Here is a 57,671-nt window from a genome sequence, read left to right as displayed (position 1 = left end):
TGGGTAAATTTCATTCTCGAAAAGATTGAGGCTACTATCGAGGAAAAAGATGCCGGTATCTGGGAGTTTAGAAATTTCGCCAACCACCATTGTTATTCCAATCTTTTTCAATGGGTCGGATGTAAGGCGGCCCTATTGATTGCGCGTCAAAATGGTTATCAAGATATGGAGGATCGCGCGAATGTCCTCTTAAAAAAAGCAGAAGCTTACATCGAGGCCTGTTATGACGAAGAGCGAAAAGTCTATCAGAATGCTATTGATAGCCGGAATTTAGACGCCAGTACCTTGCAGCTCATTGTCATGGATTACCTTGACCCAAAATCGGAACGCGCCCTTCATCATCTCGAAATGCTGGAAAAGGAATTAAAAGGTGAAAATGGACTTTTCTATCGCTATAAACATCAGGATGATTTCGGCAGACCCAAATCCACTTTCTTAGTCTGTGCATTTTGGTACGTGGAAGCGCTAGCCTGTGTCGGCCGTGTGGAGGAAGCGAAAGAGATCCTCGAACGTTTGCTGACCTACAGCAATCACCTGGGGCTGTTCAGTGAGGATGTTACCGAGGACAATGGCAGCCAATGGGGCAATTTCCCACAGGCCTACAGTCACGTTGGCTTGATGAATGCCGTTTATCGTCTTGCCATCAAATTAGATAAACCAATTTTTCAATGACATAAAAACAAAATGTGCGATCAAAATAAATTGATCGCACATTTTTGCGCTTATAATTGCCAATTAAATGGCCTTGATAAAATATTACAATTTATCCAGCCAGTTTTCTACCTCTTCTTTGGTTTTTCCGGTCTTTTGTTGCAATTTACCCAACAATTCATCTTCCTTTCCCTCGGCATACAACAGATCATCATCGGTTAAATCTGCATATTGCTGTTTCACTTTACCTTTCAGCTCGTTCCAACGGCCTTTCCATGTTAAATTACTCATAAATGCTCCTTGTTTTTAAAAAATGAAATGTATGTGCTTTTATATTAATGTCTGTTTATAGCTGTCAAAATGTTCACAGATCTCCTCCATCCCGATTTGCTTGCCCATCAAGTCTATAAAACGGTTTTTATACAAGGAAAATATGTATAGTCCCGTTGCCAAACTCCCTATGACAAAAATACCTTCCAGCTCATTGCTCTTCACAAGCTTGTTGTTCAGGTGACACTCTTTGAGTAATGGAATGTTATAAGAAGACCATTTACCCATTTTATCTTTGAGTACCAAACCAATATTTTTTGTCCCTGTCATCATTTCAGCTCCTTTTATTAGAAAAACAGCTACTTTACTTCAAATGTTTTCTAATTTTTGTCATTTTGAAAAGAATAGGTCTTTCATACACAAGAGCAAGTAATTATACGGTGGCGTCCAAAAAAAATGTTTCCAATTGATTAATTGGAAACATACTGTTAAAGATTGCTTTTACTATTTTTTGTTAGCGTTTACCTGGTAAATAGATTTGAAAACCTACGCCAACGCCTAAACCACTCGCACCGCTGCCTGTATTAATATTAGCCTTGCTATAATTGTAGCCAAAGGTAGCTTCCAAAGCAACAGTTCGTGTGATAAAATGTGCATATCCAACATTGGCTCCTACAGCCAGTGCGACATCTTTGCCCCTAGAACTTCCTGAAATACCAATGTCTCCCTGTCCAAAAAACCGACCTGTACTTGATCCCGCATTTGGAAAGTAATAACGCACAAATGGCGCTACACCATAAGTCCATTCATTATCAGCATCTTTTTGAGTAGCCAAGCCAAGATTTGCCTGTGCACCAATAGCCAATCCATCGGACACGAAATAACCAGCTCGTGGTTGAAGTGCTACATTAAATGATTTTCCTTCAAAACTATAGCCAAGATTACCGATCGATCCACCGACCATCCAATTTCCTTGTCGAATAGGTTCAATTCCGACATCCGAGGACATCTGTGGCGTAGTTTCAATTTTCTGAGCATGGGCCTGATACCCAATTCCTGCTGTTATTAATAAAAGAAGTGTCAATTTTCTCATAGTATCTCTATTATCTAAATTACTTTAGTTTAATAACAAGATCGACAAATGAAAAGTTTTAAATTTATTCTTAAAATATATCGTTTTGTCATTTTGTAAAAAAGAGAACCAATCAGATTTGACTCATGTTCCTATTAAAAAGACGATGAATACAGCAATTCAATTTGGTGATGCTATTTCAGATTATTTCCAAGAAAGCTCCCTATTCTTGCACGAAATAGCCCCAATGGAAAACCAACCGGACAGCTACAGTCTTAAGTCCGTATTTAGTCCATCCAAGGTTTCGGATCGAGATACGTTCAATCTCAAACTAGACTCTCCAAAAAGTATGGCTGGCCCCGATCCAAGTGAAGAAGAACAACGCGACCGCACCACTAAAGAAAAGATTAATACAGAAGAGGATCAACATAAAGAGAAACCAGATCATTCAGAAGAAGATATTTATGATGCTGATTCAGATCAAAAGGAAAAGGACAAAAAAAACTCCCACAACTAAGGGAGTTTTTTTGTGAATATAACGAAGAGGTCCGAGTGACCTTTTCTGAGTGCTCCTTTAAGGTTTAGATTGTATAGCATTGATGCTATCCTTCCTAAGCGTGTCTGCTAAACTGGTATCCTTCTGCATGCTCATTTTTTGTTGCTCGCTTAAATTGTATCTTGTTTCATCGGCAGCGCTCGGAGCGATATTGTCTGCCTGACCACTTCCCTCTGCTGGATTTTTGTTTGGATTTTGGCACGCAAAAAATAGTGTGCTGCAAAATAATAACGTTCCCAAAACTACCGTAAATTTCTTACTCTTTTTCATATTCTGTTTTGTTTTTGTGATCAACCTTTTTCTTAAGAACCACATTCAGAACTTATTAGTTTAATAAAAACTGATAAAAAACAATCATTTAAACTTCTGCTTAAAAAAATAGACAGTTCCCATACTCCACCTAATACAGAAGGATACCCGTAATAAAGACATTTTTTAATGGAACAAATACCCAATTGACCGGCCCCTAATCGGCCGCCTATTTTTATCGGGACGCTTTCAATTGTGTATTCTTGTAGCGTTTAGGCTACAAAACGATCAATACGCATGTGTACGTATTTTCCCCCTATGCCTGTTTAAACAAGTTTTAGATGAACCTGAAAACGTAAATGTAGCACTTAAATTGCACCTCCACCTATCAAATAAACATCAATCAATTTAACAAACGATACTATGAGCAATTCCAATTTGAATATTTTAGTCGAGGAAAAAAGAAGTCTTTTGAAACATTTTGCGGGAAAATTCACCAATGATCCCGATGAAAAAGAGGATTTAATTCAAGAGACGCTTATTCGTGCATTGAAATCGATCGATGATTTTATCCGTCATCCAAAATTAATGTCGTGGCTCTACGTTATTATGAAAAATGTTTACATTAACCAATATCGTAAAGCCAAACGTACAAACGACATCCATGAAACCTACATCGGTCTAGAAAGCACTAACACTGTAGAATCCAATAAAAGTGACAACAAGTTTATCGCTGATGATATTCAAAAAGCGATGTGCAGTTTGTCCGAAGAAAATTATCAAGTATTTCAATTATTCCTTGAGGGATACAAATACCATGAGATTGCCACCTATTTTGGCATGCCCGAAGGAACAATCAAAACAAGGATACATATGACGCGAAAAAAGCTTCAAAAACAGCTTAAAATTTACAAATTAAAATAAAACAAAATGTAGCTTTTGAGGTTATTTACCTAGAGTAACTTAACCAGATAGCTGACAATTCGCTAAATAATAAATATATGAAATCAGAAGTTAAAACAAAAAATCAGCACAATATGGTCATTACGCTGATTATCTGTGGCGGTCCCATTGGAAAGGGAAATGGTAAGACCATTGTACAAGCGGCCGTTACGGACACATTAGACAAAAATCAAACTAAAGTAGAGACAGAAAAAGCTAAAAAATCTTCTTCTGTAAATAAAACAAAATAGATGAGAATTTACTCATAGAACATTTGAAATTTATCCATAGAAAGGGTTGTTTTTGTTAAGAAAGTAACCCTTTTTAGTATATTTTTCTTTCTATTTACATGATAGTCCGCCCCCCCCGCCCCCTTTTCCTGTATAAAACCCTTGATTTATGTAAATAATACGCATCTTATCTTTTTTGAAAACTGGAGAGACCTCTCATCCGTTCTTACAAGAAAGATTAAAAATTCACTCATCAGCATGATACAATGGAAACCAACCTTATAAATGACCATAGAATGATCATCGATCTTATACAGATCAACCATGATCGAATTGCTGATTAACAAATGGCAACTGATATGGTCTCAAGCATCCACATAAGAAATTTAAATAACATTTTTGGGTTTAAGCATACGTTGACTTTGGAGATTATTATATGAAAGTAAAAGCTGGTTATACAAGAAAGAAAATAGGCAAGTCTTTTAAATATTTCGATACATCAGGAACAGAAGTATCTGATAAAAAGATCTTAGAAAGAATTATGAAACTGGTTATTCCACCCAACTGGAAGGATGTATGGATTGCCAAAAGTAAGACCAGTGATCTGCAAGCTTTTGGATTCGATCAAAAAGAGCGTAAACAATATATCTACCATACGAAATTCGTTGACCAACGGCAAGCGGCAAAGTTCAGCAATATTCTTTTTATGGGTAAATATTTACAAGAATTAAGAAAGATCAGCACTAAACATCTAAAAAAACAGGTCTGGGATATGGATAAATTGTGTGCAATTGCTTTTAAAATTATGGACAGCACATTAATTCGTATCGGCAATAAGCGCTATACACTGACCAATAAGTCATATGGCCTAAGTACACTGGAAAAAAGGCACGTCACCATCGAAAACAACACGATATCTTTGGCTTATAAAGGTAAAAAGGGTGTTTTTCAGCAAAAGTCATGGTCCAATAGGCAACAAGCTAAGCTTTTGGAAGAACTTTTAAAAATGAAAGGAAAAAGGATATTTCAGATTGATAGTGCTACGTGCGAAAGCACGTTCTGCGGTGCGGCCTTTAATCAGTATCTCCGGGAGAATTCTACAGGTCAGATCAGCTGTAAAAGCATTCGTATTTGGGGAGCCAGTCGAGAAGCTTTTTACCAGCTCGCCCAAACAAAACAGGCTGAGTCGCTTAATGCCCGAAAAAGACAGTTAAACAAAGTCATTAAACATGTTGCTGAGCAACTCGGCAATACAAAGACTGTTTCACAGACTTATTATATCCATCCTGCCATACAACGTTTATTTATGGAGGGAAGATTCCCCAGTATAAAAAGTAAATTACCGCTTGCGAAATTAGAGGATAAATTGTACCGTTTTCTGCTTAAACACACCGATAAGGCAATTGTTTAACGTCCAAACCTAAACCATTCGTCCAATGGATGGCTTAGGTTATTCATCCAGCATGATGCCATATCCATGGCGGCAACAGAAAAAGTGATACCATTTCCACCGAAACCACACACAAAGTATGAGTTTTTAAACTTTTCATGTTTTCCAATATAGGGCAATCCATCTTTGGTTGTTCCAAAAGTACCAGCCCAGGCGAAATCTGCATGAAAGACCCTATCGGTAAAAATTTTGTTAAATGACTTTTCCAATTTAAGTGATTTCGCTGAAATGAGACTATCTCGCTTGATTGGGTCTTTAAATTCTTCATCTTCTCCCCCAATCAGAAACCTATGATCATCTGTGGTACGCATATACAGATAGGGTTCAGCAGTATTCCAAATGAGCAGATCGCGATACCGATCATAATTGTCTTTATCGACTTCTGACACGATTGCGAATGTACTCAATAGATCGACAAATTTTTCAGGAATAAGGTTTGTCGTTTCGTATCCTGTACAATAAATAATTTTCTTCACTTTGATTTTAGCTCCTGTCGAAGTGGTTACAAGATTATGCCCCGACTTATATAATACAGAGCCTAAGGCTGTTTTGTCGAAAATCAATAATCCCTTTCTAACGTTGTATGCCAGCAGTTCATGTGTAAAGCAAAAGGCGTCTATGCTTGCCCCTAAAGCCGAGAGAATTCCAGCATAAGCGCCATGTATAGCATAACGAGCCCTGATATCTTGTTCCGTTAACCATTTAACATCAAAACCCGCCGCTTGTCGGGCTTCAAACTCTTGCTTCAACCAGGAGATATCTTTTTTCCTTGCCGCGTAGTAGAGTGACTTTTTTGTTTGAAAACCAGCTTTGGACCGGATTTTCTTTGCAATTTCCCCCAATTTGACAATTGCTTCACCACAGGCTCTGTAGCTCGCTATTGCGCCCTCTTTACCAATTAATTCCTTTAATCTATACAAAGGCACATCAATTTCATATTGCAACATAGAGGTTGTTGCCGCCGAACTCCCATTCACAATTTCACGCTTGTCGATTAGAATACATTTCTTTCCATCGTTTATGCATTGATGTGCGATCAGCGCCCCTGTAATGCCGCCCCCAACGACAAGAACATCACAGTTAAGATCATCTTGCAAGGAAGGATAACTGTTTAGAAGACCGTTTTTTATTAACCAGAAAGGTTCATTTGACTTTAAATCCATTGTAATAAAAGCTTATTGAATGTTTGTATAACTATTTCTTTTCAGAAATAGTTTGGTTGGCATTTTATTAAATTTCAAACCATTTGAGCATTACCAAGGTTATCCTATTAGCAATTAATAGATTACTTATGCGAGCAATTTGGACGGGGGCTATTGGTTTTGGTTTGGTCAATATCCCAATTAAAATATATAGTGCAACGGAGAATGCAGCTTTAGATCTGGATATGCTTGATCGAAATGATCTATCCAATATTAAATTCAAGCGGGTAAATGAACAAACCGGCAAAGAAGTAAAATGGGACAATATCGTTAAGGGATATTTCATGAAAGACCACTATGTCGTGCTGGAAGATGCAGATTTTGAAGACGCAAGTCCGGAGAAGACCAAACTTATCAATCTTCATGCTTTTGTCAAACTGATGGATGTAGACAGTATATATTTTGAAACGCCCTACTATCTGGAGCCACAGAAAGGTGGAGAAAAAGCCTATCAGTTATTGCTCAAAGCATTAGAAAAAACTAAAATGGCGGGCTTAGGGTCGTTCGTCATGCGAAATGTAGAACATCTAGCTCTTATAAAGCCCTACCAAAATGCATTGGTTTTAAATAAAATACGTTATCAACAGGAAATTAGAGCACTTGATGAGCTTAAATTACCTGCTGCAATTAAAATTCAAAAAGCAGAAATGGATATGGCTACACAGCTGATCGAGCAACACAGCACATCCTTCGATATCAGCAGCTATAAAAATGAATATATGGACGAGCTCCTCAAAATAATCAAACAAAAAGACAAGGGTAAACGTCCTACCATTCGAAAGATGAAAATAGAGCATACAAAAGCAGATGATTTGCTTGCAAAACTTAAAGCAAGCCTTGGTTAAACAAAACACCCTGTGCCATGATACGTAAACTAAAATCGGGTCAATATCGAATATATGCCAAGCATCCTGATAAAGAGACTAACCGACGTCGGAATCTGGGTACTTTTGATACCCTTGAGGAGGCAAAAAAACACGAGCAAGAAATTCAATATTTTAAGCATAAGAAGTGAAATAAGATGAAGAATATCATACCAGAACAGAAAGAAGGCAAGCAACTGGATTGCTTTGAATCCCTCGAGTTTCCAAGTGAGGCTATTGCCGATTTAGCCTATACTTCGGCTATAAACAATCTTAGAAAGGTCAATCATTGGTATGAACTCGCTCAGATTCCTTCCACTGTATTTCAATTAACGACGGGTTATGGTACTCCAATAGATCGTTTACTCGAATTACACGATTATATCAGACTCGATATTCCAGGACCGGGACTTCCCAGTAGTAATGGTTATGATTGGGTGAATGTAGTCAGCCTCATATCAGACAAAACGGACGATTATAGGGTTTTTGCCATAACATTAAAACCTTGCCCCGATCCAAGCCATCCTGGAGATAAAAATACAGCTCATTTTTTTGAAGGGATTTCATCTTCTACCTTTTTGATCGAACAACGGAGGAATAGTATTTTGTTCCAGTACGCTGGAAGAAACGAGATCATCAATGTCGACAATGAGAATATAAGTGATAATGTCAGGAATTATGTTATTGGACTAGCAGCTAAAATTGGGGCATCTTACCCACAATGGAAATCACTTCTTAAAGGGATGGCTCATGCAATCGCCAAAGAGTTTAATGTTCAGCATTAGTTCCTTCTGCCGAACGGAAATTGGCAGCTGCTTTAATTTAAAAGTAAAAAAAAACCAATAAGACAATTTTATATAACTTTATAACATTCTGTTAGCAAAGATTCGATCTATGTTGTCGTAATTTTTTTTGTATATTTATGTATATCATAAGAAGTTTTGGGGTATTATGAATCATACATTTCAATCTAAAAATCAAACCATCATTACGCTTCAATCTTTTGGCAGTCTGGTCATCTTAGATCGACATTTTAATGTCGTTGGGGTAACCGAATCTGTCGTAAATGATCACGACGCCAAAGAGAACTTATTAGGAACTCATTTCTTTGATAGCTTTAGCAATACATTCGGTGAATCGTTATCCAAAATCAAAAATGCAGTAACTGATCTACATGAAAACAGGCAGTCGCGCCATATTTTACCCATTAAAATGAGAAAAGAACGTGTCTACGTAAAATTACGAAGACACGATGAATACTTCTATATCGAGTGGGAACAACAACACAAAAAATACATTGCCGCAAAAAAAATAAATGAGCTTAATTTTTTGCTAGATACTATTCAACCGAATAATTGGGACCGTGTTTGTTCGGCCATCAACAAATTGCTTAATTACGATCGGGTTTTCGTTTTGCAGGTTCAGGAAACGGGATATAGTTCCGTGATTGCTGAACATACAGCAGATGGACAAGCCCATTTCAAAGGAATGGAGTTCTCGAAAGATTTCATGCCTGATGAAGTCTTGTCGTACTATCGGAGCTATTCATATCGATATGCTCCCAATATTAATATCGAGGGCCAAGAATTCTACTATACTGACGAAGGAATTGATCCGGTCTCGAGTTTATTATCCCCTTTACCTGAACTTCATCGGCTTTTTTTAAAAAAGATAAATGTACAAAGCGCCTTGTTTTTTAGAATCTGTATCGATGATGACTTTTGGGGTCTCGTGGTCGCACAGAATGATGAAGAGCGGGTGGTCGATCTGCAGCAGCGAAAACTATGTACGTTTGCCATCCAGGCGGCCACCAGCAAGTATGAGAGCCATGTCAAACAAAATCTGTTGGAAAGAACGGAGCTTCTTAAACTCGCTGAAGAAGAGTTAAAAAGGAGTCTTTCTGAAAATAAAATGGTTAATTGTGCTTTGATACAGCATATGGATATTCTGACCCAGCTGGTCAATGCAGATGGATTGGCCATATTTAATCAGGGCGATGTCTTTAACTATGGTCATTCTCCGCAGAAAGCACAATTTTATGAAATCATTCAATTCCTGCAAAAACATACCGATAAAGCCCTCTTCAAAGATTATAACTTTCGACTGAATCATCAGGATAACTTTAACGATAAACTTGATTTTGCGGGCCTCATGTATCTAAAGGTTGGCTTGGAAAACGATTATTACCTGGTTTGGTTTAGAAAGGAAAACCGCAATCAGGTGATGCAGATGGAGCTGAAAAATGAGCCGCATGATAACAAACAGCTCAAAATTTGGGAAGATATGCGCTATGACGTTGCCAAACCCTGGAATGATGCTGAAATCAATTTTGTCCTTCGTCTGAATCAGATTATCAAGGAATCCATTTTTGCAAAACTAAAGGAACGTCAGTTGCTGAATGAAGAGCTTCTGAGCTTGAACAATGAGTTGGAAATGTTTACACATACCCTTTCTCATGATTTAAAAAATCCCTTGTCCATCTTAAAAATGGGCATACAGTTTCTACAGCAGCACTCCGACAATATTGATTTTACAAAAATCAATAAGTGGTACCAGAATTTCAGCAGAAGCGTTACAAACATTGAAGATATTATCAACAATATGGTCCAGTTGAGCCAGCACCGTTCCAGCGTTTTAGACAAGGAACCACTTCCAATGGCCTATACAATTCAGCGCATATTTCAAGAAAACAGCATTTTATATAACGTCAATAATTGCCAACCCACTTTTGGTACCCTATTACCAATTTGGGGCGAAAAAAGTGCCGCGTATCAAATTTTTTCAAATTTAATTGTTAACGCAATAAAATATTCTGCACAAGCAGACAGGCCTTTAGTGACAATAGATAGTTCCGACGAAGACGATTATACGCATTATCAGATCAAGGATAACGGTATTGGCATACCAAGTGACCACCTGCCCCATATTTACGAAATGTTTACCAGAGCCGACAATGTGGGATCAATACCTGGTACGGGCATTGGGCTTTCGCTGGTGAAACGGATAATGGAACGATTGGGAGGAAGTATAGCAATTGAATCAGAGGTTGGTATAGGCACCGTTGTCCATCTCTACTTCCCTATTGTTAAGCCATTTCCTGAGCAAATGTTACTCGATTGATCTTTGTTTCAAATCCTGAACTCTTTCAAACTATTTTCCATCTAACGTTGTTCATTTAAGGAGAGTATATCATCCAATAAAAAGGATCGTATCACTTAAAAAAGAAATTGAAAATGGAAGAGATATTGCAACATGCAGTAGTAAAACGAGGTTTAATTATTGCCTATTATTTTAGTAACATCTGGTATCGTAAAGGATTGTTCGGGGAACGTACTATTCCCGATTCAAATGACACTGATCCCATCGAACATCCTGAACCAGCTATAGATGAAACCGATCCTGAAGAAGAGGAGAATATCAACTACACACATAAAAATCCGCAGCCAAGAAGCAGTATAAGCCCTGGAAAGAAGTCTACCGCTAGCTGGGATGAAAATGTCGAAAATCGGGCCATATCCAAAAAGACAGATTGACCCAGGGTCAATCTGTAAAGACATTCAACTGTCCTTTTTCATCAAAAAAAACATCGCTAATAAAAACGATACGCTGATCTCCCGTCTCTAGGGTGCGGCCATGATATACACAGCGGATTTTTCCTTCCTTGTCCTGAAATAAACTATTATGCCCAGTACCCGAAACCACTCCACCTCTATTGGTATTCTTTTCAATGATCGGATTAGATGCCGATTTTTGATAGCTTCCCAAAGGAGCAGTTGCTGTTGCGTAGCCAACAGCATAATTGGCTCCTGCAAAATAATTGGCCGAATACATCATGTAGTATAATCCGTTTTCTTTGACTAAAAAAGAGCCTTCTGTCCATCGTCTATTGACCTCACCTGAAGTAACTGATCTACTTTCCCATTCTGATTGTGCGTCGTTCATCGTAGCTGGGGGGCGCATTAAAAGAACCGGATTCCCTATCACCTTCGTCATACTGCTATCCAATTCGACTCCGTAAACCCAGCTTTCTTCAATATTTTTATAACCAAATTTCTTCTCCGCCCAAGTTGCAATTTCTGATTCCACAGGATGTTCGTAGCAGCAGCGTGAATAGAACAGATAATTTCTATGGTCTGTATCTCTAAAAACATTCGCGTCAATGATGGGATATCCAGGATCAAAAATAGGTTTCCCGCTCAGATCTTTAAATGGCCCCAATGGATTATCCGCCACTGCAACCCCTATACGATAGTTTTCCAGATGTTTTTTGGGATTTTCTTTCCAATGAGCACTATAATACATGTAATATTTGTTATTCACACGATAGACTTCAGGAGCCCAGAAATCCTTTTCCCCCCAACCATTCGGCTGTTTGGCATCGTATACTTTTCCCTCCTTTTTCCATGTCTTTAGATCTTTGGAACTATAGGCTATAAATCCATTTTCAGTCCCGCCGGTTCCATATAGATAGTATTGATCCGAAGGTGGATCGAATACAATAAAAGGATCACCAAAGGCTACATCTGTTTGATAGGATTTTCTAGGTTGTCTCGATCGTTGATCTGTGCTTAAAAATCGAAACTTTGCAGTTTCGAATTGGGGAACCAAGACACCGCTGCTATTTGCCACAAATTGAATCGGTACTATGGCTGTCCGCCGAGGTGCAACTTTTTCATCTGAAAAATGTGTATGACAGACGTAATACCATTGCTTTCCTTTTTTGAAAATGTCGCCATGTCCAGTTCCGGCAAATCCGCTATTTTTTCGGCTTAATGCTGGCTGACCTTCCAGTTTTTTCCAGGGTCCATAAATATTTTCGGCGATAGCAACACCCACAGCGTAGTCCTTATTCCGAAAATCATTTGCCGAATAGAACATATAATAATATTTTCCCTCTCGAATGATGGTGGGACCTTCACTTACTGTCCAGTCGGCATTTGCCGTATTTTCCCAGGCAAGTTCTGCATGGAGACATTCTTTCAGCGTTTCTTCCTTTATTCCGGAATAATCTGACTTCAGCTCCGCCACAAAAATTCTATTCCCTTCCTTTAACCTTACATGAAATAGGTATTTTTTTCCATCTTTATCGCGGAATACAAACGGATCAATTTGCTTTTGTCCGATAGCAATTGGCACTTTAGCTGTTTGCTTAAAAGGACCCGCTGGAGCATCACCGACTGCGATTGCAATATGCTCATCGGCTGTGTAAGCCATATAAAACTTACCATTCTCAAACCATACTTGCGGTGCCCAAAAACCTTTTGATCCAAAGATATCGCCCTTTACAGCCGCAAAACCTGAATTAATTCCCTCCGGACTTACCCAGGAATCTAAATCCTTGGACTGGTATACTTTAAAACCCTGTTGTTCATCATGATCACCATTCGTACCATAGAGGTAATAATTTCCTTTGTGATAGAATATGGTCGGATCCGCTTGAAAAATGCCATTTATCGGCATGTGCACATTTTCAATCTGATCTTTGTTTACAGTTTGCGCAAATGTACTTTGGACAAAAAACAGCAAGAGAGCAATAGGCAGCAAATATATTTTGTTCATTGATTATAATACATCATATAGGTGAAAACCTAAAATTGAACAAATATTTGCTAAGATTGGAGGTAAATCGTATCAATTGAATATCATTTTGTATCAGATTAAAAATCTCCTGATAAATTTATTGAAATCCATTCCTCTTCTATTCCCACAACCCCATTTTTTATCCAGACTTTTTCTATCCGAAAACATTTCGATATATACACCAACATACTGACACTATCTTTACGGATCAAAATTTCCCTGATCATTTGCCAGGAAAATTTTCGCTAATTTAAAATACCTCTTTCAAAAGCAAACTTAACCAGATGTGCCGTGTTTTTTACGCCCGCTTTGTCTATGAGGTTCTGACGATGGCCCTCAACAGTACGCTTACTTAAAAAAATCTTATCTGCAATTTCGACATTCGTGTAGCCTTCCGCAATCAATTTTAATACTTCCAATTCCCGCTCTGAGATATCAAAATCCGTTTGCAATTCTCCTGGGATCTGCGCATAGCTTTGACCAGAACGGACTTGATCTAAAAGTATCATGGCGATCTCTTCGCTCATGTACCGCCCGCCGTTAGCAATATGATTCAACCCAAAAAGCAATTCGTGATAGCCAACATTTTTGACCAAATAGCCAGCGAGACCAGATTCAAACGCCTCAATGACATAATTAATCTGATTCAGCATGGATAGTATAACCACTTTAATAGATGAATACTGTTTGTTTAGGACCTGAAGCAATTCCATGCCGTCCATTTCATCCATACTGATATCCGTTAAGACGATATCAGGAACAGAATTTGCACTTAGGAAGTCGAGCGCCTCTTTGCCATTCGACGCTTCGCCAACGACTTCAAATCCTTCTTGAGATTCTAATAGTAATTTTATTCCGTTACGTACAACCATGTGGTCTTCAACCAATAGGATTTTTATCATTATTATCTTTTTAAATAGTCAATTTTAGTAAAATACCTGCCACAAGCGTATCATTCATAATCTGCGCATTGTAGAGTTCTGCAATCTTCATCAAGCGCATTGGTCTGTTTTCGGCCTTTGATACTGACAAGGCTTCTCCTTGTTGAAAAAAAGGTGATACTTTGACAAAAATTTCAAATTCGATCACCTGCACTGAAATTGAGATCGACTGCGAGGCCATTTCATCATTTAAATATTGAAACATTGCAGTCAGAAATTTAAATAAATGAATTTGCGTCTGATGATGTAATTCTCGCAAATGAGGGTCAAGCAACGTATCAATTATAAAACCAGATCGTTTTTTGTAACTGGCAACGGCTTCATCAACGGCGTGAAAAATTCCCAGGTCATTTAATATGGGATTGTAAAGCAATCCCGCTTTATTGCGGATTTCTATAACTAAGGTAGTCAATGAATCACGTAGGCAACGTAATTCTTCAAAATCGCCATAACGATTAGTGAAATTCTGAAGCGATATACGCATTCCGTAAAGCTCCTGAGCCAGTTCATCGCGAAAATACCGTCCTATTTTTCCGATATCATCCTGTTGATTCCTAATAATCGATTTATAAAAATCTTCTTGGCTACCGTCCCATACCTCCTTTAACTCCGCCTGATCTTTTAGGCCTTCAGATTGGCCTTTCGGTCCATCTGATAGGTCAAAATATAGTTTTTTGTTCACGTCCCCCATATTGTTTTCCATTTCATGTTGTAACTAATAACCACTTCAAGGCACGAACAGTTTTAAAAATTAACACCTATTTAGATAAAAGATGTATCCTTTAAAGTACTACGTATAAATACGTGCAAGAAAAAGATAAATGGGGGAATTTAGACAGGAAAACACTTGTTGTTAAAGTAAAAAAGTTCAAATAAAGCACCAATACACTTAGTGAATAACCAATACAAAACACTATACAACAGCTATTTATAATAATAAATAAATCTACTCGCTTGATAACACTTGCCTCAATCCATCCTTCCAAATTGTTTTTTCTAGCATCTTAATTGCAGAGAATGTAGAAAAGATAGACACTTAAAATTTGATAATATGGAAAATACAACAATCGATCAACTGTTTAAGGAAAAAAGGCCTACGTTAAAATATTTGGCAGCGCAATTTACGAACGATCCGGATGAACGGGAAGATTTGGTTCAAGAGACCATGGTGAGATCGCTAGCATCTATCGAAAAATTCCTGAAACATCCGAAATTGATGTCTTGGCTCTATATCATTATGAAAAACACGTATATCAATCAATATACACGTAACAAAAGGTTAGAGAATTACAGAAGTGAATACATCAGCACTGGTTATCGCAATGAAATAACAACCAATCGCGGAGAAGATAATTTTGTTGCTTCTGATATACAGCATGCGCTCAATAATTTATCGAAAGACTATTATGACGCCTTTGCTATGTTTTTGGAAGGATTTAAATATTATGAAATTGCAGAGCATTTGCAAATACCGGAAGGAACAGTGAAAACACGTATACACATGGCACGAAAGTCATTGCAAAAACAGCTTAAGATTTACTCAAAAAGTATTAATTAAAAAATAGTATTATTTCAAGAACAAAAAGCAGGTTATAGCCTGCTTTTTGAATTTACACCCCGTTATTTTGGCTAATATTGTTTTAGTCGCTGCCCCTACCTCGGGATATATTTATTATATTTAAGGTGAAACTTACTAATTAAAATATCACTTTGAACATCATATAGTATGAAAAAGCAGTCAACCTCAATGTTTTTTATATGCTTGAGCAGCATAATTTTAATATCGTCTTGTGGTTCGGTATCAAAGGAAAGTGAAAACAGAATTCGTGTAAGTGGTGAAGGAAAGATTAGGATCATGCCCGACCAGGTCACCCTGACTATCAATACGACTTTCACAAAACCCAGAATGGTAGACGCGGTACGAGAAACACAAGCAACAGTCGACACCGTAATAGCGTTGCTCCAAAAATATGGACATCAAAAAGAAGATATCAAAACGAGTAGCGTGTCTGCAAATAAAGACTATCAATACATTGGTAATACCAATAAATTTATAGGTTATCAAGCACAGCAAACAATCGATTTCGTTTTACATGATTTATCGAAATTCACAGAATTAACGGGAAAATTGCTAGAAACAAAAATTAGTGGAATCGGTTCCATCTCATTTGACCACTCCAAAGCAGACAGTATTTTAAGAGAGGCAGATCTTATTGCATATGATGATGCTTTAAAATCGGCAAAAAAACTTGCATCTAGGGCTGATGTTAAAATCGGAAAACTGCTATTTCTGTCCAATGATGGAAGCGCATCCAACGAATCAACGCAGTACAGAACAGGGATGGCTTTAGAAACATTCAATAAAGGTTATGGTGGTGAAGGTTTTAAAATTGCTCCCGAAGTTTTAGAATTTAAAAGAACAATATTTACAGAATTTGAAATCAAATAGATGCCATACCGATTCTGTCACTAATCAACCAGCGCCCTCGATTCAATGGTTGAATGAAAAAATAACGCTCGAGGGATAGTGTCTTAGCCGTTACGTGGACGAATTAGCTACCGATGATCATCGAAACTATTTTTTCGTATATTTAACATATAGTTCATATCCAGTTCATATAAGTTTTGTTACTTTATAATGCGATAATTAATGTAGTCAACGGAGTTAATGTATCTATTATGAAAACGATAAACTATTTTTTCCAGCGGATTATATTTAGAATCTTTTTAGGTCGATTCAGTTCATTCTATTCACCATTAAGATTCCACAAAACTTAATTGTTTTTAAAAACGGCATTGAGGTCCGATAATTTTATTTTTGTAAATGCTATTAACCAAAGATGCCTTTGGCAAAGATTTTATTTGGGGAGTTTCTACAGCTGCCTACCAGATTGAAGGAGCACATGATTTGCATGGAAAAGGCCCTTCTATCTGGGATATATTCGTCAAAAAAAGAAACCGTATATTTCAAAATCAACATGGTAATGAGGCCTGTGATTTTTACAATCGCTATGTTCAGGACCTGTATTTGATGCAGGGAATGCATATTCCTAATTACAGATTCTCTTTATCATGGAGTCGTATATTTCCTGCTGGTATTGGTGCGGTAAATCAATCTGGATTGGATTTTTATGATCGTTTGATCGATTTATCCCTTGAGTTAGGGATAACACCTTGGCCTACCTTATATCATTGGGATCTTCCACATGCATTGGAAAAGAAAGGTGGCTGGGTAAACCGTGATGTGAAAGATTGGTTTGGAGAATTTGTTTCCAAATGTGTGCAAACCTACGGGGACCGGGTCAAGCATTGGATGGTTCTCAACGAACCTACAGTATTTACTGCTGCAGGTTATTTCTTCGGTGTACATGCGCCAGAGAGAAAAGGTCTGGGCAATTTTTTGGCTGCGGCCCATCATGCTGCATTAGCACAGGCTCAAGGCGGCCGAATTATTAAGTCTTTACAGCCTAATAGCGAAGTAGGAACGACTTTTTCTTGCTCCCATGTTGAGCCCTTTACGTCGAAAGACAGAGACATTCTTGCGGCAAAGAAAGCAGATGTATTGCTCAACCGCCTATTTATAGAACCGCTACTAGGAATGGGCTATCCAACACAAGAGATTAAAATACTGGGTAGAATTGAAAAGTATATGCACGCGAATGATGAGCGAGATCTGAAATTTGATATGGACTTTATTGGCGTACAAAATTATACACGGGAAATTATACGATACGCCATGTTCGTTCCTTATCTTCAAGCGAAGATAGTATCGGCGAAAGAGCGCAAAGTTGAGATGACCGAAATGAACTGGGAAGTTTACCCAGCCTCCATTTATTATATGCTCAAGAAATTTAGTGCCTACCCTAATATCCCCACTTTAATTGTTACCGAAAATGGTGCAGCATTTCCTGATCAAATTGAAAATGGTTTAGTGCATGACCCCAAAAGATTGAGCTATTTACAGCAAGCTTTACAGCAGGTTTATCGCGCAAAACAAGAAGGAATAAATGTCAACGGGTATTTTGTATGGACATTCATGGACAACTTCGAATGGGCTGAAGGATACCGTCCAAGATTTGGACTAGTTTATGTTGATTTCAACAATCAACAGCGCATCGTCAAATCCTCTGGACATTGGTACGGAGACTTTTTAAAATAAATAAATGGCTTTTCCATCGTTATGAACGATATATCAAATTTGTAATTTTCAATAAAATCAGGCCAAGAAACAATGCGGCAACAATACTAAGTATTGTGACCAATGTATTCCTTCCGTTGTCTGCAAAAAAATAGATGGATAGTCCAGCCAACATACATGGAATACCGATAACAATAAGCTTGACCCAATATATTCGGTCTTCTTCCTTACGGATAATTTTTGTTTCAACTGCGGCTAAAACATCCGGTCTATTCTTTCTAAAATATTCGAGAATAATTTCGATTTCTTCTGAACGCAATTCACGAGGACGTACAATCTGCTGTTGTAAGGCAATAACTAAACTATTTCCATCTCGTTGAACTGAAATAACTGCTGACATTGGAAAGCGCTTTTTATACCCCATAGGGTTCATTGCATATCCTTTGTAGTCACTGTTATCTGGACTTAAACATACAAAATACTCCGAACTCATTGCGAAGATCACATCGGTATGTTCCTGTTTGGTTTCTTTCCATATAACGATAGCAGGCTTAATGGCTGCTAGTAATAGACATTGGAAAATAAATATACCAAAAGACAAGCTGAATATCCATGACAAAGAAAATGAAAGGAGTAAAAAAGCGATGATAAACCAAATAACATTTGACCAAAAGTCAATTTTCCGCTCGATTAAATAGAAGATAATGACGCAGACTATTGGCGCAATACCGGCTTTCCAATCCCAAAATATACTCACAATTCCGAGAATTGAAAACAGCGCATAATTCAACAGCTGAAAGTATGCTGACTTCCGCTGAAAATTAGTTCTTTTAATTTCAATGATATTTTCCAATGCTTTCTTTAATGAAATAGCAAAATCTCTGTCGCTAAGATAGCTCTGATTGCATAAATATAAATATCTTTACTAAAATAAAAATGCGTAAAAATAGAAGCCACTGCTATGAATACCTTTCAATTTAAATCACATAATGTTAAAAAGGGCTTGATCTTTGGATTTGGTTACCTAATTGTTGTATTTATCCTATGCTGTTTAATTTTTGGCGGTATAAACGGACTAGCCGATGCAGTAAACAATTTTGGTTCGGCAAAAGGTCTTGGGATATTGGTTGCTGTCGTTGTAATCGGTCCCCTAGTCATACTATTGCAATTCATCAATCCCAAGATAGAAATACAAGTTGATAAAAATAACTTATCTATTAAACAACCGAGAAAGGAGGACAAAATTATTCCGTTAGAAGTAATTCATTCCATGGAAATAAATCATTCCTTGGTTAACCAACTTCAACTGTTCGACCAAAATGGAAAACTACTTACGACTATTCACCCTCAAAACGATATGAATGTTATTTTCTCCATTGCAAATATAATCGCGCAACAGGGTGGATTTACACAAAAAAAAGGAACCAAAAAGATCTTTGGTAATCCCGTTGAAACGAGCTCATATTTCAGGCAATAACACTGTAGCACATTCGTTTCGATGAAACCAAAAATACACTATCTACTTTGCGTTGCTTTAACCATCTTCATGGGTTTGTTGTCACGGAAAATATCCGCCGTTCCTACCATTACCGGCGATGTACTTTATGCGGTTATGATTTATTGGTTGTCACGTTTTTTATTTACGAGGAAATCGTTATTATTTTCTTTTACGACGACACTTATATTTTGTTTTGCCATCGAATTTTTACAGCTTGTACAACATCCTTTACTTATATGGATAAGAAACAATCCGCTTTTGCGGCTCGTGTTTGGACAGGGCTTTTTATGGTCGGATCTTGTGGCTTACTGCCTGGGAACCGTCGGAGCTGCATGCATTGATTATCTTAATTATCAAATGTTAAAGACAGACCCTACGTTAAGAACTAAATAGACCTACTTCGTAGTTTTGGCCCCCAAATCGATGCCCATCTTTTCATAAGCAAGATCATTGGGCTGCCAAAGCTCTATTTTGTTTCCTTCAATATCCATGATATGAGCAAATTTGCCGTAGTCAAAGGATTCGATCGTATCAAGTACCGTAACGCCCTCCTTCTTCAATTCTTCGATTAAAAGCTCAATATTGGCTACCCGATAATTGATCATAAAATCTTTTTCCGAAGGGCCAAAATAGGAAGAGCTCTCTTTAAAAGGGCTCCATTGCGTAAATCCCTTTTTCGTACTGTCGGCTCCCTGATGCCACTCAAATACAGCGCCGTAAGAATTTGTAGCCAGTCCCAAATGATCGGCATACCAAGCGCTTACTTTTTTAGGATCTTTACATTTGAAGAAAATTCCACCTATACCGGTTACTCTTTTCAACTCGGTGGATCGATATGAATGGCTCAAGTTATTAAAAGCATATCCCATTCCAAATGCCAGCGAAATACTTGCAACAAATATGAATCTTTTCATAATTTAATAAGGACAAATCAGTTATTCTGCCTTCTCTCCCGAATTTAATCATTAGTTTTGACAAAACATTTACGGTGCTCCAGAAAACATTCTTATTCTACAACATCAATACTTAAAACGCATAGCTTTTGTCCTAATTTTTTCCAGATCAAGATTGTTAAAAAATGAGATTGTATGTATACATTTGACCTACACAAGACTCGAGCAGCCTACCCTAGGAAAAGAGTTTAATAAAGCATCCGCATTAAATAGATAAATTTATGTACAACTTTAAAAATGACTATTCAGAAGGGGCACATCCCCGCATTTTAGATAAGCTTATTGAAACGAATCTGATACAGCAATTGGGCTATGGGGAGGATGACTATTCCAATGAAGCCAAATCGATTTTGAAGAAAAAGATAGCTAATCAGCAAGCCGTTATCCACTTTTTATCTGGGGGCACACAAACGAATCTTCTTGTCATATCTTTTCTTTTACGTATCCATGAAGCAGTGATCAGTGCAAAAACAGGGCATATATCTGCAAATGAAACTGGTGCTATAGAAGCAACTGGACATAAAGTCATTACTGTTGAAACGTCTGATGGAAAATTGACACCTAACGATATTACTACGGTACTCAAGGAACATGCCCTGGCGCCACATATGGTAAAACCAAGAATAGTTTATATTTCTAATTCCACTGAAATCGGCACAATATATTCTTTGGCAGAATTGGAAGCGCTATATGTGTGCTGTCAGCAGCAACAGCTGTTACTTTATTTGGATGGCGCACGCTTGGGCCATGCTTTGACGGCAGAAAACAACGATTTAACCTTTGCTGCTATTGCTAAGTACACGGACGTTTTCTACATTGGCGGAACAAAAAATGGTGCTCTTTTGGGTGAGGCAGTTGTGTTTAACCGTCCCGAATTAGCCGTAGATTTTGACTATGCGATTAAGCAGAAAGGCGCCTTGCTCGCCAAAGGCAGAGTGCTTTCAATTCAATTTCTAACGCTATTTCAGGATGATTTATATCTTGAGCTGGCATTAAGAGCTAATTCGCTTGCGATGCGTATGGCGAAGGCCATCAAAGACAAAGGATATTCCTTTTTAACGGAATCAACCACCAATCAGATTTTCCCCATTTTACCTAAATCGCTCATCGAAGCACTGCTTATAAATTATCAATTTTATATATGGAAGGATATCGATTCAGATTATGCAGCGGTTCGTTTGATCACGTCCTGGGCTACGGACGAGAAACAGGTTACTAACTTTATAAATGATATATTGAATTCCTAGGGATTGTTCCGCCCTAGCCAATAAATCTTATATACACAAAAGCGCCCAATAGGTAATCTTTTACGTATTGGGCGCATCTTATAAAATTGAAAAACTAGTCTTTAGGTTCAAGGGCTTTCCATACCCCTGCTGCTACAGCTGCCCCTACTAATGGTGCTACAATAAAGAGCCAAAGCTGCGATAAAGCCTGACCGCCGGCCAGAATCGCTGGCCCAAATGAACGAGCAGGATTAACCGACGTACCTGTTACAGGAATAGCAACCAAATGGATCAAAAGAAGCGTAAAGCCGATTGCAAGCCCAGCCATTGTGCTGTTTCCTACCTTCGATGTTGTTGCCAGTATCACAAACAGAAAAATGAAGGTTAACACGGCTTCAATCAAAAAGGCGGAAGCAGTACCATACTCGTTTTGATATCCTTTACCCCAACCGTTTGAGCCATACGCCCACTCTCCTGCCGTAAATCCGGCCAATTGCCCACTTAAAATCTGCTGAAGGACAAATGCCCCCAAAAGTGCACCAATAAACTGAGCAACAATATAGACAACCGCATCCTTGGCAGACATTCTACCTGCCAATAACACACCAACAGTCACCGCAGGATTGATATGACAGCCTGAAATTCCACCGATCGCATAAGCAAAAACCACGACCGAAAGACCGAAGGCGACAGCAATACCCAAAAGACCAAGACCAGAAAGCCCAGCTGTGGTATTGGCTCCTGCAATAGCGGCCGCACCGCAACCAAAAAGTACCAAACCAAATGTTCCAATTAGTTCGGCGATAAATTTTGAAGATGTTTTAATTTCCATATGAATCTGTTTATAACTTAGTTAACTCTAATTTAATCATTTTCCGCATAAAATTATACTGCTAAATAAATTATTGTAGAACAATATCCACAGCACTTTAAAACCAACGTTAATAAGCTTTTCTATATTAATTTAACCAGATTTCATCACAGGCTATAAGAGGCTTTCGCTTAGGATGATACCGCCATTCGGGTAGTTTTGCCAAAGGTGCAGCATAAACTCGGATCACTTTAACACTGTCATTTAATAATACTTGATAAGGTATCTTCTCCAAGGTGTAATCCTCCTCAACGGATTCAAGCTTACTAAGAAATACATCTTGGAAATCTTTTCCATTCTTAGATACCGAAATTCGAATTTCTTTTGGTGGAAATATCCAATGTCGGGCATCCTTTAGAAAATTAAGTGTTATGGTATCTATTCGCCTTTTCTGTTCAAAATCAAAAGTAATATCCATCGGCTCCCCGTTCCATAGCAACCAATTATAGCTATAATCCATATAGCCCGGCACACTATCTGTAAGTGTTTTTAGTCCATTGGCAGGGAAAGAAGGATCAAATGCATATCTCAACTTAATATTTGCTTCAGACGCCTTATTTGCGCTAACGCCGGCTTTGAATATTTCAGACCACTCCTTTGCATAACTATCGGGTGATGCACCAGCTTCGGCAAGCTCTATAACGCCCATTTTTTTTGCATCTTCAACAAATTGTGTTACTTTACGACTTACCTTTTGTCTCACAACCCAACGCTCCCCCTCTTGTTCAAATATACCATGTTGATGCGGTCCATAAAATCTTGCTTGTTGCAAATAGGTGTAATCCAACCCAAGTCCAATACGCCTGACACGGGATTCCACTAAAGGATTACCTTCACTAGCTATTTCCGCTTTTTCTAATAATGTACTATACTTATCCATCGCCTCTGGACTTAAAAAGTCATGCCTATTATCAATCGGGTTTCCGTAAATGGATAAAGCTGATGAAGGCCCGGGCAAGTGATTTCTTCGTTCAGCAAGATATGCTTTAATAAAGGGTCCAGCCTTGCCATAATAACCCTCGATAAACTCGTTGGTTAGCTGTTCTTCTGAAAGCGTCGTATCCCAGACGAGGTTAGCCAATATATAGGCATTTAGCTCCGCCATATCACTATAAGTCGCTCCTCCACCTTGCAAAAAGACCCCTTCGACACCTTGCGTTTTCAAATATTGTAGACTTTCCTGCATGGTTCCTTGGATCGGAAATGGCGCAAGATAATTAGTGAACTGTGTCAGATAATCCCATACAAATACATGCTTGGCCTTAGCTTTCCAAGCTCCTAATTGTCTACGAAAAGTTGCTGCTGATGGTTCACTTCCAATGTCATTTTTTCTAAAAGCATCGATATTACTTAATATAACAGAAACATTATCGGCAACCTTGAGGTGCGTTGGGGCGTTTGCTGATTCTAAATACGCCAGTGTTGTAAATTTTTTATCAGGAAATTGTGCGGCCACTCTATTCACAAAGTGAATCAGTGAGCCTTGCGCTCCACCCTCCCGCTTATCAATAGCCTGACAACGATCGCAAGTACAGCTTCCGATATCGTCATTGGCCGCGAAAGACCAATAAATAGCTGTGGGATTTTCGCTTATCCTACGCTTGAAATAAGCTACGGTAAGATTAAAAACGTCCTCGTTAGATAGACAAAGTTGAATAGGTTGGCGTTTTCCATCATACAGGGAGTAATACTCCGGATGTTCTTTAAAATAAACTGATGGTGGCAATATTTTACTGAAAGTGTGCCCCCAATCTCCCCAGCGTTCTTCCAAATTATGTAAACCATACCAATCCATATACTCCTGATCTAATTCAACAGGGAAATAAACCTCTCTAAACTGAAAATTTGGTTTGGAATAAATCTTCAGATCTGAATCGACTGCCAGGAATGTCAATTTTGGAACATATGTATTTTCTTTACCTACATACCACTTTCGTCCACCAATAATATCCCTGACATAACGATATGCCGCAAATAGTACACCTTTACCACTTCCCTTGATATAGATATTCTTTCCTACAGCTTGTATGGAATAACTGTCTTCAGGAAACATATTAGTTATTGAGCTTTTTTCCAAAATAATGGCATGTGTGACCTCGCCTTTAGTTTGTATTGCAAAATCTACACCTGTACTTTCTTTTGTAAAAGTGTTTATCACCCCAGCAGCTTTTTGTAAAACAGGATCATTTGCATCCGCTTGAATGACATAATCCGTTTTCCCTTGATCAACCAATGTAATTCTTTCTTTACCCTGAACTATCGTTACCATTGACAATAGACATAACATAAACTTCCACATCATATTAAAAATATTTCCTTAATGATAGATTTAGGTCATACTGATTCATAAATCTATTTTCAGCTACTTTGTAATAGCTCCAACCGCCCATGAGTGTAAAACCCCAGTTGTTTATACGATGTTGCCATCAAAATAGACCAGCCCTCACCCTCGAAAAATGATCAAATGACATGGATTACATGTTCAAATTTACTAAGCATGACCTATTCTTAATCGTACACGAGATATCAGTTCTGACGGAGAGATCGGCTTTTTAATATAATCATTGGCTCCGACTTCAAAGCCTTCCACAATACTATTATCGTCACGGTAACCGGAAATAATAATAACAGGTACCTGATTATTCGTATTGCTTTTCCGAATGCGATCGATTATTTCGTAACCATTGGCAAAAGGTAATGCCAAATCTGTTATGACCAAATCAATGGTTTCGTCAGAAACCAACGAGAGCGCTTCCTTTCCAGAATTGGCAAGCAATAGGTCATAGCCCTCCCTGACAAGAACAAATTGCATTGTGCTTAATAGAATCTCATTATCTTCGATAACAAGAATTCTCTTTTTTTCGTTCCCCATAGCGGTAAAATTTTAGTTTTTCACGGTGACACAAAGTTTCGAAAAAAAAAGAGAATTCGTTGTAGATTAACCACTACAACGCCATTTAAATTATTTAAACACAGATTTTAGTTATTAGTTCTAATTAAAATGACAGTATGCTGACAGGCGACAAGCTCATATTATTATTATTATTAAACAACTAAACTAGTATGCAAATTTTCAACTTCTCGGATTAACGTTTGCATAATATCTATTGTCGAAAGTTCACTGTAAGAATGGATCGATTGTCCGGCCCAAATATTTACAAAATCGACATTTTTATTGGCCTTGGCTATTCTTCGTAATTCCCCGGTGAGTTTATTTTGATAGGGATATGGTAAGATGTATTGCGACTTGTCCAAAGCTTCAATAAATGTATTCTTTATACCTCTGGCATAGCGCCCTGAAAAACTCCTTGTCAAGACAATATCTGATTCCTGAACATGAGAAAGACGCGCTTTCTCAAAGTCCAGCAGTGCGCTTTCTTTAGATTTGAGCAATAAACTGCCAATCTGAAAACCATTGGCACCTAATAGCTTTGCAGAATGGATCGTGCTTGCATTATATAATCCACCGGCATAAATAAGCGGAACGTTTACATGCTCTTTCACTTGTGGTAGCAGAGAAAATCCGCCAATCTCAGGAACAGGTGCCTCCTCAAAACTTCCGCGATGTCCCCCAGCTTCTAATCCCTGTACACAGATCACATCAATACCAGCTTCTTCCAAAGCAATTGCTTCTGCCACTGAAGTGCATGTACCAATAATCATCACATCATTGTCTTTCAATCGTTTTATACTTTGTGCATCCAGATTTCCAAAAGTAAAACTCACAACTTTACACTGATGGCTTATGATCGCGTCAATTTGTTCCCTGTAATCTGTAATATGGATGCTATCGAGCTCCGGTAAAGCTACTTCTAAACCATATTGCAGAGCTAACTGTTCCACAAAAACCTTTGTTTCATTATATGCCAGCCTCAAATTCACTGAAACTTCAGGAACATGATTTACAAAAATATTGACTGCAAAAGGCTTCTTGACATATGCAGCGGTTGAACGAATAAGCTCACTACAGCGTTCTGCTGGTAGATCACCCAACGATAACGACCCGAGCGCTCCGGCACGCGATGCTGCAATGACCATTTCTGGTGTGGTAACACCAAACATGGGAGCTTGGATAATCGGATAATCAATACCTATTAATTGTGTAATTTGATTTGACCATTTCATATCGGAAGTAATTAATATGCTTAAGATTCAACTAAAATAGCTGTCATGTGATTGTTCTAATTTAAGCTATTTTAAAACAAATTATACTATAATACTAGAAAATCATCCTGTATTGCGGTACCAAATAAGCGATTTATACCGTATATTTATACTATAGTATTACGTAACAAACAATTTTATGAAAATCGCTTTCTTTTCGACAAAACCATACGACAAATTATTCTTTGAGCAAGAAAACAGCACCTATGGCTTTCAGTTCAATTTTTATGAAACGCATTTAGGTCCACACATTGTCAATGCTATTGAAGATGAGAAGGTAGTCTGCGCATTTGTCAATGATAAACTTAACCGGCAAGTTATTGAAGTGCTTGCTCAAAAAGGTGTTGAACTGATCGCCTTACGCTGCGCCGGCTTTAATAACGTTGATCTGGAAGCTGCCAGGGAATTTGGGATAAAAGTTTGTCGGGTGCCCGCCTATTCCCCTGAAGCCGTAGCTGAACACACCATGGCCATGTTATTGACATTGAATCGTAAAACACATAAAGCCTATAATCGCGTGCGGGAGCAAAATTTTGCATTGAATGGACTTTTGGGATTTAATCTCCACCAAAAAAAAATTGGCGTTATTGGTACTGGAAAAATTGGAAAGGCTTTTATCAAAATCGCATTGGGATTTGGGGCAAATGTAATTGCCTATGATTTATACCCAGACCAGCAGCTTACAACACAAGGTGTTAATTACAGATCGTTGGATGAAGTCTTCAAAGAATCAGATATTATTTCTCTTCATTGCCCGCTTACTCCCGAGAACCACTATCTCATTAATAAGGAGTCATTGGAAAAGATGAAAAATGGGGTAACAATTATTAATACAAGCAGAGGCAATCTAATCAATACCAATGATGCTATTAAAGCGCTTAAAGAGCGAAAAATTGGCTTATTAGGTATTGACGTTTATGAACAAGAGGAAAAGTTGTTTTTTAAAGACTTATCGACAACAATTATTGAAGATGAAACAATACAATTATTGATGAGCTATCCGAATGTTTTGGTTACGGCGCACCAAGCTTTTTTTACAACAGAAGCATTAACAGAAATTTCTCAAAGAACGCTTCGGAGCATCTCCGACCTATCAACCAAAGGGATCACTGACGCAGAAGTCTTGCTATAACAAGACTTAATATCAAATTTATTTCGGATAAAACAATGAAAAACCATGTTTTGAAAGGATTCCTCTTGGCAATCGGGGCGGCTATTCTTTGGGGTGTATCGGGTACTTTTGGCCAATTTCTTTTTCAGAAAAGGGCAGTTAACGTAGAATGGCTTATTACGGTAAGAATGCTTGTGACAGGCATTGTATTATTGCTTTTGGCCGGAATACACAAGAAAAATGAGATTTGGCAGATTTGGCGTCATCGTAAAGATAGTTTAGCACTTCTTCTATTCAGTATTTTTGGTGTATTAGCCGTCCAATATACTTATTTTGCCGCCATAAATTATTCCAACGCTGCTACCGCAACAGTGCTACAATATACAGGTCCGGTCCTGATCGCAATCTACATGGCGTTGAACAAGAGAAAATTCCCTTCGAACGTTGCCTTCCTCGCCATACTTTTAGCTATACTGGGCACATTTCTTTTAGTCACACATGGGAATTTTGGTTCTCTTTCGATTTCTCCGCTCGCATTATTTTTTGGTTTAATGTCAGCTGTTACGCTTGCTTTTTATACACTACAACCAATCCACCTATTAAACAAGTATAATGCGGCAATAGTTATCGGTTGGGGAATGCTATTGGGAGGTCTCGTTTTTTGCTTTGTCAAACCTCCTTGGGAAATTGATGGAATCTGGGATATATATACCTATAGCTACACTGCTTTTATTGTAGTCTTCGGCACACTTATCCCTTTTTATGCTTATCTAACAGCAGTTAAGCTTATTGGTGGACAAAAGACAAGTCTTCTAGCTTCTGCCGAACCCATATCGGCAGCCCTATTAGCTGTATTGTGGTTAAATACACCATTTAGAGAAACAGACTGGATCGGCACTTTTTGTATCATCGGTACAATTGTCTTATTGGGCATCACTAAAAATGAGGAGCGAAAAGGGATAAGCTAAATGCCTATCCCCTTTCTCGTTTGTAATCTGACCACCACTCATCAAGTCTTTCAATGACGGGTAGTAAAGTTTTACCTAATTCGCTGAGTTTATATTCCACGCGTGGTGGAGATTCAGCGTAAATCTGTCTACATAAAATACCATCGCGTTCGAGCTCACGGAGTTGAACAGTCAATGTCGTTTGCGCCAAATCTTCCATTTCCCGTCGTAGCTCACCAAATCTTTTGGGGCATTGTTTAGCAACAGCCTTAATGAGCAAAACTTTCCATTTTCCACCTATTATCTTAAAAATTCCATTGACATCACAGCAGGCGCCAAAATTTTCACTTTTTTTTTCATTCATAATCACCTCATACTGACCATTAGTTCATAAAAACATACCAAGTACATAATTTATAACTACTTGATTGTAGAAAATATCCAAGCTATTTTTAACCATAAAATTATTAAAAACTTTCTATATGCGCTTTCAAATTAAAGATTTACTTCATATTTTCCTCCTTTCAACTGGTATATTTCTATTTGTCATAGATCTCTTTATTATTAATGTTTCCCTTCCCACAATTCAACATGGACTACATCTACGAGACAGTGATACGCAATGGATTATAATACTTTATATTATTGGGTATGCAAGTCTTCTAATCAATGCCGGGAATGCCGGAAATCATTATGGAAAAAAGAAATTATATTTAATTGGGATGGCTTTTTTTACTGTAGCCTCCCTTTTATGTGGCTTAGCCAATAATCTTTACATTTTATTGGCCGGAAGATTGATCCAGGGGATTAGCTCTGGACTTATGGTTCCACAGGGCATCGCATTGATCACGTTACTTTTTGAAAATCCGGAGAAGCGATCGATGGCTTTGGGTATCTATGGAAGTATAGCAGGTATTGCCTCAGTAATAGGTCAATTATTAGGCGGAATTCTTCCGGATCAGACTTGGATACATGAAAGTTGGCGTCTTATTTTTTTGATCAATGTTCCCATTGGGGTACTTGCCTGCTTTGCTGTCTATCGTTATACATTTAGTAATCAAGCTACTGGAAAATCTAAGATCTCTTTTATCCCTATGATAACGTTGTTTATGCTTTTAATGGGAATAATTTTTCCTTTAATCATGGGACCTGAGTTGAAATGGCCACTCTGGTCATTACTGCTATTGGGAGCATCAATTGTTCTCGCCCTATTATTTCTAAAAAAACAACGTAAATTAGAACAAACGGGCCGTTCTAGTCTACTCAATTTCTCCTTATTCAATAATCGGGTTTTCAATTTAGGCCTTTTAGCGGCATTAGCCTATTATATGGTCCAAGATGCTTATTTTATTATTAACTCCAATTACCTTCAAAATCAAAAGAATTATACGGCAACAATGACAGGAATTGCCTTTGTTTTTCAGGGTATTGGTTACGTATTGGCAAGTGTTATTGTGAGCAAGCTAATACAACGCCACGGAAAGAGCATTGTCTTATATGGACTAGGAATAATGATTTTGGGTTTGCTGTCTCATCTTTTCGTTTTCAATACGATGATCATAGATAGCGACCAAATACACACACTCTTCTTTTTTTATGGCATTGGCTGCGGTAGTGTGCTGCCGGCATTAATGACACTTGCATTAAAAGACCTTAACGAAAAACTAATCTCCGTAGGATCCGCCATCTATCTCACAGTACAACAACTATCTATATGCTTAGGAATCGCTTTTATTGTCGGGGTATTCCTTCACGGGAAAGGGACTAAATTTCTTATTTGGCAGAACATCTCATCTGCCTATGGCTACTCGATCGTACTATCGGTCATATTACTTTTATTTGTCGTATATTCAATAGCTTATTTACCTTCAAAAAAAGTAAAATAGCAGGTAATTCGTTCAGGATTTCGCTGGGTCTATCATACTTTCTCTAAGGATTAATGTAGCTAATTTGCTGCCTCATATTTGTCTACTAAAGCGTAGTCGTAAGGAATACGGATGCTCAGCGGGCTGGCTTCCCATAAGTCTGAACCGCTGGGCAAATAGAAGTCATAGGCATTACGCAGGAAATTCTCCCCATTGGGAGCTTCTTGCCAGTTTTTCTTCTCCCTATTGTAAAGTAATATCATACAACTCACGCAGGTGCCCTTATCTTTCATGGTCGAATTTTCATAACACTTCCCTATTTTTACAGTTAATTTTTGCTGAATAATAACATCAGTCAACCGCCCATTTGTAAGGTGAATTAGAGCGATCTGTGCATCTTCATCTGTTGGTGAATGTTTTGCTGCTTTCAATCGATTGAACTGAGTCCGATGTATTCGCGCTATTTCAGCCTGCCTCACATCCAATGGTAAGAGATTTGTATCTACGGGATGGAGGTCTTCAACATCACCCGCCCGGGTAACACCAGCACTTAATACAATATTTTGTTTGGATGTATCAGTATCAGCGGCAGCTGAACCTTCATTTTTATCGAATAGCTGCGTAAGTTCTGAGATATGATGCCCTATTTGATTAAAACCCACAACGTAATTTAAGATAACGAAAGCGAACAGAGCAAGGACAGAAAAGATAAAAAGTGCCTTCCAAATGCTCGTTCGGCCACGCACATTTGTTTCTACTTCCAAAAAAGAAGATCCTTTGTGATCGGCTTCCTGAGAATCGCCGCGATGTTCAAGCAGATCATAATCAGCCAAAAACAGGTCTTTACCATCAAAAAGATCAATATGGTCTTCTTTAAACATCTCTACAATATCCCGGGCAGTTTTATACTTTACATTTGCCTGGGTGGCAATCAGATCAATAGCAGCATTTACATAACCCTGTTTAATGAATTCACGAATAGTTGCTTTATCAATTTCGATCGTATTGACGAGAATATTTTTGGTCATATCTTTTAATTTCCTATAGATTTGAATGCTTTGCTACCTACGCGAAGTAAAAGCATTCTACTTCAAAAATGAGATTAATAAATGAGAGATCAATGAAAATTTCTTCCCTTATGAAAAATATCCGCAGCATGATCTCCTTCTGTGGTCAGATCTTTTAACAAACCCGACATATCAAAGCAGCGTTGTGCGATCACATGAATAACTTCACCTTCAACCTGAATTTTACCCGCGACCATAAGGAGTTTTGCCCGGAGGATTTCTTTTCGATATTTTTCAAACACATTACTCCAAACGACAATATTTGAAAAACCAGTATCATCTTCAATGGTGATAAATAAAACACCTTTGGAGGTTCCTGGGCGTTGTCTAACAGTAATCAACCCACATACTTTCACTGGCATATCATTTTTTATCAAGCCCAGTTTTGCTGTGGGCACTACATGGAGAAGATCGAGCTTTCCGCGCAAGAAACTCACTGGATGTGCTTTAATGGATAGCGAGGTCCTTGCGTAATCAGCCACAACATGCTGGCTTTTTGTTAGCAATGGTAATTCAATTTGCCCCTCCATGGTACTTTCAGACGCTTGACCTTCAAATAATGCAATCGGCCGATCACCCAATGCTGTAATTTCCCAAAGCGCTTGCCGACGATCAATACCTAATGACTTAAAGGCATCTGCATCAGCTAATTTCTCCAACGCAATAAGAGATAGTCCAACATCCATCATACCAGTAATGGATGAATAGGCAGACTGCCGACCTTGAGTCAGCACAACGGCCTCTTCCCTTGAAAATCCTTTGATCTGACGTAAACCCAATCGAAGGGCATGTGGTTTTCCAGTTTCTCCTTCTAAGGTATTGTCCCATGAAGAATGATTGATATCAATAGGACGTACTTTTACGCCATGTTTCTGTGCATCAATAACAATTTGAGCAGGTTGATAAAAGCCCATGGGCTGACTATTGAGTAAGGATGCCGCAAAAATATCGGGGTAGTAATACTTAAGCCATGAGGATACATACACCAGTAAGGCAAAAGACGCGGCGTGACTCTCCGGAAAACCGTAACTCCCAAAACCTTCCAATTGCTTAAAAACTCTATTGGCAAATTCTTCCGTATAGTTTTTCTTTACCATACCATCGACCATTTTTTTGTGAAAAGCAGATACCTGTCCTTTTGCTTTGAATGTGGCCATGCTACGACGCAATTCGTCGGCTTCCGCAGGAGTAAATCCGGCAGCGACTATGGCAATTTCCATGGCCTGCTCCTGAAAAAGAGGAACCCCCAAGGTTTTTTCAAGAATGGTTTGGATCTCAGTGCTGGGATAATCAACATCCTCCTCTTTATTTCGACGGCGCAAATAGGGATGCACCATATCGCCTTGTATCGGTCCAGGACGCACAATAGCTACCTCAATGACCAGGTCATAAAATTTTTCCGGTTTTAATCGCGGCAACATCGACATCTGGGCGCGGCTTTCGATCTGGAATACACCTAGAGTATCTGCATGACAGATCATATCGTAAACCTTTGGATCGTCATCTGCCCCAATATCAGCCAGGGTAAGCTCTTTTCCATAATGCTTTTTAGCGAGATCAAAAGCTTTGCGAATACAGGTCAACATCCCCAAAGCAAGTACATCAACCTTTAGAAAGCCGAGTGCTTCAAGATCATCTTTATTCCATTCGAGATTTGTCCGATTATCCATGCGGGCATTTATTAAAGGACAAAGCTCATGCAAATTACCTTGCGTAATAACAAATCCGCCTGTATGCTGCCCCAATTGACGTGGAAAGCCAATATACTGATGTGTCAATTCGAGAACTTTTCGCAAATGTTGGTCATCCGGATTAAAGCCCTGTTCAACCAAACGTTCCAAATCGACATAATCGTCCCAATGGCTACTCACAACCCCTGCTAAACGCCCTACAGCATCCATGGAAAGTCCCATGGCCTTGCCAACATCACGTATAGCCCCTTTGGAGCGTACCTGTGTGACAGTTGCTACGATAGCAGCACGATTGCGGCCATATTTCTCATAAATATACTGGATGACTTCCTCACGGCGCTCATGCTCAAAGTCGACGTCTATATCTGGTGGTTCATCGCGTGCATCGGACATAAATCGCGCAAATAAAAGCCTGTATTTTGACGGGTCAACAGAAGTAATACCTAAGCAGTAACATACGGTTGAATTTGCTGCAGATCCACGCCCTTGGCATAAAATTCCCTTTTCCTTCGCAAATCGAACATAATCATACACCGTCAAAAAATAAGAAGCATAATTTTTGCGTTCGATAAAATCAAGTTCCATTTGAATCGTTTCGCGAATTGCATCCGGGATATCTCCGTTAAATCGTTTACTGGCACCTTCCCAGGTTAAATAACTTAACTCTTCCTGTGTAGTCCGACCATGAGATGATAATTCATCTGGATAGATGTATTTCAAATCATCTAAGGAAAAACGACAAGCATTGGCAATTTTTACACTCTGTTCTACAGCTTCAGGGTACAGTCTAAACAAGCGTTCAACTTCAGTTATTGATTTTAGATAGCGCTCTGCATTGGGATATAAATTAAATCCAGCCGTATGTATTGTGCATTTTTCACGAATACAGGTTAAAATATCCTGCAATTCACGCCTTTCAGGTACATGATAATATACATCACCAAGTACAACAAGCGGGATAGCCAGGTGTTCGCCCAACTGATTTATTCTAAACAATAATTTAGCATCATCACCACGATAGAGTTTTTTTATTCCTAGATTAAGACACCCCTGTAGACGCTGTTGACATTCCTGTACAAACGCTATAAATGACTGCTCAAGCTCAAAACCGACCACTAGTTTTTCAGGTGGACAAATAATGAATATAATCCCCTCAGCATATTGAAACACATCATTTTTGTACAATTCGCATCTTCCTTTTTCCGTCCTTAGATTTCCAACAGTTAACAATGTTGAAAGCCGCCCGTAAGCCTCTTTATCTGTGGGGTATGCCAATAAACTTGGCCCATCCTGTAAATCTAGACGACAAGCAGGAATCAGTCGTATACCGTTTTTTTTTGCAGCCATATGTGCACGGACGATTCCAGCAAGGCTATTGCGGTCAGTTAATGCAACGGAATTATACCCCAATAGCGCCGCTTGCTCGATCAGTTCTTCCGGATGAGAAGCACCTTCGAGAAAACTAAAATTACTTGTTATCTGTAATTCACAATATACCATACACTAACCTTATGCAAAAAAACCATGTATAAACCATTGATCTGCCTGGCCGTCATAATGCCCGGCGCGATATAACCAAAAGCGCCGACCTTGCAGATCTTCCACCGCATAATAATCCCGATGTTCACCAGGATCAATCCACCATTCGCGTTCAATACGTTCGGGGCCATCTGCTTTCCTTATAGTATAGGTATCTCCCTTATAACGGAACAGTATGGGTGGATAGTCGGGTATGGGTGCTGTGACTATAATACGTTCAGGAATCTTCAATAGTCGTGTTGGACGTGGCCTTGCAGTTTGCCAGTCAACAGCTGCAACCTCATCCATTTTAGCCGCTATTTTCATGGATCGTTCGGGCCAGTAGTGCGCAGATGGAACATAGCGTGAAATCTCACAATTGGCGTCCCTACTTTTCAAGCGATCTAAAAGTTCGGTAACCGTCGGGTTTTTGAGACCAATTCTATTGTTCCAAAGATTTTCCTGAACAGGATCTGCCATCTCAACTTTGGATACGCCCAAGGTAAATAATTCAATACCCAATGCCGGTTCAATTTGCGGAATCTTTAGGACAAATAATTGAAGGATATGTTTAACCTGAGCAGTAGCACGATTAGTCTCAATAGTAATGGTCTCTATTTTTCCATCCACGCGATGACAATTCAATTCGGCTGCACGTAATCCTTTACCCTCCCCCGACAAACGCCTACACAACTTGTTTAATAAATCTTCCAAAGCCAATTCAATACCATTTGCTGTACAGATAGGCTCCAAACAAGGTAAACGTTCTTCATAGGGTAAGATGGGTTTTATAGGAATAACAAATTCATCTTCCAATCCCAGGGCCTGGTCCAGTCGGAGCAGTAAACTATCGCCAAATCTTCTACGCAACACTGAACGTGGCATTTTTGAAAAACTTCCGATTGACCGTAATCCAAGCGATTGTAAGCGCTTCAATTGAACATCTTCCAATCGTAATGCAGCAGGACTTAATGGAAGAAGCGTTTCCGACTGCGCCTGTTCATTTATAATGATATCTTCGTGTCCAAAATGCGCTACCGCCCATGCGGCCCCAATGGTATCAGCAATCCCCATACATACATCATAACCATGTTGTCTAAATTTCGAGACAATACTTGTTAAGTAGGCCGCCTCCCCGCCCCAAAGATGAGCACAACCACTAATATCCAGGATGATACCGTCAGGCATATCTAATGCAACCTGTGGTGTGTACCTGATGCACCACTCTGCTATCGAATGGAGTAACTTTTCAGCCAATCCAGCTTGCTCATTGATTATTTTAAGTGATGGAATAAATGCCCGTGCATCCGCTATGGCCATTCCTGAATGCACCCCCGCTTGCTCCGCTAATAAGTTACTCCCACTGACGATTAATCTTCCTTGAGCGGCGATGGACAATACAAAGGGAATATTTTGCAAATGTGGTTTACAAACAGTGAGCCAATCTGTTTTCAGATGAGGAAACCAAAGTGAGGCAAATCTTTTTTTCATGACTAGCCAAGATTTTGGTAGTTATAATTCCAGTCTTTTACCTGTATCTCCTTTTTAGAAAATGTTTTAAACCCCTGTGGAGACCAGGTTATTTGCTCTTTGGCTGGACTTCCATTCCTTACCTTGAGGAGCTCTACATCCCAACAGGGATAGCCAATACCAGGTAATCCATCATCCGATTGACTAGGTAAAGAAGTGACTTTCCAACGTGCCGCACAACTCGTCGCCAACAAGATTTTTGGGTTATGTTGAAGTATAAACCCTGTAACCCGACTTTTTTCTACGGCAAGTTGAAGGCGCCTCGACTGAACAAAATCCAGCTGATGTATTTCGGCCAGCACGGCTGTTATGCCCTGACATTTCAACGCTTCTTCCATCGCCCATAACACATCCTTCTCCCGTTGCATAGAAACAAAAACAATCGATGCTGGATCAACCCCAAATGATCTGATTGCCGCTGGAAATACCGTTTGAATGGAGCCTATCCAAATACAAATCCCATCAGCTTGCATAAGTTTTCCAAGGAGACCACCAATAAACCCACAGGATGCAGCACTATCCATGCGGTTAAAGCTCACAAACTCGTGTATTACCCCTTTAGGAAAAACGCCATTCGGAAAAGCTTTCTCCAATGGCCCCAAACCCATCGTGCTTGCATCATTTGACCTTTGAGGTACCCCTTGCCAGGCAAGCAATTCTTTTTTAAGTTTGCTGATCAAAGCCTGTTTATCTTCTAACATCATAGCCCCTCGTATTTAATATTACATACAAATATAATACTAATTATTTTAGTAATAAAAGAGAATGCTACATTTTTTAGCACAAACAACAGAACTTAGAATCGTAGAGCCTTTGTTACTTCAAGCCTTATATATCATTCAAGAATTGCTGGATAACATCTTTTTTTCTTGTCGCAACAGGAATCATTTTACCATCGGACATTTCTATCTGGCCATCCTTGAAATATTTTTTTATATAGTTTGCATTGATTAAATAAGATTGATGACAACGAATAAATTCGGATTCAGGAAGCATAGTTTCAAAATGTTTGAGGACTTTCGAAACCATCATCGGTTTATTGTCTTTAATATAAAATGTGGTATAACCCTTATCTCCATGGCAATAAAGAATATCATCGATATTCACAATCTGCGTGTATTCAAATGTACGTAGTGCTATTTTCTTTGGTCTAACTGGTGACTTCAGATAGCTTTCGGCCATACTTAATTGCATACTATTGAATCTAAACTCTGTATTTTTCTTATAGCATTTTTCAATAGCCTCTATAAATTGTTCCGGAACCAAAGGCTTTAATAAATAGGCAATAGCGCCTATATTAAGGGCTTCTATAGCATATTGGTTAAATGCGGTAATAAAGATTGTATTTATGTCCAATTTCAGCTCGGAGAGGAAGGATAAGCTTGATCCATCTTTCAATTGAATATCAGCTAAAATAAGATCTGGATTAGATACAAGTAACTCACGTTCTGCCTGGGCGATTGATGGACTATAACCAACGATCTGGACATAAGGAATAGCATCCAATAAAGACTTAATGTACAAATAGATATTATACTCATCTTCAAGAATATAAACTTTCATAATTTCACGTATTTAATTAAAATATAAAACGAGTGGGATATAGAGTTCTACGCGATATCCACTTTTATCTTCTCTATAATTGGGCTTTATTTCAATCCTTGCTTTTTGCTGAGGATCATTAAACAAAAGCTCAAGGCGCTCTTTCGTGATAACTTGTGAAAGAGAGGTCTTGTGTGCATTATTTTTCTGATAAGATTGCATTCCCCAGCCATTGTCACTGATAACAATATGCAATTGATCTGCTTCCTGATTAAAAAGAATTTGCAATTGTCCACGATAATTCAAATTTTTGAAAGCATGTTCAATAGCGTTTTCAACAAAAGGCTGAATCAACATAGGGGGAATCATGACATCATCAACATCCAAGTTACCGCTCTCAATTTCAAAATCAAATACATCTTGATAGCGCATCTGCTGTAAAAGTATATAATTCTTTAATGATTTAATTTCTTGATCCAAAGAAATATACTCTTCCCTATTTAATTCGAGTATGTCACGAATTTGACGGGACAATAAGATGAGGTACTGATTTGCCTTTGCTTTTTGCTCACTACTGATCAAACCTTGCAAATTAGCTATAGCATTATAAATAAAATGGGGATTAAGCTGGTTTTGTCGGGTCTTCTGCTCTAAAATTAATTGTCTATTTTCGGCAATAATGCGCTGATTAATATTTTTCAATAGCTTTTGTTTATTCCGGTAATAAATGAAGAATGCAATGCTAAAGATCAGCGCAAATAAAATAACAAAAATCCAGCGCTGTTGGACCATAATCTTATGGTTGAATGCATTTGTTGTTTTTAAAAGCTTAATAGCCTGATCCTTTTTTTCAGTTTCATACCGTGTATTGATCTCATTTATACGTTCATTTTCAATACTTTTTGTACTATTTTTATAATCCTGATAGGCCGAATCCAAGGTAAAATAAGCCCGTTCATAATCTCCTTTTAATGCGTGTGCTACTTGTAGATTCTGGTAATAGAATAATTTATTTTGCTTGCCTTTATGTGTTTTGATAAACTGTAATCCAGCATTAAAATAATAGATCGCCGAGTCAACTTGATGATTATTCAAGAAATTTTTTGCCAAATTCGCATACGCATAGGCATTGAGTGCCTTGCTTGAAGATAAATAATTAAAATATTTTTGGGATGCCTCTACCGCTTTTCGACTATTCCCTATGCTAAAGAAATACTGCGCCTGTAAATTATACATGCGCATAATGATAGCAGAATCCGCCGTTTTATTTGCGTAATATTTGCAGCTGTCCAGTGTTGCTTTTAGCTTCTCAAAATCATGCAATTCAATATACTGCATAAATTTGATCTCCTGATACGCTTGCGCAACACGGGCATCGGATCTATTGGGATGATAATGATACCAGGACTCGTTATCTTTGAGCGCCTGGTTATAGTCAGCTCGACGATAATTTGCATTAGCCAATAGATTGAAAAAAAGAAAGCTAAACCTACTCTTATTTTCTAACGCATATTCTTTAGCATCGATAATTTGTTCCATGATGCCAATAGTAGTCACATCATTAAAACTAAAATTAGCCCTTATTTTAAAGTAATCCTTCAGAACAAGCAAATCCGGAGACAGTTTTCTCCCATCAAGGTTTTTCAGCGCGATTTCTATTGAATCTATGTTATCGTCCAACAAATAGTTGTACGCCAAAAAAATCCAATTATAACCAGAATTATTAAAATACTTATCCTGAGCAAACTCCGCTATCTTCTTTGCTATAATAGATTGATCCCTAAAATCTTGTAAAGCGAGAAATTTTAATAACGTATCCTGATAGGTTAAATCAAGTGAGTTATCTTCGATATGCGTATTATTTTTAGACGCCTGTTGGTCACTTTGATGACAAGAGAGTAACTGTGCCATGAGCACGAGAGATAAAAAACAAAAAGTAAATCTTGTCAAATTTCGTATCATCAGAATATAACTATCTGTTTAAATTTACATGAAGGTGCCTATATTTTTCCATAACCTCGTTCATTAACTATGATAAGCTTTCACCGGATGTAAACAGCTATTAAAGAAATATGCAAGATGCTGTCCATATCATGTTATCAATTGTCGAATATCGGAATATTATCAAAAAAACAAGATATACTTTCAAAAGTATTTAACCCGGCTGATACTTATGCTAATATTCTTCTCCAATAAAAACACCGGTCGCAATTATGGAACTCAGCTATAGTTAATTTCCTTTTACTCCCCACAAACATACAAATTGGTCAAACAACGAAAACTTCATATTTAATAATCGCAGTATATGACTCAATATTTGCATCAATAAAGAGAATTTCGTGTTTTTTCATCAAAATGTGTAACGAAATATCCCTATCGCATACCTATACTATGGAGCATCACGCTAAAACGTCATATGGTAAATAATCTAATCTTAACTTACATAAACTGGAATATAGATAGTGATATCTTTGTTATTCCAATTATTGAACACCCTATTCGCTGGTACGGACTATTTTGGTTATTGGGCATTGTATTATGCTATAAGATACTAGGTTCATTATTTAAGAAAGAAGGTCGGCCAACCGAGTTCTTAGATCAGCTAACCATTTATATCGTTTTAGGTACTGTTATTGGCGCTAGATTGGGGCACGTATTGTTTTACGACCCCAGTTATTACCTAGATCATCCCTTAAAAATAATGGCCATTTGGGAAGGTGGGCTGGCAAGCCATGGCGGAGGTATAGGTATCCTGATTGCGATCTATTTATTTGCAAAAAAACAGCAGCTTCCTTTTCTTTGGGTTGCAGATCGGATTGCTTTGGTCGTCCCTTTAGCAGGGGCTTGCATTCGCCTGGGCAACTTAATGAACTCTGAAATGATCGGCACCGCAAGTAGTTTACCATGGGCCTTTGTGTTTACCCATATCGATACGATACCCCGGCATCCGGCACAGCTTTATGAAGCATTATTTTGTCTCCTATTATTCGTATTGTTATATCGTTTGTGGAAAGAAAAAGAGCTTAGACGTAAAAATGGAAACTATTTCGCCTTGCTTTTGGTTTTGCTATTTTCGTTCCGGTTTTTGGATGAGTTTTTGAAAATCAATCAAGAGCATTTTGAAGACTCCCTATTCATCAATATGGGACAGCTACTTAGCATACCATTTATTATTATTGGAGCTGGTCTATTTATTTTCAACCGTTTTCAAGAAAGAATACCAAAACTAAAGTAAGGGGATGCGCAGTACTTCCAAAAATCATCACCTATGCCATGGTCACCAGGAACAGAAATTTTATCATGATTTTTTTAATAAGCCATGTTGAAAAGCATATTTTACTAATTCCGCAGTGTTCTTCACCCTTGTTTTATCAATCAAGTTCTGCCGATATCCTTCAACCGTACGCTTACTCAAAAAGATTTTATCTGCAATTTCTAGATTTGTAAAACCGTCCGCGATCAATTCCAATACGTCTAGCTCACGTTCGCTTATTTCCAAATCTAGGATAGTATTCGAGCCCACATCCGTATAAACTTGACCCGAAGAAACTTGTTCAAGTAAGGCTAAGCTAATTTCTTCACTCATATACCGCCCACCCTGAGCGACATGCTTTAATCCAAAAAGTAATTCATTATAACCTACATTTTTCAACAGGTAGCCTGAAAGACCATGCTCAAACCCTTCAACCACATAATGAATTTGACTAAGCATGGATAATATCACAACTTTGACCAGCGGATATTTTTGACTGATGATTTTTAAGAGCTCCATCCCGTCCATATGCTCCATACTTATATCAGTTAAGACAATATCGGGAGCTAGACCATTCGCCAATTTAGACAGGGCTTCCGTACCATCAGATGCCTCGCCTATCACTGCAAATTCTCCATCGGATTCTAAAAGTAGTTTAATACCATTCCGTACGACCATGTGATCTTCAACCAATAGTATTTTAACCGTATTCATCTTCTTTAGCATTTAAATATAAACTTTCAATTCTATTTTCTTCCAACCATATACGACAATGATGGTGTATTGTATTTTCCGATTTGGAATAAAAAAGAAACAGACTGCATAAACAAAATAAAGATACGAATTTCTATTCACTGTACTATTGATATCATGAGTCCATATTAAACAACCTCTAGGATCACTAACAGATCAAAAAGTAGGTATTGCTAATGACCGACAACTGCTATCATTTATCGATAAAGAGAAAACCCATGAGAAAAGGAACAATATTTGCACGCTATTAAATCAAGCTATACATGATATCGCTTTAATCAACACTTAATTTTTGATATGTTATGATTTGTTCAGATAAAGATATTTTAGCCGTTCTCTCTTCTTCATTGGATGCTTGCGCAATTTATGATAGCGCAGATCTCCGTATTTCTTATGCAAGCACTAACATGTTAAAATTGTGGAATTGTGATCACAGTGCGATTGGGCAATATCTTGAGAATTGTCTTCAACAAGAAGAATTAACGTCTTATATCCCCCTCTTGAAAAACGTTTGGGGAAATGAAAATACGCAGCTGATCGACAAGATAAAGATCAAACTCAAAACCGAACAACAGTCTTCACTCCGATATACGCACACGTTTGAATATCATCCGCTCATCAATGAAAAGGGTGAAATTTATGCCATATTTAATCAAATTAGACTGATACCTGAAAATGAAGACGACACCCCACAAACGCAAGAAAAAAACACCATTGAACGAAAACTGCTACAAGATTTATTAACTCAAAAGTATACAGTAGCAGGAACCCCCTACAAAATCCCTACGAATAATTACACCTTATCACCTAAACATACCGAAGATCTCAATGAAAAGCTTAAGGATGCACTCAAGAAAATCATAGAAAGTGAAGAACATTACCATTTTGCCTTACAGTCTGCTGAGATGGGTACATGGAATTTAAATTGTAAAAATTATATGGTCAATTGGGATGAACGGACTCGAGAACTCTTTGGTTTTGCGAAAGGTGAATATGTTCCATACAATGAGGTGCTAAAATATATTCATCCAGAAGATAGGAATAGAATCGATCAAGAAGTCAAAAAATCACTGACTTACCAAAACAAAGGTGTATATGACGTACAATTTAGAACCATTGGAGCACAAGATCTTCAATTACGGTGGTTGCACTGTAAAGGAAGAGTATACTTTGACCAAGACCAACAACCCGAATGGTTTGCAGGCACCGCTATAGATATTACCATCCAGCATCAAGAGCATGAAAAACTTGAAGCTATTAATCAACTTATCGCCAAAAGAGATCAACAGTTTAGAATGATCGTAGAAGCCGCCGGCATCGGTATCTTTTCTATTGACATGGAAACCAAGAAAATGGAACTCAATGATCGTTGCCGTGAATTATTTGGCTTCGATCAGTATGACAACATAAAAGAATCCGACTTTTTCGACCAAATTCTGCCTCAGTATAGAAACATCATTCATCATGTTTTTCAAGAAGTAACGCTCAAACAATCCCCTTTTGATTGTCAATGTGAAATAAAAGATAAAAAAACGGGTAAGATAAAATGGTTAAGGTCAATAGGCGGAAGTCAATTGGAATCGGATACGACAAGACACATGATCTACGGCGCTATAATAGACAGCACCAATGACAAGGAAGAAGAAAGGAAAAAACTAGACTTTATTAGTATCGCAAGTCATGAACTCAAAACACCTTTAACCTCACTCATTGCCTATATCCAATTACTACAAGCCAAAGAAGGTACACTGAGCAGCGAGAAGCGCATGCAATATCTCCACCAATCTAATGAGCAAGCAACGCGCATGCGCGGTTTAATCGACGGCTTTTTAAATGTTACTCAATTAAATGAGGGTAAGTTAGTACTTCGCAAAAAGACATTTAACGTTTGTTCTTTACTCGATTATATTCAAAATATCTATTCTTTAAAATCTGTAAAGCACTTCATTCATTATTCAGGAGCAATAGATTCGAATTTGGAGATTATCGCCGATCGTGATAAAATCGAACAAGTGTTAATCAACTTCATGGATAATGCCATTAAATATTCGCCCAGTAATTCAACAATTACCATGCATGTGGCCATACATTCAGGTTATTTTGAAGTCGAGATCAAAGACCAAGGAAAAGGCATCAATCATAAGGATCAGAAACAAATATTCAATAAATTCTATCGTGTAAATGACGATGCGGATCGTTATGCTTCGGGATTTGGCATAGGACTGTTTATTTGCAAAGAAATTATTCAAAAACATCAAGGAGAAATTGGTGTCGACAGCCAGATCGGCCAAGGGTCAACCTTTTGGTTTAAAATTCCGGTCAGTGTATAAATAACAGCGCTAATTACCACCAATAAAATTTCCGATAGCAAAAAAAGCAACAGTTGCGAATCAAATCACAACTGTTGCTGAAATATGAATTCGTCACCTATTTCTTTTTCAAATCGGCTCCGGCAATATCTTCCCATCGATAATAATGGAATGTTTTATCGTCACTCATAACAACAAACAAGCCATGTTTGAAGGTTTCATTTAAATTAAAAGAGGTAGTTTCTGAACCATCACTTTGTGTTGCCATAACCGGCACAGTCTTCAGATATTTATGTTCGAAAGGATTGCTTTTGGTTCCTTCCCGACTAAAAACCTGAAAACGATTTGCACCCTGGTCCGACACCAAGATATATCCAGTACTGTCGGTTACTTTATAAATCGAAATACCTTCATGATCTTCTTTAAAACCTGCTGTAGCAAATAATGCCAACTGTTGGTTTCCCTTTGCTGGATCCGCATAGTATTGTTTTACGCCAACCTGTTCGTCCGAATAGTAAATATATCCAAGCTCATTGTCCACCGCTATTGCCTCAATCTCTTTCTTTCCACTAAATGAACCAAATTTACGAACCAATGTAGCTTTTACTGAACCAGAACCATTATCTTCCAATAAATATTGTCCCAAATAGCCTTCTTTTGGTCCATTTTTTCGCCCAACAATAGCATAGATCTCTCCTTTTGGAGAAGTATATAGGGCAATCCCCATCAGATCCCTAAATTCAGGTTCAGTTTCACCAACAAACATATCTAATCCTCCTTGATCGATCGGCTTCATGTCAGGTAGTGAAAAAATACGCAATTTATGGGTCATACGCTCTGTTGTGACAGCGATATCAACAGGTTTCCCCTCCAATACCAAACCGTAAGCTACATCGACATTGTTTGGCCGTTTTAAATTGGAAACCACTTTTTCTTTGACCGTTTTACCCTGTAAATCGTACACGAATAAAGCTCCATCGGCATCTTTATCCGTTGCTATAATCAGACTCTTGCTCGGATCGTTCTTATTGATCCAAATTGCAGGATCATCCGAATCATAGCGTACAGCATCGGTCACAATAACAGGTTTAACTGAGTTTACCGTATTTGTTTGCGCATTTTTGCATGCTATTTGAAGCAGGGTTGATGCTCCCAAAGTTAGTGTTAGTATTGTTTTTAAATTTGTCATTATATGAAGTAAATTAGAATTTGGAACCAAATGCCCCAACATAAGCTGCAGGCTGAGGAGAATTATATGTTAGGCCGTTTGACATCACCAGGCCGCTCGTAAAATGGGGTTTAAAAGCCAAAGTACCGGCCTTTAATGCAGGTGAATTCCCCTGAAGATGAAAATCCCAGCTTGAATCAAATACGTAATTGTCAACTGATGTTTCTAAAGGATAAGAAACAAATTTAGGATTATTCTCCCCTGCAACTTTACCTCTAACATCATTACTACCGCCTACAATATCATTTTTACCGACCTGAAACTGATCTACAGTCAATTGACCGTAACCATAATACCAATTATTACCTGACACAGAACGGCTATCTTCTGGTTTTTTAGGATCACGCTTGACTCCAAACCGTGTATTGGCAAAAAGATTATTATAAATTTCTGCTCTGACAGACGCTTCTAACCATATGGAGCCTCCTTTGGCAGTCGGTCTGCGCCACCCTGTATTGAGCATGGTATTATTATAAACAATAATATAAGCCTGAGGTGTACGGTCTCCAGAGTTGGATAGTTTTAATGCATTGGTATTTACACTATACACGAGGTTATAAGCAACATCTGCAAGACATCCTGATTTGAAATTCATCGCTTCTCCACCTGTCACCCCATTAGAAAAGAAACGATTGTTAGCGAAAATGATTTTTCCTCCTTCAATATATGTACAGTCTTCGTGAAAATGACTTACAGTACTATTTTGAACAACTAGCTTTCCGTCTGGATTTGAGAACCACAAAGCTGGCAAAGCTTCACCAGACACTTTTTTATACAAGCCCATTTTTACAGAAGTCGACGCATCCGATGTAATTGCACCGCCATATTCAATGACGGTATTGTCCAAAACAAGTTCCTGGCAACTTGGAGCGGCTAAAATTCCTCCCCATAACTTGCCAAATTCATTCGTCTTCGTCTTATACCCATCTTCAACCGTAAACTTTACAGGATTTTCGACTGTACCGAGTGCATACAAATTACCCAAAACAACAATTTCAGGCTTATTGACGGAATCCATCAATACGGTTACACCTTCCTCAATCGTCAGGCTCTTACCTTCGGGAATAATAATATCTCCCTTGATATGCTGCACACTCCCTTTGCTCCACACACCGGATACCTCACCTATAGCACTTCCATCAGCATCAGAAGTATCAACATCTATATTTGCTTTTTCACAGGCACTTAGCACCACAATAAAAAACGCTAGAAACGATAAAATACATTTATTTTTCATCTGTATATATTTAATTTTTAATGATGAAGCAGATTTCACTTATCCAAAACATTGGCTTTCCAAAAAAGTGAAAGCTTCACCGAAACAAACTGTTGTTATTTCACGTCGCACATGTTCAGATTAAAACATGCCCTGTTTTACGCGGGTCTATTATTTACTAAACGAATAACGTAAACCAAGGATATAGTTCTGTCCATATAAATCCTTTCTAATCAATGTATTTCCGCCTTCGACAAGCTTTTCGGCGATTTTCTCATTTTCGGGATTTGTTCCTTTCACATACAATTCCATTGGTGTATTCAAGATGTTGTTAGCTTTGGCAAAAATGGCCCAGCCAGCTTTAAATTTCTTCTCAATAGAAGCATCTAACTGAACAAATCCTTTTTGCCATAAATCATCGTTCAAAAATTGCGACACTGTATTGATTCGTGAGCCGGTATAAGATCCAGCTAGCTGTCCTTCCCAGCCATTATTAGCATCTTTGTAAAGTAGTGATAGATTGGCCACATGTGCAGCTTGCCCATATAGCGGCCTCGTTTGATCCACGATAATCGCTTCAGGGTCCTGTGTGGTTTCATTGATTCGACGTGACATCTTGGCGGTCGTTATACGTGAATGTGTATAGGTATAATTGGCCTTAACACCAAATTTTTGGATATACTTGATATAATCAACCTCGAGACCAAAGTTGTTGGCGTTACCAAAATTACCGGGGGTGTAGTATACATCCTGCTTACGAACCTCATCCGGTTGAAAGGTATATTCAATTGGGTTTTTGATTTTCTTGTAAAACATACCCACAAGAAATTGAGAGGAAGCTTCAGGGAATAATTCATACCTTAAATCGAAGTTATCTGCTAAGGCATGTTTTAAATCTGGGTTTCCTTTTTCTAAAAACTCTTCATTAACCACACTTGAGGGTACAATTTCATAAAATCCAGGTCGGTTTAACGCTCGATAATAGGCCGCATGAAGCTGTTGTTTTTCGTCCAAATGATATTTCATGGTCAAACTTGGCAGCCACTCTGTATAAATTTGAGATCCTTCTGGTCTTTTTTCTCCTGCAGGAAACAATAATTTATAATTCTGATTGGTATGCTCCATCCGGATCCCTCCGATCATCTGCCATTTGTCATTCTCATAATTGAACATGCCATACAATGCTGTTGTCTTCTCACCGGCGTCGTAAGTTAATGGATTTGCGACAGCTCCAGTAGGATTGGTAACAGTCAAAGTGAGATCGGTATAGCGCTGAAAATCCACGCCGTATTTATACTTTGCCTCTTCTGCCGAAGCTGGTGATAAGTTGTAGTTATTGTAAAAACTACTACGCTGTTTATCACGATACAAACCTCCGGTCGATAGCTCCAGCTTACTGTTTTCCATTGGAACTTTATAAGCTACATCCCAATAGCCTGCATGATCATTATCGGTATTCCGCTCCCAACGATAGGTTACAGGAGATTTATTCACGAGAGAAGTCCTTTTACGTTCAAAATTTTCTTCTACTCCATCCAAACTGATCATCGTATTTTGTGGCAATTGATTGCGCGCTGAAGAAAGCACACCTGACCAACGGACATTCAGACGATTATCTAAAAAATGATGATCCCCCTGTAGCGTACCATTGTAGATCTGTTGCTGTGTTTTTCGGCTTCTTGTCACATAGGTCAGTTCGGCTTTACCAATACTGGGATCATACTGGCCATTATATATCGTATTTACAGCATCACGCAATTGCATGTTATTTAAATTCACATACATTTGATAAAAGCTAATCCGATGATTTGGATTAAATCGATAGTCGATCTTGTTATGCAAACCTAAGCGTTGTTGCTGTTCATCATATTGACGATCGCTCTGCTCAGTAATTACTGCATTGGGATTTACGCCAACGACAGCCGATTTGTAGAAAATAGAACGACTACCTCGATGTAAATTTTGATAGCTCGCGCCCAAAATAACGCCCAATTTATCATCCAAATACCGATTTCCTATTGTCAGATTGCCGACAAGGTCTGGAAGGGGTTTTTTATAGGTGTAATCTAACGCACCCTTATTAAAATCAGCAGCGGTTGCATTGTAATTCTTCCCATTCAGTTCGTAGGGAGATTTTGCCGAAGTTCCGCCTGTTGAAAAGCTTCCAAAATCACGATTAAAATAACGTTGACTGTAACCTGTTGCCAAATTTGCCTGCAGCAATAATTTAGTCGGTGCCGATTTCATAACCATATTGACAACTCCACCCACCGCATCGGCTTCCATATTTGGTGTTAGCGACTTGTAGACTTCTAAGCGTTCCAACATATCTGAAGGAAATAAATCCAAAGGCACATAACGGTATTTATTATCCGGACTTGGAACCTTTACACCATTCACTAAAGTGGTATTGTAACGTTTGTCCATCCCCCTCAGAATAGCATATTGTCCCTCGCCATTCGAATTTCTTTCTATAGATACACCCGAAACACGCTGTACAACATTCGCAACGGTGATATCCGGAGAAATCTCTATTGCACGCGCCGAAACAACATTCATAATTTGTGACGCATTCTTTTCCAAACGCCTTGCACTAGGATCATCATCCCCCCCATTCCGGCGTCCTTTTATGGTTACTTCCATTAATGTCTGTTCGGTAGACGTCAGCTGAAAAATAAAATGAGGAGTATTTTCTATTTGAATTTCGATTTCTTTAATTAATTCGGCATAGGCCATATGCTTGATATGAACCCTATCCACACCTGCAGATAATCCTTTGAATTCAAACGAACCATCCAATTGTGTTTTGGTCGATAGCCCACGCTGTTCCAAGAATACTGTTGCACCAGCAATAGCTTCACCAGTTTGACCATCCAATACCTTACCTTTGATTTTGGTCGCATAAGCAGCGCTGACCGAAATACTGGAGGCAAGTAATACCGTTAAAAAGTTTTTCATTTTGCTTAGATTATTATGAATCTTTGATTGTTGTCGCAAAGATGGCAGCCAATTTTAATCACACAAAATATCTAGCGTTACAACAAGGAAACAAGGTAAAAAGAGCACTATACAGCAAGGAAACAGATAGATCTAAAACACTATCAAACAGCAACTTAAAAACAAATTACACGCCATTAACATTCTATTACTCCTGTGTTAAAAAATTATGAAATACCAACGAGATAACCCGCTAGATCATCTCCTTGTTCCAATCTTAATTTTTTTCGCAATCGATGTCTGGCAACACGAAGGCTATCTTGTGATATGCCCAATAGGACGGCAATCTCGATATTATTCAAATTTATTTTAAGCAATGCTATTAATCGCATATCTGCGGCCGTCAAATCTGGAAATCGTTGAATAAGTTTTTCAAAAAAGCTGTGATGCACCTTTTCGAAAGTTCCCATAAATTCTTTCCAATGGATGCCCTGTGTGATATTTTCATTGATCTGCAACACCAACTTCTGCATTTGTCGTTTTTGATCCCTGCGTTCGTCCTTAACCATTCCCTTTAATTCATCACGAAGTTCTTCCAAAAATTGATTGTTACGGATTAGATTTAAGGTATGGGATGTCAATTCTTTCTGCTTGATCGACAGCTCCTGTTTGAGCTGCTTATCTTCAAGCAACTGGTTTTTAAGGGCTACTTCAGTCAACTCACGTTCGGCCTCCTGTTTTCGCGATTCAGTAATCTGATTTTTGATCTTAATTTTCTGACGACTATGCAATACATAGGATAATACAATTAACAAAATTAAAACCACGATTGTTCCCCACAGCATGATTAAGTTAATTCTTTTTGTTACCTGCAATTTTTCAATCTCCTCAGCTTTTTGATTCATATCGTAGAGCGCCTGAAAAAAAGCGGTATGTCGAGCACCATCTACGCTATACAGTTCAAGCACCAGCTTACGGCTCTTTTCGGCATAAAAATATGCGCTATCCATTTGGCCACGCAAGGCGTATGTTCTACTCAAATCTTTTGTCGTAGCAGCCATTTGATACACATCACCCAAATTTTCCGCCATCTGATAGGCCAATTGCGTGAGTTTGATACTTTCTGGATATTTATTGGTCTTTCTAAAAATATCGCCCATATTATTTATGACCACAATTTTTCCATAATTGTCTTTTGTTTCCGTATAGAGGGTACTTGCTTTTTCAAAATGAAAAAAAGCGCTGTCATACCTTGCAAGATCTTCATAAATACTGCCCAAATTTTCATGGATCTTGGCTTCTCCATTTTTATTACCCGCACTGCTATAAATGGACAAAGCAAGATGCTGGTAGACAAAGGCGGAGTCGTAGTTAGCTTCCTTTTCAAATAAATGACCTATATTCCCTAATGTACCTGCCTCTCCATTTTTATCCCCCTCTGTTCGGAAAGAATGTAGCGCCTTGTTAAAATAAACTTTCGCTACATCATGTTGTTTGTTGAAAATATTGAGCTCCCCGATATCACTCCAATTCGAAGCAAGATGCTGTTTTGAATTTAATTGCGTATAGATTCGATCGGCTTGAAAATAGTAGTCCTGCGCCTGTCCATAATGTCCCTGATTGACACATAACCATCCAATCGCCTGTAAACAATTGGCTTGTAATAATAAGTCTTTATCCGTAACAGCTTTTGCATAACGTTTTTTGACGAGCATAATTGCAGAATCAGGATGGTTTTGACTTAATCCTCTAATATCCTTAAAGGATTCAACCTGCGCAGTACCCGGGTGACACAAAAAAAGCTGTATAAAAAAAAGTAGAAACAAAATAATTTTATCAGAAATCCTCATATTTAACGTAAATAATCGAATTGCAAATGTACATGAAACATGTTAACACAATATTAAATCACATAAAGCAATACGAGTTTTAACATAAGGAAGGCTGACTTATTTTTATCCGCCAAGCTCAACGATATACTATTAAAAAAGCCCTTTTATTGACGATACACATCAATAAAAGGGCTTGAAAATAGACAATCCCAAAACCGGTTAATTACCCGATTTCAATTCAATGAGCGGAGTGATCCGTTCTAATATATCAAATGCCACCTCTGCCATTTTATTACCTTTATTGTCCAATAACGGATTAACTTCAACAATTTCAAAACAAATTACCTTTCCAGATCGGATGATCTCTTCTAAAATCAACACAATCTCCCTTGGCAAAAAACCCTTAGGTACTGGTGTTCCCGTGCCATCCGAGATCAATTCACTATCCATGCTATCTACATCAAAAGAGATATAAACCATATCACATGCTTCTAGGATTTTCAATGCTTCAGCCACACAATCGGTTATTCCCCGCTGTCTCGTATCTTCCACACGATAGTTCTTAATGCCAAGTCGTTCAATGACCAGATCTTCCGGTTCTTCCGTATCCCTTACACCAAAATAAATCAAATGATTGGATTGTATTTTACCTACTGGGCCAGCTATTCGTTTTAGTTTATTCCAAAATTCTTGTGTCGATTCGTCTATTTCATTGATTTTGCATGGCAAATTATCCTCATTCAACATCGCCGCTAAAGGCATTCCATGCATATTGCCTGAGGGTGTTGTGTGCGGAGAATGAATATCGGCATGCGCATCTACCCAGATTACACCGAGTTGCTTATCGGGATAAGCGGACTTTATACCACTGATCGTCCCCATTGCGGAGGAATGATCCCCCGAAAACACCAATGGAAAATTGCCGGAAGATAAGCTATCTTCAACGGTGGAAGCTACTTGTTTGCATTGTTCATAAATCTGCTGAATATGTTTCGCAAAAGGATGATTATCATTCTGATAAATGGAGCTATTTCGAGTCGGCACATCAACAAATGGATAGTTAATGAAATATTGACTTCCTTTATTAATTGCAGCTATCTCGATGGCGTCGATGCCTAGATCTGAACCCCTAGTCCCTGCTCCTATATCCGATCTGTTTTTGATCAATTCAATCATTTTCTCCATACACTATTTCAAATTAGTCAACGATCGCTCAATAATCCCTAAGCAAGTCTCGACTTGCTCTTTTGTAATAACCAGCGGCGGAGCCAATCGAATTTTGTTACCATGTGTAGGCTTCGCTAAAAGTCCATTTTCTTTAAATTTGAGACAGATATTCCAGGCCAAATCACTTTCTTCATCCGCATCAATTACAATGGCAGTCAAGAGCCCCTTTCCTCGCACTTCTGTAATTAACGTGCACTTAGCGGCAATCTGACGCAATCCATCCAAAAACAATGCCCCCATCTGAAACGCCCGTTGCGTCAAATTTTCATCCCGTACAACATTTAACGCTTCCATAGCCACTGCACAGGCCAACGGGTTTCCACCATAAGTCGAACCATGTTCGCCCGGTTTAATACACAACATAATGGAATCATTTGCCAACACTGCCGATACCGGCAATACACCTCCCGATAACGCTTTCCCTAAAATCAGAACATCTGGTTTGCTTTGACTCTGCGCAGCATCAATATCATAGGATGCCAACATACTTCCCGTCCGAGCAATACCGGTTTGGATTTCGTCTGCAATAAACAATACATTGTATTTTGTACATAACTGTCTCACACGCATCAGATAATTCTCATCAGGAACGACAATACCCGCTTCGCCCTGAATTGGCTCAACAATAAAGCCAGCAATATTTTCATCTGCTTTGAATAACTGTTCTAGCGCATCAACATCATTATAGGGAACGAGTACTATGCCATCTAAAAAGGGACCAAATTCATGTGTTGCAGTACGATCATTGGATGCCGATATAACGGAGATTGTCCTACCATGGAAATTGTCTTTGGCAAAAACAATTTTCGCTTGATTGGCTGCTACACCTTTCACCTGATAGGCCCATTTACGACAAAGCTTCATTGCCGTTTCTACCGCTTCAACTCCCGAATTCATCACCAAAGCCTTATCAAACCCAAATAACTGACAAAGCATTTCTTCAAAATCGCCCAATTTATTATTATAAAACGCTCTCGATGTAAGTGTCAATTTCGCAGCTTGCTCTTTTAAAGCATCTATAATTCGCGGATGGCAGTGTCCCTGATTGACAGCAGAATATGCAGACAAGAAATCAAAATAAGATTTTCCATCAACATCCCACACCATGACTCCTTCAGCTCTTTCCAATACGACTGGAAGAGGATGGTAATTGTGCGCTCCATATTTTTCTTCTTTGGCAATGAACATCTCGCCCTTACCATGTTTAGCTACTGTACTCATAATTCAGATTTTTTCTAATAATAACAAATATACAATATTTACTTTTTTATTGACTGAAAAATAAAATTTAACACTAAATTAGCATAGAAATATTAAAATTAACTTTTAAACCACTTTCTACAATGAATAATATCGATGATTTTGATTTACAAATTTTAAAATATTTAGACGAAGATGGACGAATGGCCTACTCTGCAATAGCAACAGCTATGGGCGTATCCAATACGATGATCCATCAACGAATCAACCGATTGACAGAACAAGGAATACTGGCCGGTATAAAGCCTGTATTAAATGAAAAAAAGCTAGGCTATGATTGGGGTGCTTTTACAGGGCTAAGTTTAGAAAAAGATCATGACTCGAGCCGAATTATTGAAGAACTTAAGAAAATACCAGAAGTTACAGAATGCTATTACATTACGGGCAATTACACGCTATATGTAAAAATTATTGCTAAGAACCACGAACATATGCGACAATTGCTTTATGAAAAAATCGATAGCATTCCAGGAATTGCAAAAACAGATTCCCTTATTGAATTAGGCTGTGCCTTCAAGCGAAATATTATATTCTAGAACAAGGCAACAACCGACGGGATCCTGAATATGATTTTTCAGGGTCTCCACGTTATTTACCGATATTTGCCAACTCTTCTTCCGTCCAATAGATCAATTCGCGCAAAACATACACATTTTCATAACTTCCCAATCCATCGATATAATCCCACAAATCACCTTCAACTTTCACAGGTCTTCCATGATGAAGTATGTCATATCCATTGTCCAACCAATTTTGTATCTGCTCTTTATCCATCGTTATCAAAACTTATTGTTAATTATCTTTAAAATGACTATATCAAATATAATGTATTTTACGATGGCTACCCACATCTGTCTAAAAGAAACTCAAATTTCAACAACTTTTTGACATAGCCTTTATCACAATTTAATAAGTTCTCGCGCTAATTGACAAATTTTAAAAAGAAAAAAAGTATATTCGTATAACATCAAATATCATTGTTATGGCAGATTTTTTCTACGTTGGATACGGAGGTGAAGACGAATTACTCGAACTGGTGGCTGTATCTACTATTCAATCCCTCCTCTATTTTCAGGACGCCGATCAAGAGGATTTTACGACAATAAAAACCGCTATTGATCAAAATTTTATCGTCGAAGAAGACTTGATTACCGTCGCAGACACCCTCCGATTGGATCAATCTATTGTTCGCTTTACTCCTGGCAAGCCTAATTATAAAGATTAATTGCATGCTCAATCATCTCGGCAAATAACGCTCAGTAAAGCAATTAATACAAGATAATTAGTAAAGAAAAGAAGTAAGGAAATAATGAAGGTAGTTTTAATAGGCGGTTCTGGCGCTACAGGAAGGGCGCTCGTTCAATTGATGTTAAAATCTAAGGAAATTACGGAAATCGTAGTGCTTTTAAGACGTGTCTCGTTTGAGGAGCACATTAAATTGAAACAGGTTATCGTAGATTTCGAAAATCTAACGGATTTTGAGCAAGTGATACAGGGCAATGTCGCAATTTCCTGCCTTGGCACCACATTAAAAGACGCAGGCAGTAAAGATGCACAATGGAAAATAGATCATGATCTTAATTTGCAATTTGCGGCATTGGCTAAAAAAAATGGTTTTCCTACCTTTCTCTTATTATCGGCTGTTCTTGCGGATCCTGCATCAAAAATTTTTTATAACCGCATGAAAGGAAGCCTTGAACAGGATGTTAAGGCACTTGATTTCAATCGGCTTATTATTTTCCAGCCTGGAGGACTAATCCGACCAAATACAGATCGCTTGGGTGAAAAAACAGCTATAGCTGCCCTTCGTATCTTTAATACAATAGGATTATTCAAAACATACGAGCCTCTTTCAGTAGGACAAGTTGCTATGGCAATGTTACAGGCGATCAATCACTACAAAACAGGTATCCATACAGTAACCGTGAAAGATATCCAGAAATTAGCAGCAGAAACCAGTTGAAACAAGTAAAAAAACAATTCATAATATTGAATTAACAGTAAGCTAATCCTAAGGTTGTAATTTGTGTTTTTTTAAAATAACAACCATTCAAATGAAAAAACACGTTTTATTTCTGTTTCTCCTCGTTTTTGTACATGTTTTCCCCTCTTTTGGCCAAGAAGCAAAATACATCTTTTATTTAATTGGTGATGGCATGGGCCTCAACCAGGTTAATCTCACCGAAATTCATCAAGCTGAAGTACAGCATAAAGATAATCCCATCCCACTTGTGTTTACCCAATTTCCTCATGTTGGATTTGCCTCCACACATTCACTCTCCAATGGCGTAACGGACTCAGGCGCTGGAGGTACCGCATTAGCCGTTGGAAAAAAAACCAAAAATGGCGTTATCGGTATGGATAGTACAGGAACTGTCCCCTATAAGAGTATAGCTTATGCCGCAAAGCAAAAAGGAAAGAAAGTCGGTATTATTACAAGCGTCAGCATAGACCACGCTACCCCGGCTTCATTTTATGCGCACCAAGCAGACCGCGACATGTATTATGAAATCGGTAAAGAAATTGTCACTTCCAATTTTGATTTTTTTGGCGGATCCAATTTTCTCAAACCCGAAACAACATTTGATCATAAAAAGGCGCCATCGCTTTTCCCCATATTAGAAAAAGCCGGCTATAAAGTGCTTAAAGGAAAAGATGCTTATGCACAACTACCAAATAAATCAGATAAGATCATATTGATGAATTCAGATGGCAGTCCTATAGATGCCCTTAAATATGCCATAGACCAAAAGCCAAATGATTTAAAATTGGCAGATATCACATCTGCAGCTATCACTTCACTGCATAAAAACAATACAAATGGTTTCTTTTTAATGATTGAAGGTGGAAAAATTGATTGGGCATGCCATGCAAATGATGCGGCTACAACGATCCAGGAAGTATTGGATTTCAATGCCTCCGTACAACTCGCCTATGATTTTTATAAAAAATTCCCAAATGAAACACTTATAGTCGTTACGGCGGACCATGAAACAGGAGGATTAGGTGTCGGTAATGGAAGTTCTTCGCTGAAAACAAAATTCTTGTCACACCAAAAAATCTCGCATGCAGAACTTTCGAACGCAATTGGCAACCTTCGTAAGAATAATCCAAATGCAACATGGGACGATCTCAAGAATCTCATTGCTGCTCAAACTGGTTTATTTTCCAAAATTACAATCCATGAAACTGATCGTAATGCTTTAGAAGCTGCCTATCAAAAAAGCTTTGTCGATCACCACAATGAAACCGCAAAAAGCCTTTACGCAAGCGACGACAAAATAGCCGCATTGAGTATTTCAATCTTAAATCGGATGGGATCAATAAGCTGGGCCTCTAACAACCATTCGGCCGCCTATGCACCGGTATATGCGATCGGAGTTGGCTCCGAGCAATTCAGTCAGAAAATGGATAACACAGATATACCAAAGAAAATCGCTACAGCAGCACAACTTAGTTTGGACTAAACAAAAAAAGATCCTCAAGAAATCTTGGGGATCTTTTTTATGAGCCTCTTATCGGAATCGAA

General features: G+C 38.3%; 54 protein-coding genes (1 of these 54 only partly in view). 25 read left to right on the top strand and 29 right to left on the bottom strand.

Translation table 11 applies throughout. The features are described from left to right. A protein-coding gene (locus tag B4N43_RS13035) for a glycoside hydrolase family 15 protein (RefSeq protein WP_286735201.1) crosses the window boundary here: on the top strand, positions 1-672 show its 3' portion. The gene continues 1,140 nt to the left of window position 1, outside the view; only the last 672 of its 1,812 coding nucleotides appear in the window; its start codon lies off the left edge, out of view; its stop codon occupies positions 670-672. 84 nt (positions 673-756) lie between these two features. On the opposite strand, the gene B4N43_RS13030 is transcribed toward B4N43_RS13035, so the two are convergent. The 3 genes from B4N43_RS13030 to B4N43_RS13020 all read right to left on the bottom strand — a co-directional run bounded on the left by B4N43_RS13030 (position 757) and on the right by B4N43_RS13020 (position 2,014). Next, positions 757-942 carry a CsbD family protein gene (locus B4N43_RS13030; RefSeq protein ID WP_075992699.1) on the bottom strand — a complete coding sequence of 62 codons (186 nt, stop codon included), beginning with the start codon at positions 940-942 and terminating at the stop codon, positions 757-759. Between the two features lie 39 nt (positions 943-981). Next, on the bottom strand, positions 982-1,254 hold the full coding sequence (locus B4N43_RS13025) for a hypothetical protein (protein WP_157626102.1): 273 nt from the start codon (positions 1,252-1,254) through the stop codon (positions 982-984). 181 nt (positions 1,255-1,435) lie between these two features. Further along, positions 1,436-2,014 (bottom strand): hypothetical protein, encoded by a 579-nt coding sequence (locus B4N43_RS13020; RefSeq protein WP_075992701.1) that lies wholly within the window; start codon positions 2,012-2,014, stop codon positions 1,436-1,438. Positions 2,015-2,159: 145 nt separating this feature from the next. Between B4N43_RS13020 and B4N43_RS13015 the strand changes: the two genes are divergently transcribed. Further along, the gene (locus B4N43_RS13015; RefSeq protein ID WP_075992702.1) at positions 2,160-2,510 is read left to right on the top strand and encodes a hypothetical protein; all 351 of its coding nucleotides are present in this window, start codon (positions 2,160-2,162) and stop codon (positions 2,508-2,510) included. Between the two features lie 57 nt (positions 2,511-2,567). Here B4N43_RS13015 and B4N43_RS13010 read toward each other — a convergent pair whose 3' ends face one another. Next, complete coding sequence (locus B4N43_RS13010; RefSeq protein ID WP_153848526.1) at positions 2,568-2,819, bottom strand: hypothetical protein; 252 nt, start codon at positions 2,817-2,819, stop codon at positions 2,568-2,570. Between the two features lie 402 nt (positions 2,820-3,221). Between B4N43_RS13010 and B4N43_RS13005 the strand changes: the two genes are divergently transcribed. The 3 genes from B4N43_RS13005 (at position 3,222) to B4N43_RS12995 (ending at position 5,381) form a co-directional block, all read left to right on the top strand. Continuing rightward, positions 3,222-3,722: an RNA polymerase sigma factor gene (locus tag B4N43_RS13005; protein WP_075992704.1), complete on the top strand. Its 501-nt coding sequence runs from the start codon at positions 3,222-3,224 to the stop codon at positions 3,720-3,722. 77 nt (positions 3,723-3,799) lie between these two features. Further along, positions 3,800-3,991, top strand: coding sequence for a hypothetical protein (locus tag B4N43_RS13000; protein ID WP_075992705.1), 192 nt, complete (start codon positions 3,800-3,802; stop codon positions 3,989-3,991). A gap of 415 nt (positions 3,992-4,406) precedes the next feature. Next, positions 4,407-5,381: a DNA topoisomerase IB gene (locus tag B4N43_RS12995; protein ID WP_075992706.1), complete on the top strand. Its 975-nt coding sequence runs from the start codon at positions 4,407-4,409 to the stop codon at positions 5,379-5,381. Here the strand turns inward: B4N43_RS12995 and B4N43_RS12990 are convergent. Further along, the gene (locus B4N43_RS12990) at positions 5,378-6,583 is read right to left on the bottom strand and encodes an NAD(P)/FAD-dependent oxidoreductase (protein ID WP_286735192.1); all 1,206 of its coding nucleotides are present in this window, start codon (positions 6,581-6,583) and stop codon (positions 5,378-5,380) included. The genes B4N43_RS12995 and B4N43_RS12990 overlap by 4 nt on opposite strands. A 128-nt stretch (positions 6,584-6,711) precedes the next feature. On the opposite strand from B4N43_RS12990, the gene B4N43_RS12985 reads away from it, so the two are divergent. The 5 genes from B4N43_RS12985 (at position 6,712) to B4N43_RS12965 (ending at position 11,018) form a co-directional block, all read left to right on the top strand. After that, on the top strand, positions 6,712-7,467 hold the full coding sequence (locus B4N43_RS12985) for a Ku protein (protein ID WP_075992708.1): 756 nt from the start codon (positions 6,712-6,714) through the stop codon (positions 7,465-7,467). A gap of 17 nt (positions 7,468-7,484) precedes the next feature. Continuing rightward, positions 7,485-7,637 carry a hypothetical protein gene (locus B4N43_RS12980; RefSeq protein ID WP_172840694.1) on the top strand — a complete coding sequence of 51 codons (153 nt, stop codon included), beginning with the start codon at positions 7,485-7,487 and terminating at the stop codon, positions 7,635-7,637. A gap of 6 nt (positions 7,638-7,643) precedes the next feature. Beyond that, positions 7,644-8,270: a hypothetical protein gene (locus B4N43_RS12975; protein ID WP_075992709.1), complete on the top strand. Its 627-nt coding sequence runs from the start codon at positions 7,644-7,646 to the stop codon at positions 8,268-8,270. Between the two features lie 166 nt (positions 8,271-8,436). After that, positions 8,437-10,605 carry a GAF domain-containing sensor histidine kinase gene (locus tag B4N43_RS12970; protein ID WP_286735187.1) on the top strand — a complete coding sequence of 723 codons (2,169 nt, stop codon included), beginning with the start codon at positions 8,437-8,439 and terminating at the stop codon, positions 10,603-10,605. Between the two features lie 113 nt (positions 10,606-10,718). Continuing rightward, positions 10,719-11,018 (top strand): hypothetical protein, encoded by a 300-nt coding sequence (locus tag B4N43_RS12965; protein ID WP_286735185.1) that lies wholly within the window; start codon positions 10,719-10,721, stop codon positions 11,016-11,018. Between the two features lie 7 nt (positions 11,019-11,025). Here B4N43_RS12965 and B4N43_RS12960 read toward each other — a convergent pair whose 3' ends face one another. The 3 genes from B4N43_RS12960 to B4N43_RS12950 form a co-directional block, all read right to left on the bottom strand. Then, positions 11,026-13,044 carry a glycoside hydrolase family 43 protein gene (locus B4N43_RS12960; protein ID WP_286735182.1) on the bottom strand — a complete coding sequence of 673 codons (2,019 nt, stop codon included), beginning with the start codon at positions 13,042-13,044 and terminating at the stop codon, positions 11,026-11,028. 266 nt (positions 13,045-13,310) lie between these two features. After that, complete coding sequence (locus tag B4N43_RS12955; protein WP_120334324.1) at positions 13,311-13,967, bottom strand: response regulator transcription factor; 657 nt, start codon at positions 13,965-13,967, stop codon at positions 13,311-13,313. Between the two features lie 10 nt (positions 13,968-13,977). Continuing rightward, positions 13,978-14,688, bottom strand: coding sequence for a hypothetical protein (locus B4N43_RS12950; protein ID WP_286735179.1), 711 nt, complete (start codon positions 14,686-14,688; stop codon positions 13,978-13,980). 369 nt (positions 14,689-15,057) lie between these two features. Between B4N43_RS12950 and B4N43_RS12945 the strand changes: the two genes are divergently transcribed. The 3 genes from B4N43_RS12945 to B4N43_RS12935 all read left to right on the top strand — a co-directional run bounded on the left by B4N43_RS12945 (position 15,058) and on the right by B4N43_RS12935 (position 18,165). Next, positions 15,058-15,564: an RNA polymerase sigma factor gene (locus B4N43_RS12945; RefSeq protein WP_075992714.1), complete on the top strand. Its 507-nt coding sequence runs from the start codon at positions 15,058-15,060 to the stop codon at positions 15,562-15,564. 168 nt (positions 15,565-15,732) lie between these two features. Next, the gene (locus B4N43_RS12940; protein WP_159726619.1) at positions 15,733-16,455 is read left to right on the top strand and encodes an SIMPL domain-containing protein; all 723 of its coding nucleotides are present in this window, start codon (positions 15,733-15,735) and stop codon (positions 16,453-16,455) included. A 375-nt stretch (positions 16,456-16,830) separates the two neighbouring features. After that, positions 16,831-18,165 (top strand): GH1 family beta-glucosidase, encoded by a 1,335-nt coding sequence (locus tag B4N43_RS12935; protein ID WP_075992716.1) that lies wholly within the window; start codon positions 16,831-16,833, stop codon positions 18,163-18,165. Positions 18,166-18,184: 19 nt separating this feature from the next. Here the strand turns inward: B4N43_RS12935 and B4N43_RS12930 are convergent, their stop codons facing one another. Beyond that, positions 18,185-18,997: a hypothetical protein gene (locus B4N43_RS12930; protein ID WP_075992717.1), complete on the bottom strand. Its 813-nt coding sequence runs from the start codon at positions 18,995-18,997 to the stop codon at positions 18,185-18,187. A 108-nt stretch (positions 18,998-19,105) separates the two neighbouring features. Between B4N43_RS12930 and B4N43_RS12925 the strand changes: the two genes are divergently transcribed. Further along, positions 19,106-19,621 (top strand): hypothetical protein, encoded by a 516-nt coding sequence (locus B4N43_RS12925; RefSeq protein WP_120334321.1) that lies wholly within the window; start codon positions 19,106-19,108, stop codon positions 19,619-19,621. Between the two features lie 21 nt (positions 19,622-19,642). Further along, the gene (locus B4N43_RS25515; RefSeq protein WP_075992719.1) at positions 19,643-20,035 is read left to right on the top strand and encodes a DUF2809 domain-containing protein; all 393 of its coding nucleotides are present in this window, start codon (positions 19,643-19,645) and stop codon (positions 20,033-20,035) included. 2 nt (positions 20,036-20,037) lie between these two features. Here B4N43_RS25515 and B4N43_RS12920 read toward each other — a convergent pair whose 3' ends face one another. Continuing rightward, a complete protein-coding gene (locus B4N43_RS12920; protein ID WP_216640360.1) occupies positions 20,038-20,556 on the bottom strand; it encodes a VOC family protein in 519 nt (172 codons plus the stop codon). A 260-nt stretch (positions 20,557-20,816) separates the two neighbouring features. Here B4N43_RS12920 and B4N43_RS12915 point away from each other — a divergent pair, with 260 nt between their 5' ends. Further along, positions 20,817-21,842 (top strand): threonine aldolase family protein, encoded by a 1,026-nt coding sequence (locus B4N43_RS12915; RefSeq protein ID WP_286735171.1) that lies wholly within the window; start codon positions 20,817-20,819, stop codon positions 21,840-21,842. Positions 21,843-21,936: 94 nt separating this feature from the next. Here the strand turns inward: B4N43_RS12915 and B4N43_RS12910 are convergent, their stop codons facing one another. From B4N43_RS12910 to B4N43_RS12895, 4 genes are all read right to left on the bottom strand, one after another. Further along, positions 21,937-22,653 (bottom strand): MIP family channel protein, encoded by a 717-nt coding sequence (locus B4N43_RS12910; RefSeq protein WP_201668290.1) that lies wholly within the window; start codon positions 22,651-22,653, stop codon positions 21,937-21,939. Between the two features lie 127 nt (positions 22,654-22,780). Continuing rightward, on the bottom strand, positions 22,781-24,961 hold the full coding sequence (locus B4N43_RS12905) for a DUF4838 domain-containing protein (protein WP_286735165.1): 2,181 nt from the start codon (positions 24,959-24,961) through the stop codon (positions 22,781-22,783). 222 nt (positions 24,962-25,183) lie between these two features. Beyond that, positions 25,184-25,564 (bottom strand): response regulator, encoded by a 381-nt coding sequence (locus B4N43_RS12900; RefSeq protein WP_286735163.1) that lies wholly within the window; start codon positions 25,562-25,564, stop codon positions 25,184-25,186. A 173-nt stretch (positions 25,565-25,737) separates the two neighbouring features. After that, positions 25,738-26,817, bottom strand: coding sequence for an NAD(P)H-dependent flavin oxidoreductase (locus B4N43_RS12895; RefSeq protein WP_286735160.1), 1,080 nt, complete (start codon positions 26,815-26,817; stop codon positions 25,738-25,740). 178 nt (positions 26,818-26,995) lie between these two features. On the opposite strand from B4N43_RS12895, the gene B4N43_RS12890 reads away from it, so the two are divergent. Both B4N43_RS12890 and B4N43_RS12885 read left to right on the top strand, forming a co-directional pair. Next, complete coding sequence (locus B4N43_RS12890; RefSeq protein WP_286735157.1) at positions 26,996-27,988, top strand: 2-hydroxyacid dehydrogenase; 993 nt, start codon at positions 26,996-26,998, stop codon at positions 27,986-27,988. A 35-nt stretch (positions 27,989-28,023) separates the two neighbouring features. Next, on the top strand, positions 28,024-28,935 hold the full coding sequence (locus tag B4N43_RS12885; protein WP_286735155.1) for an EamA family transporter: 912 nt from the start codon (positions 28,024-28,026) through the stop codon (positions 28,933-28,935). A 4-nt stretch (positions 28,936-28,939) separates the two neighbouring features. Here the strand turns inward: B4N43_RS12885 and B4N43_RS12880 are convergent, their stop codons facing one another. Further along, positions 28,940-29,278 carry a winged helix-turn-helix transcriptional regulator gene (locus B4N43_RS12880; protein ID WP_083663640.1) on the bottom strand — a complete coding sequence of 113 codons (339 nt, stop codon included), beginning with the start codon at positions 29,276-29,278 and terminating at the stop codon, positions 28,940-28,942. A 118-nt stretch (positions 29,279-29,396) separates the two neighbouring features. Between B4N43_RS12880 and B4N43_RS12875 the strand changes: the two genes are divergently transcribed. Further along, positions 29,397-30,800 carry an MFS transporter gene (locus tag B4N43_RS12875; RefSeq protein ID WP_286735150.1) on the top strand — a complete coding sequence of 468 codons (1,404 nt, stop codon included), beginning with the start codon at positions 29,397-29,399 and terminating at the stop codon, positions 30,798-30,800. Between the two features lie 59 nt (positions 30,801-30,859). On the opposite strand, the gene B4N43_RS12870 is transcribed toward B4N43_RS12875, so the two are convergent. From B4N43_RS12870 to B4N43_RS12845, 6 genes are all read right to left on the bottom strand, one after another. Then, the gene (locus tag B4N43_RS12870) at positions 30,860-31,807 is read right to left on the bottom strand and encodes a hypothetical protein (protein ID WP_286735147.1); all 948 of its coding nucleotides are present in this window, start codon (positions 31,805-31,807) and stop codon (positions 30,860-30,862) included. 89 nt (positions 31,808-31,896) lie between these two features. Continuing rightward, a complete protein-coding gene (locus B4N43_RS12865) occupies positions 31,897-35,037 on the bottom strand; it encodes an error-prone DNA polymerase (protein ID WP_286735144.1) in 3,141 nt (1,046 codons plus the stop codon). A 9-nt stretch (positions 35,038-35,046) separates the two neighbouring features. Then, a complete protein-coding gene (locus B4N43_RS12860) occupies positions 35,047-36,546 on the bottom strand; it encodes a Y-family DNA polymerase (protein ID WP_286735141.1) in 1,500 nt (499 codons plus the stop codon). Positions 36,547-36,548: 2 nt separating this feature from the next. Next, positions 36,549-37,289 carry an ImuA family protein gene (locus B4N43_RS12855; protein WP_286735139.1) on the bottom strand — a complete coding sequence of 247 codons (741 nt, stop codon included), beginning with the start codon at positions 37,287-37,289 and terminating at the stop codon, positions 36,549-36,551. A 124-nt stretch (positions 37,290-37,413) separates the two neighbouring features. Next, positions 37,414-38,148 carry a LytR/AlgR family response regulator transcription factor gene (locus B4N43_RS12850; protein ID WP_145326802.1) on the bottom strand — a complete coding sequence of 245 codons (735 nt, stop codon included), beginning with the start codon at positions 38,146-38,148 and terminating at the stop codon, positions 37,414-37,416. Positions 38,149-38,160: 12 nt separating this feature from the next. Further along, a complete protein-coding gene (locus B4N43_RS12845; protein ID WP_286735136.1) occupies positions 38,161-40,038 on the bottom strand; it encodes a sensor histidine kinase in 1,878 nt (625 codons plus the stop codon). 505 nt (positions 40,039-40,543) lie between these two features. Here B4N43_RS12845 and lgt point away from each other — a divergent pair. Continuing rightward, a complete protein-coding gene (gene lgt / locus B4N43_RS12840; protein WP_286735133.1) occupies positions 40,544-41,362 on the top strand; it encodes a prolipoprotein diacylglyceryl transferase in 819 nt (272 codons plus the stop codon). A 63-nt stretch (positions 41,363-41,425) separates the two neighbouring features. On the opposite strand, the gene B4N43_RS12835 is transcribed toward lgt, so the two are convergent. Next, positions 41,426-42,094, bottom strand: coding sequence for a response regulator (locus tag B4N43_RS12835; RefSeq protein ID WP_286735131.1), 669 nt, complete (start codon positions 42,092-42,094; stop codon positions 41,426-41,428). A 341-nt stretch (positions 42,095-42,435) separates the two neighbouring features. Between B4N43_RS12835 and B4N43_RS12830 the strand changes: the two genes are divergently transcribed. Next, positions 42,436-44,463: a PAS domain-containing sensor histidine kinase gene (locus tag B4N43_RS12830; RefSeq protein ID WP_286735129.1), complete on the top strand. Its 2,028-nt coding sequence runs from the start codon at positions 42,436-42,438 to the stop codon at positions 44,461-44,463. A 97-nt stretch (positions 44,464-44,560) separates the two neighbouring features. On the opposite strand, the gene B4N43_RS12825 is transcribed toward B4N43_RS12830, so the two are convergent. From B4N43_RS12825 to rocD, 6 genes are all read right to left on the bottom strand, one after another. Further along, on the bottom strand, positions 44,561-45,631 hold the full coding sequence (locus tag B4N43_RS12825) for a phytase (protein WP_286735126.1): 1,071 nt from the start codon (positions 45,629-45,631) through the stop codon (positions 44,561-44,563). A gap of 13 nt (positions 45,632-45,644) precedes the next feature. Further along, positions 45,645-46,907, bottom strand: a complete 1,263-nt coding sequence (locus B4N43_RS12820; RefSeq protein WP_286735123.1) for a right-handed parallel beta-helix repeat-containing protein — start codon at positions 46,905-46,907, stop codon at positions 45,645-45,647. Positions 46,908-47,057: 150 nt separating this feature from the next. After that, complete coding sequence (locus B4N43_RS12815) at positions 47,058-49,844, bottom strand: TonB-dependent receptor (RefSeq protein WP_286735120.1); 2,787 nt, start codon at positions 49,842-49,844, stop codon at positions 47,058-47,060. A 206-nt stretch (positions 49,845-50,050) separates the two neighbouring features. Beyond that, entirely contained in the window at positions 50,051-51,673 is a 1,623-nt protein-coding gene (locus B4N43_RS12810; RefSeq protein ID WP_248931736.1) for a tetratricopeptide repeat protein, read from the bottom strand. Between the two features lie 201 nt (positions 51,674-51,874). Then, a complete protein-coding gene (locus tag B4N43_RS12805) occupies positions 51,875-52,840 on the bottom strand; it encodes an arginase (protein WP_159726582.1) in 966 nt (321 codons plus the stop codon). 3 nt (positions 52,841-52,843) lie between these two features. Beyond that, a complete protein-coding gene (gene rocD, locus B4N43_RS12800; RefSeq protein WP_075992741.1) occupies positions 52,844-54,103 on the bottom strand; it encodes an ornithine--oxo-acid transaminase in 1,260 nt (419 codons plus the stop codon). A 122-nt stretch (positions 54,104-54,225) separates the two neighbouring features. Here rocD and B4N43_RS12795 point away from each other — a divergent pair, with 122 nt between their 5' ends. Continuing rightward, positions 54,226-54,678: an Lrp/AsnC family transcriptional regulator gene (locus tag B4N43_RS12795; protein WP_075992742.1), complete on the top strand. Its 453-nt coding sequence runs from the start codon at positions 54,226-54,228 to the stop codon at positions 54,676-54,678. Positions 54,679-54,730: 52 nt separating this feature from the next. On the opposite strand, the gene B4N43_RS12790 is transcribed toward B4N43_RS12795, so the two are convergent. Further along, positions 54,731-54,916, bottom strand: a complete 186-nt coding sequence (locus B4N43_RS12790) for a hypothetical protein (RefSeq protein ID WP_046673540.1) — start codon at positions 54,914-54,916, stop codon at positions 54,731-54,733. A 208-nt stretch (positions 54,917-55,124) separates the two neighbouring features. Between B4N43_RS12790 and B4N43_RS12785 the strand changes: the two genes are divergently transcribed. From B4N43_RS12785 to B4N43_RS12775, 3 genes are all read left to right on the top strand, one after another. Further along, positions 55,125-55,367, top strand: a complete 243-nt coding sequence (locus B4N43_RS12785; RefSeq protein WP_286735117.1) for a hypothetical protein — start codon at positions 55,125-55,127, stop codon at positions 55,365-55,367. Between the two features lie 84 nt (positions 55,368-55,451). Beyond that, the gene (locus B4N43_RS12780; RefSeq protein ID WP_083663642.1) at positions 55,452-56,105 is read left to right on the top strand and encodes an NAD(P)H-binding protein; all 654 of its coding nucleotides are present in this window, start codon (positions 55,452-55,454) and stop codon (positions 56,103-56,105) included. 91 nt (positions 56,106-56,196) lie between these two features. Further along, positions 56,197-57,609 carry an alkaline phosphatase gene (locus B4N43_RS12775; protein WP_075992744.1) on the top strand — a complete coding sequence of 471 codons (1,413 nt, stop codon included), beginning with the start codon at positions 56,197-56,199 and terminating at the stop codon, positions 57,607-57,609. Positions 57,610-57,671 lie beyond the last annotated feature (62 nt).

The sequence above is a fragment of the Sphingobacterium sp. UBA1897 genome (genome assembly GCF_002337775.1).
Classification (GTDB): Bacteria; Bacteroidota; Bacteroidia; order Sphingobacteriales; family Sphingobacteriaceae; genus Sphingobacterium; species Sphingobacterium siyangense.
This window is presented reverse-complemented; position numbering and strand designations above follow the sequence as displayed.

Bases quoted from the DNA above. Each gene is read 5' to 3' on its own strand.
- B4N43_RS12795 (WP_075992742.1), top strand. From the start codon at position 54,226: ATGAATAATATCGATGATTTTGATTTACAAATTTTAAAATATTTAGAC.
- B4N43_RS12845 (WP_286735136.1), bottom strand. From the start codon at position 40,038: ATGGCACAGTTACTCTCTTGTCATCAAAGTGACCAACAGGCGTCTAAA.
- B4N43_RS12820 (WP_286735123.1), bottom strand. From the start codon at position 46,907: ATGAAAAATAAATGTATTTTATCGTTTCTAGCGTTTTTTATTGTGGTG.
- rocD (WP_075992741.1), bottom strand. From the start codon at position 54,103: ATGAGTACAGTAGCTAAACATGGTAAGGGCGAGATGTTCATTGCCAAA.
- B4N43_RS12940 (WP_159726619.1), top strand. From the start codon at position 15,733: ATGAAAAAGCAGTCAACCTCAATGTTTTTTATATGCTTGAGCAGCATA.
- B4N43_RS12980 (WP_172840694.1), top strand. From the start codon at position 7,485: ATGATACGTAAACTAAAATCGGGTCAATATCGAATATATGCCAAGCAT.
- B4N43_RS12805 (WP_159726582.1), bottom strand. From the start codon at position 52,840: ATGGAGAAAATGATTGAATTGATCAAAAACAGATCGGATATAGGAGCA.
- B4N43_RS12790 (WP_046673540.1), bottom strand. From the start codon at position 54,916: ATGGATAAAGAGCAGATACAAAATTGGTTGGACAATGGATATGACATA.
- B4N43_RS12810 (WP_248931736.1), bottom strand. From the start codon at position 51,673: ATGAGGATTTCTGATAAAATTATTTTGTTTCTACTTTTTTTTATACAG.
- B4N43_RS12875 (WP_286735150.1), top strand. From the start codon at position 29,397: ATGCGCTTTCAAATTAAAGATTTACTTCATATTTTCCTCCTTTCAACT.
- B4N43_RS12920 (WP_216640360.1), bottom strand. From the start codon at position 20,556: ATGAAAAGATTCATATTTGTTGCAAGTATTTCGCTGGCATTTGGAATG.
- B4N43_RS12965 (WP_286735185.1), top strand. From the start codon at position 10,719: ATGGAAGAGATATTGCAACATGCAGTAGTAAAACGAGGTTTAATTATT.
- lgt (WP_286735133.1), top strand. From the start codon at position 40,544: ATGGTAAATAATCTAATCTTAACTTACATAAACTGGAATATAGATAGT.
- B4N43_RS12975 (WP_075992709.1), top strand. From the start codon at position 7,644: ATGAAGAATATCATACCAGAACAGAAAGAAGGCAAGCAACTGGATTGC.
- B4N43_RS12870 (WP_286735147.1), bottom strand. From the start codon at position 31,807: ATGACCAAAAATATTCTCGTCAATACGATCGAAATTGATAAAGCAACT.
- B4N43_RS12985 (WP_075992708.1), top strand. From the start codon at position 6,712: ATGCGAGCAATTTGGACGGGGGCTATTGGTTTTGGTTTGGTCAATATC.
- B4N43_RS12825 (WP_286735126.1), bottom strand. From the start codon at position 45,631: ATGACAAATTTAAAAACAATACTAACACTAACTTTGGGAGCATCAACC.
- B4N43_RS12865 (WP_286735144.1), bottom strand. From the start codon at position 35,037: ATGGTATATTGTGAATTACAGATAACAAGTAATTTTAGTTTTCTCGAA.
- B4N43_RS12895 (WP_286735160.1), bottom strand. From the start codon at position 26,817: ATGAAATGGTCAAATCAAATTACACAATTAATAGGTATTGATTATCCG.
- B4N43_RS12990 (WP_286735192.1), bottom strand. From the start codon at position 6,583: ATGGATTTAAAGTCAAATGAACCTTTCTGGTTAATAAAAAACGGTCTT.
- B4N43_RS12945 (WP_075992714.1), top strand. From the start codon at position 15,058: ATGGAAAATACAACAATCGATCAACTGTTTAAGGAAAAAAGGCCTACG.
- B4N43_RS13005 (WP_075992704.1), top strand. From the start codon at position 3,222: ATGAGCAATTCCAATTTGAATATTTTAGTCGAGGAAAAAAGAAGTCTT.
- B4N43_RS13015 (WP_075992702.1), top strand. From the start codon at position 2,160: ATGAATACAGCAATTCAATTTGGTGATGCTATTTCAGATTATTTCCAA.
- B4N43_RS12850 (WP_145326802.1), bottom strand. From the start codon at position 38,148: ATGAAAGTTTATATTCTTGAAGATGAGTATAATATCTATTTGTACATT.
- B4N43_RS25515 (WP_075992719.1), top strand. From the start codon at position 19,643: ATGAAACCAAAAATACACTATCTACTTTGCGTTGCTTTAACCATCTTC.
- B4N43_RS12775 (WP_075992744.1), top strand. From the start codon at position 56,197: ATGAAAAAACACGTTTTATTTCTGTTTCTCCTCGTTTTTGTACATGTT.
- B4N43_RS13020 (WP_075992701.1), bottom strand. From the start codon at position 2,014: ATGAGAAAATTGACACTTCTTTTATTAATAACAGCAGGAATTGGGTAT.
- B4N43_RS12880 (WP_083663640.1), bottom strand. From the start codon at position 29,278: ATGAATGAAAAAAAAAGTGAAAATTTTGGCGCCTGCTGTGATGTCAAT.
- B4N43_RS12835 (WP_286735131.1), bottom strand. From the start codon at position 42,094: ATGAATACGGTTAAAATACTATTGGTTGAAGATCACATGGTCGTACGG.
- B4N43_RS13025 (WP_157626102.1), bottom strand. From the start codon at position 1,254: ATGATGACAGGGACAAAAAATATTGGTTTGGTACTCAAAGATAAAATG.
- B4N43_RS12970 (WP_286735187.1), top strand. From the start codon at position 8,437: ATGAATCATACATTTCAATCTAAAAATCAAACCATCATTACGCTTCAA.
- B4N43_RS13010 (WP_153848526.1), bottom strand. From the start codon at position 2,819: ATGAAAAAGAGTAAGAAATTTACGGTAGTTTTGGGAACGTTATTATTT.
- B4N43_RS12910 (WP_201668290.1), bottom strand. From the start codon at position 22,653: ATGGAAATTAAAACATCTTCAAAATTTATCGCCGAACTAATTGGAACA.
- B4N43_RS12925 (WP_120334321.1), top strand. From the start codon at position 19,106: ATGAATACCTTTCAATTTAAATCACATAATGTTAAAAAGGGCTTGATC.
- B4N43_RS12890 (WP_286735157.1), top strand. From the start codon at position 26,996: ATGAAAATCGCTTTCTTTTCGACAAAACCATACGACAAATTATTCTTT.
- B4N43_RS12830 (WP_286735129.1), top strand. From the start codon at position 42,436: ATGATTTGTTCAGATAAAGATATTTTAGCCGTTCTCTCTTCTTCATTG.
- B4N43_RS12780 (WP_083663642.1), top strand. From the start codon at position 55,452: ATGAAGGTAGTTTTAATAGGCGGTTCTGGCGCTACAGGAAGGGCGCTC.
- B4N43_RS12860 (WP_286735141.1), bottom strand. From the start codon at position 36,546: ATGAAAAAAAGATTTGCCTCACTTTGGTTTCCTCATCTGAAAACAGAT.
- B4N43_RS13000 (WP_075992705.1), top strand. From the start codon at position 3,800: ATGAAATCAGAAGTTAAAACAAAAAATCAGCACAATATGGTCATTACG.
- B4N43_RS13030 (WP_075992699.1), bottom strand. From the start codon at position 942: ATGAGTAATTTAACATGGAAAGGCCGTTGGAACGAGCTGAAAGGTAAA.
- B4N43_RS12785 (WP_286735117.1), top strand. From the start codon at position 55,125: ATGGCAGATTTTTTCTACGTTGGATACGGAGGTGAAGACGAATTACTC.
- B4N43_RS12855 (WP_286735139.1), bottom strand. From the start codon at position 37,289: ATGATGTTAGAAGATAAACAGGCTTTGATCAGCAAACTTAAAAAAGAA.
- B4N43_RS12915 (WP_286735171.1), top strand. From the start codon at position 20,817: ATGTACAACTTTAAAAATGACTATTCAGAAGGGGCACATCCCCGCATT.
- B4N43_RS12960 (WP_286735182.1), bottom strand. From the start codon at position 13,044: ATGAACAAAATATATTTGCTGCCTATTGCTCTCTTGCTGTTTTTTGTC.
- B4N43_RS12995 (WP_075992706.1), top strand. From the start codon at position 4,407: ATGAAAGTAAAAGCTGGTTATACAAGAAAGAAAATAGGCAAGTCTTTT.
- B4N43_RS12885 (WP_286735155.1), top strand. From the start codon at position 28,024: ATGAAAAACCATGTTTTGAAAGGATTCCTCTTGGCAATCGGGGCGGCT.
- B4N43_RS12935 (WP_075992716.1), top strand. From the start codon at position 16,831: ATGCTATTAACCAAAGATGCCTTTGGCAAAGATTTTATTTGGGGAGTT.
- B4N43_RS12900 (WP_286735163.1), bottom strand. From the start codon at position 25,564: ATGGGGAACGAAAAAAAGAGAATTCTTGTTATCGAAGATAATGAGATT.
- B4N43_RS12815 (WP_286735120.1), bottom strand. From the start codon at position 49,844: ATGAAAAACTTTTTAACGGTATTACTTGCCTCCAGTATTTCGGTCAGC.
- B4N43_RS12955 (WP_120334324.1), bottom strand. From the start codon at position 13,967: ATGATAAAAATCCTATTGGTTGAAGACCACATGGTTGTACGTAACGGA.
- B4N43_RS12905 (WP_286735165.1), bottom strand. From the start codon at position 24,961: ATGGTAACGATAGTTCAGGGTAAAGAAAGAATTACATTGGTTGATCAA.